This is a genomic window from Bacillus sp. JST-5 (assembly GCF_057747715.1).
In genome coordinates this window covers 1-57,671 of the sequence record NZ_JBYLHW010000007.1, presented here as the reverse complement: position 1 = coordinate 57,671, position 57,671 = coordinate 1, and the positions used below count along the sequence as shown (strand labels likewise).

The 57,671-nt window shown below is 33.0% G+C and carries 52 protein-coding genes and 1 pseudogene (1 of these 53 running past the window's edge); 29 read left to right on the top strand and 24 right to left on the bottom strand.

From position 1 onward, the window contains the following. Positions 1-870, bottom strand: partial view of a spore germination protein gene (locus AC3ASS_RS03275; protein ID WP_488282078.1) — the 5' portion only. The gene continues 582 nt to the left of window position 1, outside the view; the window shows 870 of its 1,452 coding nt (coding positions 1-870); the start codon lies at positions 868-870; the stop codon falls past the left edge of the window. Continuing rightward, positions 851-1,954: a GerAB/ArcD/ProY family transporter gene (locus AC3ASS_RS03270; protein WP_488282077.1), complete on the bottom strand. Its 1,104-nt coding sequence runs from the start codon at positions 1,952-1,954 to the stop codon at positions 851-853. Before AC3ASS_RS03270 ends, AC3ASS_RS03275 begins: the two co-directional genes overlap by 20 nt. Positions 1,955-2,141: 187 nt before the next feature. On the opposite strand from AC3ASS_RS03270, the gene AC3ASS_RS03265 reads away from it, so the two are divergent. After that, complete coding sequence (locus AC3ASS_RS03265; protein ID WP_488282076.1) at positions 2,142-2,405, top strand: hypothetical protein; 264 nt, start codon at positions 2,142-2,144, stop codon at positions 2,403-2,405. Between the two features lie 141 nt (positions 2,406-2,546). Here the strand turns inward: AC3ASS_RS03265 and sspO are convergent, their stop codons facing one another. Next, positions 2,547-2,696, bottom strand: a complete 150-nt coding sequence (gene sspO, locus AC3ASS_RS03260; protein WP_488282075.1) for a small acid-soluble spore protein SspO — start codon at positions 2,694-2,696, stop codon at positions 2,547-2,549. A gap of 227 nt (positions 2,697-2,923) precedes the next feature. Here sspO and acnA point away from each other — a divergent pair, with 227 nt between their 5' ends. From acnA to AC3ASS_RS03210, 10 genes are all read left to right on the top strand, one after another. Beyond that, entirely contained in the window at positions 2,924-5,635 is a 2,712-nt protein-coding gene (acnA, locus tag AC3ASS_RS03255; protein WP_488282074.1) for an aconitate hydratase AcnA, read from the top strand. 412 nt (positions 5,636-6,047) lie between these two features. Next, on the top strand, positions 6,048-6,179 hold the full coding sequence (locus tag AC3ASS_RS03250; protein WP_488282073.1) for an FbpB family small basic protein: 132 nt from the start codon (positions 6,048-6,050) through the stop codon (positions 6,177-6,179). A gap of 75 nt (positions 6,180-6,254) precedes the next feature. Next, positions 6,255-6,398: an acid-soluble spore protein N gene (locus tag AC3ASS_RS03245; RefSeq protein WP_488282072.1), complete on the top strand. Its 144-nt coding sequence runs from the start codon at positions 6,255-6,257 to the stop codon at positions 6,396-6,398. Positions 6,399-6,539: 141 nt separating this feature from the next. Continuing rightward, on the top strand, positions 6,540-6,764 hold the full coding sequence (gene tlp, locus AC3ASS_RS03240) for a small acid-soluble spore protein Tlp (protein ID WP_488282071.1): 225 nt from the start codon (positions 6,540-6,542) through the stop codon (positions 6,762-6,764). A 128-nt stretch (positions 6,765-6,892) separates the two neighbouring features. Next, the gene (locus AC3ASS_RS03235; protein WP_488282070.1) at positions 6,893-9,205 is read left to right on the top strand and encodes an AAA family ATPase; all 2,313 of its coding nucleotides are present in this window, start codon (positions 6,893-6,895) and stop codon (positions 9,203-9,205) included. Between the two features lie 5 nt (positions 9,206-9,210). Further along, complete coding sequence (locus AC3ASS_RS03230) at positions 9,211-9,630, top strand: acyl-CoA thioesterase (protein ID WP_488282086.1); 420 nt, start codon at positions 9,211-9,213, stop codon at positions 9,628-9,630. A gap of 4 nt (positions 9,631-9,634) precedes the next feature. Further along, positions 9,635-9,937, top strand: a complete 303-nt coding sequence (locus AC3ASS_RS03225) for a hypothetical protein (RefSeq protein WP_488282069.1) — start codon at positions 9,635-9,637, stop codon at positions 9,935-9,937. A gap of 166 nt (positions 9,938-10,103) precedes the next feature. Continuing rightward, on the top strand, positions 10,104-10,493 hold the full coding sequence (locus AC3ASS_RS03220) for a hypothetical protein (protein WP_488282068.1): 390 nt from the start codon (positions 10,104-10,106) through the stop codon (positions 10,491-10,493). Positions 10,494-10,702: 209 nt separating this feature from the next. Further along, positions 10,703-11,392, top strand: coding sequence for an ABC transporter ATP-binding protein (locus AC3ASS_RS03215; RefSeq protein WP_488282067.1), 690 nt, complete (start codon positions 10,703-10,705; stop codon positions 11,390-11,392). Then, positions 11,373-13,937, top strand: coding sequence for an MFS transporter (locus AC3ASS_RS03210; protein ID WP_488282066.1), 2,565 nt, complete (start codon positions 11,373-11,375; stop codon positions 13,935-13,937). Before AC3ASS_RS03215 ends, AC3ASS_RS03210 begins: the two co-directional genes overlap by 20 nt. 121 nt (positions 13,938-14,058) lie before the next feature. Here AC3ASS_RS03210 and AC3ASS_RS03205 read toward each other — a convergent pair whose 3' ends face one another. Together AC3ASS_RS03205 and AC3ASS_RS03200 are read right to left on the bottom strand one after the other, a co-directional pair. Beyond that, on the bottom strand, positions 14,059-15,210 hold the full coding sequence (locus AC3ASS_RS03205) for a CapA family protein (RefSeq protein ID WP_488282065.1): 1,152 nt from the start codon (positions 15,208-15,210) through the stop codon (positions 14,059-14,061). A gap of 221 nt (positions 15,211-15,431) precedes the next feature. Then, positions 15,432-15,938 (bottom strand): competence protein ComK, encoded by a 507-nt coding sequence (locus AC3ASS_RS03200; RefSeq protein WP_488282064.1) that lies wholly within the window; start codon positions 15,936-15,938, stop codon positions 15,432-15,434. A gap of 312 nt (positions 15,939-16,250) precedes the next feature. On the opposite strand from AC3ASS_RS03200, the gene spoIIP reads away from it, so the two are divergent. From spoIIP to AC3ASS_RS03185, 3 genes are all read left to right on the top strand, one after another. Beyond that, positions 16,251-17,351: a stage II sporulation protein P gene (spoIIP, locus tag AC3ASS_RS03195; RefSeq protein ID WP_488282063.1), complete on the top strand. Its 1,101-nt coding sequence runs from the start codon at positions 16,251-16,253 to the stop codon at positions 17,349-17,351. A gap of 296 nt (positions 17,352-17,647) precedes the next feature. Further along, positions 17,648-18,064, top strand: coding sequence for a MarR family winged helix-turn-helix transcriptional regulator (locus AC3ASS_RS03190; protein ID WP_488282062.1), 417 nt, complete (start codon positions 17,648-17,650; stop codon positions 18,062-18,064). Further along, a complete protein-coding gene (locus AC3ASS_RS03185; RefSeq protein WP_488282061.1) occupies positions 18,034-18,225 on the top strand; it encodes a hypothetical protein in 192 nt (63 codons plus the stop codon). Before AC3ASS_RS03190 ends, AC3ASS_RS03185 begins: the two co-directional genes overlap by 31 nt. A gap of 54 nt (positions 18,226-18,279) precedes the next feature. On the opposite strand, the gene plsY is transcribed toward AC3ASS_RS03185, so the two are convergent. Beyond that, entirely contained in the window at positions 18,280-18,861 is a 582-nt protein-coding gene (plsY, locus tag AC3ASS_RS03180) for a glycerol-3-phosphate 1-O-acyltransferase PlsY (RefSeq protein ID WP_488282060.1), read from the bottom strand. 286 nt (positions 18,862-19,147) lie between these two features. After that, on the bottom strand, positions 19,148-19,426 hold the full coding sequence (locus AC3ASS_RS03175) for a hypothetical protein (RefSeq protein ID WP_488282059.1): 279 nt from the start codon (positions 19,424-19,426) through the stop codon (positions 19,148-19,150). A 122-nt stretch (positions 19,427-19,548) separates the two neighbouring features. Here AC3ASS_RS03175 and AC3ASS_RS03170 point away from each other — a divergent pair, with 122 nt between their 5' ends. Beyond that, positions 19,549-19,914 carry a helix-turn-helix domain-containing protein gene (locus AC3ASS_RS03170; RefSeq protein ID WP_488282058.1) on the top strand — a complete coding sequence of 122 codons (366 nt, stop codon included), beginning with the start codon at positions 19,549-19,551 and terminating at the stop codon, positions 19,912-19,914. Between the two features lie 79 nt (positions 19,915-19,993). Here AC3ASS_RS03170 and AC3ASS_RS03165 read toward each other — a convergent pair whose 3' ends face one another. Then, the gene (locus tag AC3ASS_RS03165) at positions 19,994-20,389 is read right to left on the bottom strand and encodes a spore coat protein (RefSeq protein ID WP_488282085.1); all 396 of its coding nucleotides are present in this window, start codon (positions 20,387-20,389) and stop codon (positions 19,994-19,996) included. Positions 20,390-20,559: 170 nt separating this feature from the next. Next, entirely contained in the window at positions 20,560-20,880 is a 321-nt protein-coding gene (locus AC3ASS_RS03160; RefSeq protein WP_488282057.1) for a hypothetical protein, read from the bottom strand. Positions 20,881-21,064: 184 nt separating this feature from the next. On the opposite strand from AC3ASS_RS03160, the gene AC3ASS_RS03155 reads away from it, so the two are divergent. From AC3ASS_RS03155 to AC3ASS_RS03120, 8 genes are all read left to right on the top strand, one after another. Then, on the top strand, positions 21,065-22,789 hold the full coding sequence (locus AC3ASS_RS03155) for a glycosyl hydrolase family 18 protein (RefSeq protein ID WP_488282056.1): 1,725 nt from the start codon (positions 21,065-21,067) through the stop codon (positions 22,787-22,789). Between the two features lie 97 nt (positions 22,790-22,886). Beyond that, positions 22,887-23,294: a CoA-binding protein gene (locus tag AC3ASS_RS03150; RefSeq protein WP_488282084.1), complete on the top strand. Its 408-nt coding sequence runs from the start codon at positions 22,887-22,889 to the stop codon at positions 23,292-23,294. Positions 23,295-23,467: 173 nt separating this feature from the next. Then, on the top strand, positions 23,468-25,447 hold the full coding sequence (parE, locus tag AC3ASS_RS03145; protein ID WP_488282055.1) for a DNA topoisomerase IV subunit B: 1,980 nt from the start codon (positions 23,468-23,470) through the stop codon (positions 25,445-25,447). After that, positions 25,444-27,900, top strand: a complete 2,457-nt coding sequence (parC, locus tag AC3ASS_RS03140; RefSeq protein ID WP_488282054.1) for a DNA topoisomerase IV subunit A — start codon at positions 25,444-25,446, stop codon at positions 27,898-27,900. Before parE ends, parC begins: the two co-directional genes overlap by 4 nt. A 138-nt stretch (positions 27,901-28,038) precedes the next feature. Next, positions 28,039-28,791, top strand: coding sequence for a hypothetical protein (locus AC3ASS_RS03135; RefSeq protein WP_488282053.1), 753 nt, complete (start codon positions 28,039-28,041; stop codon positions 28,789-28,791). Between the two features lie 112 nt (positions 28,792-28,903). Next, on the top strand, positions 28,904-29,356 hold the full coding sequence (locus tag AC3ASS_RS03130; RefSeq protein WP_488282052.1) for a staygreen family protein: 453 nt from the start codon (positions 28,904-28,906) through the stop codon (positions 29,354-29,356). Between the two features lie 114 nt (positions 29,357-29,470). After that, positions 29,471-29,926, top strand: coding sequence for a PH domain-containing protein (locus AC3ASS_RS03125; RefSeq protein ID WP_488282051.1), 456 nt, complete (start codon positions 29,471-29,473; stop codon positions 29,924-29,926). A gap of 235 nt (positions 29,927-30,161) precedes the next feature. Further along, positions 30,162-30,452: a hypothetical protein gene (locus AC3ASS_RS03120; protein WP_488282050.1), complete on the top strand. Its 291-nt coding sequence runs from the start codon at positions 30,162-30,164 to the stop codon at positions 30,450-30,452. 924 nt (positions 30,453-31,376) lie between these two features. On the opposite strand, the gene AC3ASS_RS03115 is transcribed toward AC3ASS_RS03120, so the two are convergent. Next, a complete protein-coding gene (locus AC3ASS_RS03115; RefSeq protein WP_488282049.1) occupies positions 31,377-31,970 on the bottom strand; it encodes a YdeI/OmpD-associated family protein in 594 nt (197 codons plus the stop codon). 193 nt (positions 31,971-32,163) lie between these two features. After that, positions 32,164-33,297: a DUF6612 family protein gene (locus AC3ASS_RS03110; protein ID WP_488282048.1), complete on the bottom strand. Its 1,134-nt coding sequence runs from the start codon at positions 33,295-33,297 to the stop codon at positions 32,164-32,166. Positions 33,298-33,619: 322 nt separating this feature from the next. Here AC3ASS_RS03110 and AC3ASS_RS03105 point away from each other — a divergent pair, with 322 nt between their 5' ends. From AC3ASS_RS03105 to AC3ASS_RS03090, 4 genes are all read left to right on the top strand, one after another. Further along, positions 33,620-35,113 carry a peptide MFS transporter gene (locus tag AC3ASS_RS03105; RefSeq protein ID WP_488282047.1) on the top strand — a complete coding sequence of 498 codons (1,494 nt, stop codon included), beginning with the start codon at positions 33,620-33,622 and terminating at the stop codon, positions 35,111-35,113. 365 nt (positions 35,114-35,478) lie between these two features. After that, positions 35,479-36,303: an undecaprenyl-diphosphate phosphatase gene (locus tag AC3ASS_RS03100; protein WP_488282046.1), complete on the top strand. Its 825-nt coding sequence runs from the start codon at positions 35,479-35,481 to the stop codon at positions 36,301-36,303. 50 nt (positions 36,304-36,353) lie between these two features. Continuing rightward, positions 36,354-36,971 carry a DUF47 domain-containing protein gene (locus tag AC3ASS_RS03095; RefSeq protein WP_488282045.1) on the top strand — a complete coding sequence of 206 codons (618 nt, stop codon included), beginning with the start codon at positions 36,354-36,356 and terminating at the stop codon, positions 36,969-36,971. Positions 36,972-36,982: 11 nt separating this feature from the next. Continuing rightward, complete coding sequence (locus AC3ASS_RS03090; protein WP_488282044.1) at positions 36,983-37,981, top strand: inorganic phosphate transporter; 999 nt, start codon at positions 36,983-36,985, stop codon at positions 37,979-37,981. A gap of 95 nt (positions 37,982-38,076) precedes the next feature. On the opposite strand, the gene AC3ASS_RS03085 is transcribed toward AC3ASS_RS03090, so the two are convergent. Beyond that, positions 38,077-39,282, bottom strand: coding sequence for a hypothetical protein (locus AC3ASS_RS03085; protein ID WP_488282043.1), 1,206 nt, complete (start codon positions 39,280-39,282; stop codon positions 38,077-38,079). Positions 39,283-39,435: 153 nt separating this feature from the next. Next, positions 39,436-41,847 carry a heavy metal translocating P-type ATPase gene (locus AC3ASS_RS03080; protein WP_488282042.1) on the bottom strand — a complete coding sequence of 804 codons (2,412 nt, stop codon included), beginning with the start codon at positions 41,845-41,847 and terminating at the stop codon, positions 39,436-39,438. Positions 41,848-42,091: 244 nt separating this feature from the next. Here AC3ASS_RS03080 and AC3ASS_RS03075 point away from each other — a divergent pair, with 244 nt between their 5' ends. After that, positions 42,092-42,661, top strand: coding sequence for a nucleotidyltransferase family protein (locus AC3ASS_RS03075; protein ID WP_488282041.1), 570 nt, complete (start codon positions 42,092-42,094; stop codon positions 42,659-42,661). 96 nt (positions 42,662-42,757) lie between these two features. Here the strand turns inward: AC3ASS_RS03075 and AC3ASS_RS03070 are convergent, their stop codons facing one another. The 11 genes and pseudogenes from AC3ASS_RS03070 to ltaS form a co-directional block, all read right to left on the bottom strand. Then, positions 42,758-43,576 carry a CAP domain-containing protein gene (locus tag AC3ASS_RS03070; protein ID WP_488282040.1) on the bottom strand — a complete coding sequence of 273 codons (819 nt, stop codon included), beginning with the start codon at positions 43,574-43,576 and terminating at the stop codon, positions 42,758-42,760. Positions 43,577-43,910: 334 nt separating this feature from the next. Then, a complete protein-coding gene (locus AC3ASS_RS03065) occupies positions 43,911-44,819 on the bottom strand; it encodes an N-acetylmuramoyl-L-alanine amidase (protein ID WP_488282039.1) in 909 nt (302 codons plus the stop codon). Between the two features lie 203 nt (positions 44,820-45,022). Next, the gene (locus AC3ASS_RS03060) at positions 45,023-45,430 is read right to left on the bottom strand and encodes a hypothetical protein (RefSeq protein ID WP_488282038.1); all 408 of its coding nucleotides are present in this window, start codon (positions 45,428-45,430) and stop codon (positions 45,023-45,025) included. A 167-nt stretch (positions 45,431-45,597) separates the two neighbouring features. Further along, positions 45,598-47,481 carry a molecular chaperone HtpG gene (gene htpG / locus AC3ASS_RS03055; RefSeq protein WP_488282037.1) on the bottom strand — a complete coding sequence of 628 codons (1,884 nt, stop codon included), beginning with the start codon at positions 47,479-47,481 and terminating at the stop codon, positions 45,598-45,600. 94 nt (positions 47,482-47,575) lie between these two features. Next, entirely contained in the window at positions 47,576-48,331 is a 756-nt protein-coding gene (locus AC3ASS_RS03050; RefSeq protein WP_488282036.1) for an NRDE family protein, read from the bottom strand. A gap of 318 nt (positions 48,332-48,649) precedes the next feature. Next, positions 48,650-48,800 (bottom strand): annotated as a pseudogene (locus AC3ASS_RS03045) (HAD family hydrolase); the annotation flags it as partial. 187 nt (positions 48,801-48,987) lie between these two features. Then, on the bottom strand, positions 48,988-49,914 hold the full coding sequence (locus tag AC3ASS_RS03040; protein ID WP_488282035.1) for an alpha/beta hydrolase: 927 nt from the start codon (positions 49,912-49,914) through the stop codon (positions 48,988-48,990). Positions 49,915-49,957: 43 nt separating this feature from the next. Next, positions 49,958-51,622, bottom strand: a complete 1,665-nt coding sequence (locus AC3ASS_RS03035; RefSeq protein ID WP_488282034.1) for a glycerol-3-phosphate dehydrogenase/oxidase — start codon at positions 51,620-51,622, stop codon at positions 49,958-49,960. A gap of 206 nt (positions 51,623-51,828) precedes the next feature. Then, positions 51,829-52,182 (bottom strand): DUF6176 family protein, encoded by a 354-nt coding sequence (locus AC3ASS_RS03030; RefSeq protein ID WP_488282083.1) that lies wholly within the window; start codon positions 52,180-52,182, stop codon positions 51,829-51,831. A 2-nt stretch (positions 52,183-52,184) separates the two neighbouring features. After that, a complete protein-coding gene (locus tag AC3ASS_RS03025; RefSeq protein WP_488282033.1) occupies positions 52,185-52,943 on the bottom strand; it encodes a DUF2087 domain-containing protein in 759 nt (252 codons plus the stop codon). Between the two features lie 106 nt (positions 52,944-53,049). After that, positions 53,050-54,984 (bottom strand): lipoteichoic acid synthase, encoded by a 1,935-nt coding sequence (gene ltaS, locus AC3ASS_RS03020; protein WP_488282082.1) that lies wholly within the window; start codon positions 54,982-54,984, stop codon positions 53,050-53,052. Positions 54,985-55,914: 930 nt separating this feature from the next. On the opposite strand from ltaS, the gene AC3ASS_RS03015 reads away from it, so the two are divergent. Next, positions 55,915-57,342 (top strand): hypothetical protein, encoded by a 1,428-nt coding sequence (locus AC3ASS_RS03015; protein WP_488282032.1) that lies wholly within the window; start codon positions 55,915-55,917, stop codon positions 57,340-57,342. Positions 57,343-57,671: the final 329 nt, after the last annotated feature.

Genomic DNA, 57,671 nt, shown 5'->3' with positions numbered 1-57,671 from the left:
TGGAAGTAAGATTGACAGCATGAAACCTGTAATGCGAAAAAAACGTTCAATGATATTATAAAAATACGTATATTCTACATCTTCCGCACTTTTAAATAACAAAAACAAATTAGCTGGTGTAATAATGCTGAAGGGTATCCCATCAATTAAAATCGCAACTCTTCCTGTTAGCAGTGATTGAACGATAAAATCTGGTCTACCAGTATAATCATATCGAGGGAATAAACTTACTTTTTTATCAATAAATTCCATCAATTGTTTTCCACTATAAACGTTTTCAACTTTAATTTTTTTAAGTTTTTCTTCAATGGTTTTTACTATTTCCTCATTTGTAATATCCTTCATATATAAAATTTTTACTTCTGTTTTGGACCGTTCTCCAATTTTAAATGTTTTAGATAAAAGAGAATTTGTAGGAAGTCTTTTACGGATTAAAGAAAAATTCGTTGTAATATCTTCAATTAAGTTGTCTCTTGGCCCTAAAATAGCTATCTCCATATTGGAGGCTTCTGTAGTTCGATTCGGCTTATTACTACAATTGATAGAGATAAGAATATTTTCATCTTGAAATAAAACTAAAACATACCCGTTAAAAACTTTGTTCAATAAATCTTCAGTATCATCAATAAAGTCGATATAAAATGAATGAAATTCGTTTTGTAAGGTAGAAATTGATACATGATCCGTATGTTGTAAAAATTGTTCAATCGCTATTGGAATATCTCTTTTTACATTTTTCGAATCAACCATTCCATACGAGTAAATCAGTAAAACGGTATGGTTATGGAAGTGTATAGATTCAAAAATAATATCCGAATTATCCTTAAATAATTCTCTTAAAACTGATTCGTCATAGAGATGTTTTTTCATGATGTTTAACACTTCCTTTTTTCATGAAAAGAATGAGACATATTAATAATACAATTGCAAATAAGAAATAACTTGTAAAAGGAAGAATGTATTCTCTTAACAGTTGATAATAATAAATATCGCTTAACGGGAATAGAACAAATATAAAAATTATGATAGAGAACAACGATAGGGTTAAATATTTCATTTTATTATTTTTCGGTTGAAGAAGTTCGATTGCTAAAATAAAAATTAATGTGACACGTATAAAAGCTCCAGAAAGCCACTGATATATGGATAGGAAATCAAGATGTTCAACAAATCGTCCTAGTGATGCAATTCCCCATTGTTCATAAGCAGAAAATCTTTGATTCTTTGCCTCTATCGGACCAAATTCCACAATTGCTCCAATGGTCGGTCCTAATGATAACCATAACAAAAATAATGAATTAATAAACAAATGTTTATACTTGACTTTTCCTTGAATTTTATGTTGAAGCAATATAATAATAAACAATTCCACCATGGCCGATACTGGATAAACCATTCCTTTGATGACTGGTTGAAATCCATGTTCGAGAACAGGGGTTAATAAAGAGAAATCCTTATGTTTCATATTTGTTAAAGACACAAAAATTCCTAATAATATTACGATAGAAAGGATAAAAAAATTGAGAATGGCGATAGATCTTATTCCTGTAACTGCACCAAACACACATAATGATAAGAAGACAATAACAATAATGATTAGTGGAGTGTATCGTAAATAAGACACATTTGTCCAAGTTAATGTTTCTCTTGTAGTAATGATACCTACTCCAATTAAATAAATAGAAAGTAAAATTGAAAAAATTATACGTATGGGTTTCCCTGCACAGTTCTCTATGACTTTCATTAAATGATTACCTTGTGATTTTTTATAAATGTATATTAAAAGCCCAATCCAAAGAAAACTTAGAAGAAAGGCTAATATTAATGAGAGCCATGAATCTCGACCAGCCGTATACAATAGAGGACTAATGATTATGACGTGCATCTTTAATCCAACGGCCGTAATGATTAATAATGTTACATGGAATATGGAAATACTCCCATTTTGATTCAATTTCATCATCCTTTTATGATTGTGTTATTATTAACTAATCTTTCCAACTTTTATAGAAATATGTAATCGTATTGGAAATCTTATATAAGAAAAATCAATCAATAACGAAGAACTTATTCGATTCGAATTGAATAAATTCACTTTACTTACATATCCTAAAATTGCAATGTAGAAGGGGAGTGATCAATTGCCATATCACAAAGATAAACAGCAAGCATTTCAAGCAGCACAGCAAGGTGTTAACGAGGCTGAAAAAATTTACTTATCATTAGATAAAAATAGTCCTGAGTTTGCATCAGAATTAAGCCATTTAAAAAACGAAATTAATGAGGCATATCAACAAATAGAAAATGCTTTAGAAGTGGCGAGTGAACATCAACGAAATCGATTAGAACAATATAAAAAGGATCTTGAAAAAATAGCTTCTCAAGTAAATAAAGAAGAGGAATAAAGTTGATAAAAATTTAGATCCAAGTAAGGAGGAGTATCGATTGTCTCCTTCTTTTTTTCTTTAGTAAAAAGTAATGCCAGTGAAATTTTTTAAAAATTTACTGGCATTTTACAATAATAAGGAGAGTTTAATCTCTTCTTTTCATTGATTTTTCTTCCGTTTTTTATTAAATTGTCGTTGTTCAGGAGTCAACGGTTCATTCGACAATTCTTCATTATAACCTGCACCTTTTCCTTGAGCATTCGCAGCATTCATCCCAGGACGAACGTGATTCGCCCGACGTTTCGCCATTATTTTCACCTCCATTTTTATCGTGTCGCATAAAGTTTTCAACTATGTTAGCATTTAAAGGAAACAGATTTTTGACTACTGCAATAAGTAAAAATTATAAAAAACAATAACTTTATTGATATTTACTTATATGTCTATTTATATTAAGATTGTACTGTGAAAAGTAACATAGGAAAGATATGTATACTTGAACAGCTTCGAGCATTTCCTAAGAAGGGGGTATTATCATGGCGAATAATGACGTTTTTAACGCTAAAAAGTCATTTGATTTAAATGGCAAAACGTATCATTATTATCGTCTTTCTGCTTTAGAAGAAGCAGGCGTCGCAAACGTTTCAAAATTACCATATTCTATTAAAGTTTTATTAGAATCTGTATTACGTCAGGTAGACGGAAGAGTTATTACTAAAGAACATGTAGAAAATTTAGCAAAATGGGGTTCTGATGAAGTAAAAGATGCAGAAGTTCCATTTAAACCATCACGCGTTATTTTACAAGACTTTACTGGAGTTCCTGCAGTCGTAGATTTAGCGTCTTTACGTAAAGCTATGGCTGATATGGGTGGAGATCCAGATAAAATTAATCCGGATATTCCAGTTGATCTTGTAATCGACCATTCCGTACAAGTTGACAAATACGGTACGCCAGATGCATTAAAAGCAAACATGGAACTTGAATTTGAACGCAACGCTGAACGTTATCAATTTTTAAGCTGGGCGCAAAAAGCATTTAAAAACTATCGTGCAGTTCCACCAGCTACTGGTATCGTTCACCAAGTAAACTTAGAGTATTTAGCTAGCGTCGTTCATGCTGTGGAAAATAAAGAGGGAGAATTAGAAGCTTACCCTGATACTCTAGTAGGTACCGACTCCCATACAACAATGATTAATGGTATCGGTGTACTTGGTTGGGGTGTAGGTGGTATCGAGGCTGAAGCAGGTATGCTCGGACAGCCGTCTTACTTCCCAATTCCTGAAGTTATCGGTGTTAAATTAACTGGTGAACTACCTAACGGAGCTACAGCTACTGACTTAGCACTTAAAGTTACTCAAGTACTACGTCAAAAAGGTGTAGTTGGTAAATTCGTTGAGTTCTTTGGTCCTGGAGTTTCTAAATTACCTCTTGCTGACCGTGCAACAATTGCAAACATGGCTCCTGAATACGGTGCTACTTGTGGATTCTTCCCAGTAGACGAAGAATCTTTAGATTATTTACGTCTAACAGGAAGACCAGAAGAACATGTTCAATTAGTTGAAAAATACTTGAAAGAAAATGACATGTTCTTTACTCCTGATAAAGAAGATCCAATATATACTGATGTTGTTGAAATCAACTTATCTGAAATTGAAGCAAATCTTTCTGGACCAAAACGTCCACAAGATTTAATTCCGCTTTCTAAAATGCAAAAAGCATTCCAAGAGGCTGTAAGTGCACCTGCAGGCAATCAAGGGTTTGGTTTAGATGCAAAAGAACTTGATCGCGAAGTAACTTTCCAATTATCTAACGGTGAATCTGTCACAATGAAAACAGGTGCTGTTGCAATTGCAGCGATTACAAGTTGTACAAACACTTCAAACCCATATGTAATGCTAGGTGCAGGATTAGTTGCGAAAAAAGCGGTAGAAAAAGGGTTAAATGTGCCTAAATATGTAAAAACATCTTTAGCACCTGGTTCTAAAGTAGTTACAGGTTATTTAAAAGATTCCGGTTTACTACCTTATTTAGAAAAAATTGGATTTAACCTAGTTGGTTACGGATGTACAACATGTATCGGTAACTCCGGTCCATTATTAGAAGAGATTGAAAAAGCGATTGTTGAAAATGATCTTCTAGTTACATCTGTTCTTTCTGGTAACCGTAACTTTGAAGGACGTATTCATCCGTTAGTAAAAGCTAACTATCTAGCATCTCCACCATTAGTTGTGGCATATGCGTTAGCTGGTACCGTGAATATTGATCTTCAAAATGATCCAATCGGTAAAGATAAAGACGGTAACGATGTTTACTTGAAAGATATTTGGCCAACTACAGACGAAGTAAAAGAGCTAGTACAAAAAACAGTAACTCCAGAATTATTCCGTAAAGAATATGAACGAGTATTTGATGACAATGAACGTTGGAATGCAATCCAAACAAGCAATGACCCGCTTTACACATGGGATGAAAATTCAACATATATTCAGAACCCACCATTCTTTGAAGGGTTAACACCAAATCCTGATGAAGTAAAACCTTTAGAAGGATTACGTGTTGTTGGAAAGTTTGGTGACTCTGTAACTACTGACCACATTTCACCAGCAGGTGCGATTGGTAAAGATACTCCTGCAGGTAAATATTTACGTGAAAAAGGTGTTGAAATTCGTGATTTCAACTCTTATGGTTCACGCCGCGGTAACCATGAAGTAATGATGCGTGGTACGTTTGCTAATATTCGTATCCGTAACCAAATTGCTCCAGGTACAGAAGGTGGATATACAACTTACTGGCCAACTGGTGAAGTTATGTCCATCTATGATGCATGTATGAAATATAAAGAAGATGGAACAGGTTTAGTTGTACTTGCAGGTAAAGATTACGGTATGGGATCTTCTCGTGACTGGGCTGCAAAAGGAACAAACTTACTTGGAATTAAAACAGTTATTGCCGAAAGTTTCGAACGTATCCACCGTTCAAACCTTGTGTTAATGGGCGTACTTCCTCTACAATTCAAAGCAGGAGAAAATGCTGATACACTTGGTTTAACTGGTAAAGAAATTATTAACGTTCACATTGATGAAAATGTAAAACCACGTGATATCGTAAAAGTAACCGCTACTGATGAAAACGGAAATACTAAAGAATTTGAAGTATTAGTACGTTTCGATTCTGAAGTAGAAATTGATTACTACAGACACGGTGGTATTTTACGTATGGTTCTTCGCGACAAGTTAAAAGCTTAAATGAGATATGATCGGTATTTTCGTCTCGGATTCCGTTTATAAGTATTAATAATAATTCGTAATTAAAAAGAGGTGCCATTCGCACCTCTTTTTTACTTATTTAGCAAACAAATTACTATGAAAATGATATGTCTTTGTAAACAAATTCTCGATCGTTTACCACATCATTCTTCTTATAATTAGATATATTGGGCAATTAAAGAAAGAACAATTGAAAAAATACATATTTAGTTAACATAACGTAATTATCGTTAATTTTAATTCTAACCAAAACGAAGTTGAAAAATTGGGCACATCTTTTAAACATTTTTCATACGAGTAAATATAAAATAAATTTTCGAAAAGTTGTCATAATTGAAACCGTTTTTGGAAATAATGCATGATATGATAACAGTAAAGGAAGGTGAAGGAAATGAGAAGAATACGCAAGCGTTCTTTTGCCGAGTTAGTATTGGAAAATAAACGTGAGTTGTTAAAAGATGTGGAAGCATTAGAAAAAATCGAGCGAAAAATTGAAGAAAAACGTCTTCAAAAGGCTGAGTAAAATTGAAAAAGGAAAATCCTTTCACTTATATATCCCTTCTTATCGTTAAAAACTAACGGTGAGGAGGGAATTCATTTGAGTAATCCAAAAAAAGATTCAAAACATTTTCAACCTAATCATATTGGTACAAAGCCAAAAGGATTTGGTGGAAATAAAGGAAAAAAAATGCAGGATCAATCGGGAGAGCATGCACAAGTTCTACAAACTAAAGGTGAGTAATGAAAGTAGGTAGCCAAAGTAGTTTGAGTGGCTACCATTTGTTTGACTGGTAGTTTATTTATATTTTCAACTATTTCCTTCATAATTTAACACTAGTCGTAGAGAATAATATCGTACCCGAAATTTAAAGGAGGTCGCGATATGAACAATCAGCAAACTCCAAAACCAGATGATCGTTCAGATAATGTAGAAAAACTTCAGCAAATGATTCATAATACGATTGAAAATATGGAAGAAGCGGAAGAGTCCATGAAATTTGCCTCAGAAGAGCAAAAGAAGCAAATTCAAGCAAAAAATGAACGACGTCGCCAAAGCATTGAATCAATGCGAGATGAGATTAAAGACGAATATCGCGCACAACATTAAGGGTACAAGAATGGGAGCAGAAGGAGCTCCCTTTTATTTTTTCTTTCGTATACAAGTTTGTTCATTCATATGAAACTGTCAAATATGCTAAAATAAATGGTACAAATCAAAATAAGAAGTGATATGAGATGTTAAATAGAGAAAAAATTTTGCAACAAATAGAAAGATGGAATCAAGAACTTGCGACCGAAAAAAAGATTCAAAATGAGGATCTTCTTATTGAGTGGATAAAAAATAGTGAAACTATAATTTCTTTTTCATCAAGAGAAATTTATTCAAAGATATTATCCATCTTTGGTTTTCATTTATTACATAATGGTATCAGTCGTTCTGTTGTAAAGGTTTGGATGGAACAGGCTAAAGAATATGATCCAAATAATAAAGATGCGAGATCTTTCCTTCGTCATGAACTATCGTTTGAAAAGAAAACTCTTTTTTCCCATTTAAATTTTCCAATCATTCGAGAAACGGACAATCGCACATCGAAATTAAAGATAGCTAATCAATATGTTCATCAATGTCAAACATTTTTAGCAGAATCAGAATCCTTCTTAGATGAATTATACTTTGAAGAAGACGATGTTTTCATTCAAGAAATGAAACGAATTGTCGAACATGCAAGAAATGTAACTGCACAATTATTAAACGCTGCCAATCTGTATGTCGAATCGATTGCTGGTGTTTTTCATCATTCCGCCTATTTAGATGATATCCATCAATACTTAAAAGAATTAGAAGAATGGAAAAGTCGTTGGGAACAATTGTTTTCTGACTCCCTATTAAAAGAATCGAAAAAAAATGCTCTTGATGAATTAAATGAAATGATTGGCCTTCATTCAGTGAAAGAAAGGGTCCGTCAATTTTATCAGTTTTTAAAATATCAAAAAAAGAGAAAAGAATTAGGATTGCAATCTTCCGATGTCATTAGTTTAAATATGGTCCTTACTGGAAATCCGGGAACAGGAAAGACAACGCTGGCGAGATTATTAGCAAAAATCTATCATGAACTAGGTGTATTACCACGTGAGGAAGTAATAGAAACAAATCGTTCCCAACTAGTCGGTTCATTTGTCGGACAAACAGAAGAAAATGTAAGGACTATGGTAGAAAAAGCATTAGGAGGAGTCCTTTTTATAGATGAAGCTTATAGCTTGAAAAGGGAAGATGCTTCAGGAAGTGACTATGGACAAACGGCTATTGATACATTGGTATCCCTTATGACTGGGAATGAATACGGAGGAAAGTTTGCTGTGATTTTAGCTGGTTATCCAGAGGAAATGCGATCTTTTCTTCAAGCGAACCCAGGATTAAGAAGCCGCTTCCCTGAATCTAATATGATTGAGCTGCCCGATTACAGCAATGAAGAGTTAGTTAAAATCGGTGTGAAAGTAGCAAATGAAAATGATTACTTTTTAACGGAATCTGCGAAACGCGCCTTATCATATAAAATAGAACAAGAAAGAGTAGACCAAACATTCGGAAATGCTCGTGCCGTAAAAAATATTATATTGGATACGATTTTTCGAAAAGGATCACATTTTCATGAAGATACACCACAAATCTTTTCTCTTTCCATAATAGAAAGGGATGATTTGATCGATCGAGATAGTACTACTACAACTTCAACACCTATGGAAAAGTTGCATCAATTAGTTGGACTTGAATCGATTAAAAAAGAAGTAGAGTCATTAATTTCTTTTGTAAAAATTCAACAACACCGCAACAATAAAGGTCTTCCGACTGTACCATTACAAATTCATTCGGTCTTTACTGGAAATCCTGGTACAGGAAAAACAACCGTTGCTCAAATTTTTGCGGAACTGTTAAAGGAATGTGGATTGCTAAAACGTGGTCATTTAGTAACCGTTGGTCGAGCGGACTTAATCGCGGGATATGTTGGACAAACAGCATTAAAGACAAAGAAAATAATTCGTGAAGCACTTGGTGGAGTTCTCTTTATTGATGAAGCTTACTCTTTATTTCGAGAATCGTCCAATGACTTCGGTAAAGAAGCGATTGATACCATTGTTGAAGAAATGACCAAACATGATGAAAATTTAGTGATCATTTTAGCTGGTTATTCCAATGAAATGAAATGGTTATTGGAAAGCAATCCCGGTTTAAAATCGAGATTTAAAAAGTTTTTCCATTTTCCTGATTATTCACCTTTAGAATTAGGTACGATTATGAAAAACATAGCGAAACAATATGAGTATCAACTAAAAGAAGATACTTTAGATGCAGTCGTGAAAAAAATAGAAGATTTGCGACCAAGTGGAAATGGTCGTTTTGCCGAAAATTTAATACATGCAGCGATCCAACAACAAGCAGTTAGACTTGCACAAACTTTTGAGGAAATATCTGATCAAGAATTAAAAACCATTCAATTGCAAGATATATTAAACGCTTGGGAACAGTTAAGGAGTGGAGAAAATCTATGACATTAATGGCACAAGAAAAAATTAAAGTTCGATATGCGGAAACCGATCAGATGGGTGTTGTTTATCATGCCAATTATTTAGTTTGGATGGAACTAGGAAGAACGAAATTAATTGAGGAATTAGGCTTTAGCTATGCCAAAATGGAAGAAGAAGGGATTATGTCTCCAGTCATTGACATTCAAGCAAGTTATAAAAAACCTTGCCGTTATGGGGAAACAGCAACGATTCATACGTGGATTGATTATTATGATGGATTGCGTGTGACCTATGGTTATGAAATATATACCCAATCTGGTGAGTTATCAGTATCTGGTTATTCGAAACATGTATGTGTGAAAAAAGAAAATTTCCGCCCGATTTCCATAAAGAAATACTTTCCAGATTGGCATGAAGCGTACGAAAAGGCGAAAAAAGTCGAAGGGTGATGGAATGGCATTTGGAATTAAAAAACAAGACTTACTAGAATGGAAAAGAAAAATTGATGATGGTGAAATTGCGTTTCTTACCCACTATTGGATCGATGAAAGATTCCCAAACTGTACGACTGTAACAAAGGTAGGTTGCCAAGATTTGAATCAATTAGCAGAATGGGGAAAAAAGTATGGGTTGAAAAAAGAATGGATCCATCATCGAAAAGACGGCTATTCCCATTTTGATTTATTAGGGGAAAAACAAAAAGAAATCTTACGAAAAGAAGGATTAGAACATCATATTTTCAAAAACGCCAACTAAGCAAGCTTAATAAAGCTTGCTTTATTTTATGAAAAAATAATTCAGAAATTTAATTAATATTGTTATTTATTACAATAAAAGGAATTTTTAATATTTACAAAATTGGAAAAAATATTATAAAATTTCATTGTACCGGTACTACTAAATAATTGAAGAGGAATAAGGAATGAAAAAAATAACAAAAATATTTATTTTTACTTTTCTGCTTTTAAGTATGTATGGATTATCTGATAATGAAGCAAAAGCAATTTATTTGAATGTTTCACCTTCTAATCAAACAATAAACGGATATACTGGGACAGCAACTTGGAATTTAGGATGGGGTGGAGGACAATCATATTATAATGTTTATTTTAGACAACACAATGATGAAAAAAAATATAATTGGCAGTTAATCTTAGATAAAACTAGTAAAACATCCTATACTCATTCAAAATCATATGACTTACCTGCAGGAAAATCTTATGTATATTGGTACCCTAGTTTTAGTGTACAAGATTACTGGGGTGCTTATGTTAGAAAAGATGTTCAAGTATTTCAAAGACTATATTTATAGTAACATTACGTTGTTTCATAGATTTAATTAGAATATTAATAGTAGAAATACTATTAATATTCTTTTTAATAATATTCAATATAATAATGTTGCTATTGAAAGAATTGAAAGACTTTCATATTTATGTAACATTAACATTTAATAGAACTCTTATACTTTTTAATTATGTAGAAACATTTAATCATTATTTGAAGAAGGATTGAATACAAATGTTTATTCGTTTACATAATGTTGTCGTAGCTTTTGGACAAGAAAATTCGATTAAAGCATTGGATAACGTTTCACTCATTATTAATCAAGGGGAATGGATGAATATTTTAGGTCCGTCAGGTTCAGGGAAAACAACCTTATTAAATGTTATTGGTGGGTACCAAAAGATTCAAAACGGTAAAGTTGAGGTGGATGGGAAAGATTTAAGCCAATTACAAGAAGAGGAAATTCAAACATATAGAAGAAATATGATTAGTTTCATATTTCAAGATTATAAGTTGTTTGATCAATTTTCTGTTTTAGAAAATGTCATGATTCCTTTACTTCCATATGAAAAAAAGGAAAAAATTGAGCAAAAGGCTAAAGAAATCCTTGAGAAGTTGAATATGACAAAGAGGATGCACGCATTTCCCCATCAGTTATCAGGAGGGGAAAAACAACGAACGGCAATTGCACGAGCACTTCTTTGCGATCCAAAAATTCTATTATGTGACGAACCAACTGGAAACTTAGATTCCGAAAATAGGGATCATGTAATGGAAATTTTAAAACAATTACATCAACTTGGTATGACAATCTTATTAGTTACTCATGATACCGAAGTGGCAAAATGGGGGGACCGTAAAGTTTATATTCGAGATGGTAAACTTAAGGAGGAAGAGGCATTATATGAGAGAACTCCTTTTTAAACAATTATGGAGAAAATGGAGAACACACGTCCCCTTCCTATTAGCGATAGTATTTATTCTAATTTTTATCCCATTTTCTATTCATTTTTTGCAAGATTTAAATCATCAAGTACATTCGAATATTACACATTATTCAAGAGGTTCCTATGATTTGCTTGTACGACCTAAAAAAGAATTCCATCCATTAGAAAATGAACTCGGGATTGTCCCAGAAAATTATATAGGTTTAGGAGAAGGTGGCATTTCAATTGAACAATGGGAAAAAATTAAATCCCACAACGATGTCGAAATCGCGGCTCCCGTTGCTTCATTAGGATACTTTACAGGCATAAGTTCATCGATTAATATTGAGGAACCAAAACAATCTACTAGATATAGTGCCCAATTTTTTACTTCAGATGGAATCAACCGTTTTCCAGTAAAAACAACAGAATACTGTATTTTTTTAGAAAATTACTTTGTGGAGAAGGAACAATACCGTTTTGAACCTCTGATGGAAAACCGTGAAATGTTGGATTTTTGTGATATTAATGGAGTTGCCCAATTTCCGTTACCAGAAAGTTATCATTTATTAGTTGGAATTGATGCAGAACAAGAGCAATTATTAACAGGAACGGAATTTAATTTTAACAAACCTGGATGGGGTTCCCGTGGCAAATATGAATTTGGGCTTCATGATTCGATTGTTATCCCTGTTATCGAACTTGATCATCCAAAAGTTTCTTTACAAGCAGATATATCGGTTGAAGAAGTGAATATATCAAAAGATCAAGTGAAGGTTTGGAGAGATCGAATAGGGTTGAAGGATGATCCTAATGAAGGACCTGTTCATTTTTATCAATTATATCGAGAGCCTGAATATAAACAAATTTACAATAAAATATTTAATATGCCAGCAAGCAATCAAATTCTATTGAATGTAGATCTCAGTTCTGACTTGGATGGATTTTATCAGAAAGCTATATTGATTCATTTAAATGGCAATACAGAACCATTAATTGCTGATGGAAAATACACTGCACTTATTGATATTTCTAATGCAGGAAGGTATTTTTCAATAGGAAATGTAAAGTATGAAAAGAATGGAGATCAATATTTTGTTAAAAAAACGGGAGAGCAAAATGGAATCCCTAGTTATCGAGAAATTATCGAAAAAGGCGGTCCTCTTGGAGAACAGACAAAAGATGGACCTCCTATTATAACAGATCCAATCGATAAAGTAAAATTAAAATCACCTAAAGAAGAATTGGCTTCAAGCCCATTAGGAATCTATCAATTTGCACCTGTTCATTATATAGATGAAGCAGGTAAGAAAAAGAAATTGACGCCTACTATTATTCCCGGAAGCTTTATATCAGCTCCAGCAAGTGGAGTAACGACTATTGAGGCTGCTAAAGAGATAAAGGGCGATAAACCAATAGATGCTATTCGTGTAAAAGTGGCAGGAATTAAAGGCTATACGAAAGAAGCCGCCGAAAAAATCGACAAAGTAGCTAAAGATATAGAAGCATTAGGACTACAAGTAACAACGGTTGCTGGTGCATCGCATCAAAAATTAAAAGTAGAAGTTGAAGGAATAGGAACCGTTGAAGAAGCTTGGACAACATTAGGAGCAGCAGGATCAATTATCAGTGAATGGAATTTAACCAATGGGATATTAGCAATATTATTCATAGTTGTAGCTGTGATTTATCTTTGGAACAGACTTTTATTTTGGCAAACTCATACAGAAAAAGAGTTTCGTTTATTGTCGTTCCTTGGATGGAAATCTTCAGATATCATTCGCTTTTTCAGAAAAGAAGTCATTTCTTTATTGTTTTTCGCAACAAGTTTGTCGCTTATGATAATGGTTGGTATAGGATTTAATAAACAATTGTCTCCATATATATATTTATCTTTATTCGTAAGTAGTGTTTTAGCTTTTCTATTTATGTGGAATATGGTAGGTAGAAAGATTCGTAATGTATTCCGTTCAAATGAAAATAGTGAATTAACACCAATGATAAGCAAAAATGAAAAGTCATCTTTAGTAAGTAGAAACCTAAAACATTTTATAAAATATATACGTTCTCCTTTTATTCAACTATTCATCGTTAGCTTGTTATCATCGTTTGTCTATTTATCTTTAACCGAAACGGTGAAAGAAACAAATTTAACTGTTTTAGGTGAATATATCAATATTCAAGCTGGTAGCCACCATTTTCTATTAATGATCATAGCTTATGTTTTATCGATATTTACTTTAATCGAAAGTATTTCATCATTATTTATTGTTAGAAAGAAAGAATTAAACATATTCCAAATCGTTGGTTGGAGAAAGAAGCATATAACTCGACTTTATATCCAAGAGTTGGCGATATGGAGCGGTTTGGCGATTGGAATTGGTAGTTTAATGACAGGTATTTTCTTTACTATCACGTATTCTTTTCATGTAAACTATTTAATAATATTACTTCTCTCCTTTATTGGTTTTTATATTGTGGTTTTAATGATAGGATATATGTTTATCCGAAATTTGTTGAAAAAAACTTCGCTTCAAAATTAGTTGTTTAATTGTAATTCTCAAGGTGAATATTTCTTTCTTAAGCCTAAAAAAAAGCTAGGGGGTACCCTAGCTTTTTTTTTACAAACCATTAAATGGAGTAGGCAAAATATTCTACGTTTTGTTATTTAATGTACTGAAACATATGATTCATGATTTCTTCATATTTTTCCATAGCATTTTTTAATCCGAATGGACCCGCTTCTTTTAAGGGGACTATTCTGTAATTACGAATGTTTTGGTTCGAGATGAAAGTTGGAAGAAATTCAGGATTTGCTAATTGAATCTCCGTTCCATCTTTATTAATCGTTTTGGTTACTTGAATCGTTGCCAATCCTCCGATGTCTTTATAATCCCACATTTGTCCAGATAGAAAGTTTCCTAATGAATAAACGACAAATACTTTTCTACCATCTGACGTTTCAATCCAATCAATAGGCTGTAAGACATGAGGATGATGGCCAAAAATGATATCAGCCCCGCTTTCAGCTAATACATTAGCTAAATATTTTTGTTCATCAGATGGAAAACGTTCATATTCATTTCCCCAATGCATACTCATAACGATAACATCAGCCTGCTCTTTAGCACGAGAAATTTCTTTTTTCATCGCTTCTACATCAATTAAATTGACGAGATATTCTTTTCCTTCTGGGACAGGTATTCCGTTCGTTCCATACGTATAAGCTAAAAAAGCAAATGAAATTCCATTAGACTCCAATACGCGAATCGTATTTTTATCTTCTTCATTGGCAAAGTGACCTACATACGGCAAACCAACGCGATTATAGTAATTAATTGCATTTAATATTGCCTGTTCACCACGATCTAACGTATGGTTATTAGCTGTTGATACGATATCAACTCCACTATCGATTAATGCATCTCCCACTTCCGTTGGACTATTAAAGGAAGGATAGCTGGATAATCCAATTTCTACTCCTCCCAAAACGGTTTCTTGGTTAGCAAGCAATAAATCAGGTTGTTGTAAATATGGTTTTACATGTTCAAACATTGGTTTAAAATCGTAGCCATTCTCTTTTTTTGCATCTTCATAAATCCAATCATGAATTAGCAAATCTCCGATGGCCCCAATGGTAGTTGTAAATTGAAATGTTTTTTCAAATGTTTCACTGTTCCGTTGTTGATGTGTGTGCGCTTGTAATGGGACAGATTCCTTATTCGAAAAATCCATATAATAGAGCGCTATAAAAATGAGAGATAAAACAACGAGAAATACAATGGATATGAACATTAACATTTTATTTTTTTTCATATGATCCCCCGTATGAAAACCTTTCTATATCATGGCAAACCTAGACTTATTATGACATAACAATACGAATATTGTCACTGATTAATAAGAAAATTTTGTAAATAATTTCATGAATATTATATTCAAATAAAAATATTCATTATTGGAATTTTTCTAATATAATATATGATATATGAATATTATCCTAGTAAAAAAGAACTACGCTAAAGGCGTAGTTTTGTTCATGATCGGAACATCGGAGTGAATTGAATTTGTAATCTTTTGATGGGGGAAAATATGTACATACATAAAGCCGTTTTTTCTCGTTGTCTCATGAGAATTTTTCTAGGTAGTTTTAAAGTGTATCGATATCCGTTTCGAAAGATGATTTCAGATGTATACTTATTTTTTTCTTCGATATCTTTAATATTGTTTGCAAAGATCCAAGTACAATCATAATTGAGGAAAGAGATTGTTGGGAAGGCATATATCATTCGTTCAGGTGAAATATGAATCGGTGTCTTAACTTTATAATTTAATTTTTGAATAACCGCCTGTCTTCTGCCGTCAAATGTAGCACCGTCATCAATACACGCTTCTTCAATTAATTTTAAAGGTCTTTTGGAGCACAAATAAATTCCTTTTTCGTCAAAAATCATGGAACGATAAACTTCATGGAAATATGGTGATATAAACATAGTTGTTTCTGTGATTTGATAGTCCTCATTTACTACTAATTTCTCCTCCATTAATTTACCTCCTTTATTCCATAAATAATTTCAGAAAAGGAAATATTATCTAATTCTATTATATTATTAAAATATTCATAATTCAATAAATTTTCCGCAAAAAATAGAAAATTAGTTTTTATTATCATTTTTTGAGATAATTTTACATTTTTTGTTGAGCAAAATGATTTTTCTCGGTTTATTATCAAAAAGTTTTATCAATACTTAGAAACTACTCTAGTAAATGAATAATAGAAAATTGGAATTTCTCCTTCTAAAAATTTAATCCCAATCATACAAATGAAACAAAACAACTTTGATAGGGTGATGATCATGGTTAAAGCTATTGCAAAAGTTGTGTTAGGCATTGTTGCAACGCTTTCTATTATTACTGCTATTGTTTCCAATCAAAAACCATTATTTTTTTCAAGTCTTTTTACAGATTGTGATGCTATGAATACAGAGATTTTTAAGAGGATGATTGGATCAGAAATTCATTATTTTGGCCAGAAATTGGACAATTCCAGCGATTCCTTGATAAGTAACTTTATGGAACTAGCAACGAATGTTAATGTGAGAGATATCAGAAGCTTTATTTATGAAGAACTACCGGGGATGTTTGCATTTTATTCAGATATCATTGTAGCTGGACAAGGAACCGATTTTACAAATCTACCAATTGAAACCCCCCCTCCGAAAGAAAACTTAGGGAAGGACAGTGAATTAAAAGAAGGTGTTGAAATTGGGGGAGAAAAAAAGCAACAAGAGAAAGTTAAGCAACCTGAAAAAAATACTGTATTTATTTATCATTCACATAGTAGAGAATCATTTCTTCCCCATTTAAAAAATGCGAACCCAAACACTGCTCAACATAGTGAATTAAACGTAACTTTGCTTGGAAAACGATTAGGAGAAATTTTAAATAGTAAAGGAATTGGAACAACTGTAGATACAACAGATGTCGTTGCCAAATTGTTAGAGAGAAATATGGAGTATTGGCAATCATATGAAATTACAAAAGAAGTTGTTCAAGAAGCGATGGCAAGAAATAAAGAATATACTTATTTTATTGATATTCATCGGGATTCAGGACCGAAACATTTGACGACCATCAACATTAACGGTAAAAATTATGGGAAATTATATTTCATTGTAGGAACAGGACATAAAAATTATAAAAAAAATGAGCAACTTGCCATTCGAATCAATCAAATGATTGAAGAAAAATATCCAGGTCTTTCAAGAGGAGTTTTTCCATCTCCGAGAAATAGCGGTAGCAATGGAATCTACAATCAAGATTTATCCCCAAATGCATTACTTATTGAAATCGGTGGTGTCGAAAATTCATTGGAAGAAGTCTATAATACGATCGATGTGTTAGGAGAAATTTTTGCAGAATTCTATTGGCAGGATGCAGTCGAAGTAAATGGCTAGTTGAAGCGATTAACCATCCACAAGTAATGAAAAAGTTTGTTCTATTTTGGAAAGTAAAGAATGAAACGTTAAATAAGGGGATGGAAAAAGGATAGGGATCAGGAATTATACCTGTGATCATCTATCCTTTATTTTTTTCATAAATCAAGCAATCGTATCATGTTGATTGTTGACATAAACCTTTTGATAGATTTATACTTTTATAGTTATCAAATATAATTATCATTTATAATAATTTTGGAAAGGAGTTACCTGTGAACTTACATCCATTATTGTTTTAAAATCTTGTATTAACCATGCGTCCGTTTGAAACTCAGTTGAGTGAAATTTTACGAAAACATGGGATTCAACGGTCCGAATGGTCAGTCCTACACACTCTTATTCATGAACCAAATTTGACAGCAGCAGAGCTAGCAAAAAAATTAACTTTTGAAAAGCCTAATATGACTCGCATGATAAAAGAATTATCTAATGCAGGGTATATCGAAGTGGAAACTTCAGCCGAAGACAAACGAAAAAAATATATACGTCTAACACCGTTAGGAAAAGAAAAATATTTAAATACACGCGTTACGATCGACGCGTTTGAAAAGGAAATTTTAGAAGGAGTAACGGAAAAGGAGCAGATCCAACAGGAGCACAAGCAATTGCTATTAAGCTTACTACACCTGAACGATCAGGATTGGCCACATCTACATTCTTTATCGCGTTAGACGCTGGCCTTGGTTTCGGTCCTTCCATTTTAGGTGCCATCGAACCGGTCATTGGCTATGGCAACTTATTTATCGTCCTTAGCTTTGTTACGATCTTCTCACTTGCTTTATATATGGTGCTACATGGTAGAAAGGACAGAGCACTCCTACAAACTCGCTAAAAAATGGGGAGGTGTTATCGACACACTCCCCATTACTTATTTTTATAGAAACAATCACATCCATTTAATTTTCGGTTCTGTTTTATTAATTATTCGTTTTATGTTAGCACGGTGACGGTAAAAGACAAAAGCGGATAAAAGTACAATGATGGTAATTAAATAAGGATCTTTTGTAAAAATTGAATAAATAATGGCAACAACAGCTGAAATCATGGATGATAACGATACATATTTTGTTAAATATAGAGAAATAAAAAACGAAATAAACAAAATGACAAATATTAATGGTTCATAAAAAAGTAGTACGCCGCCACTAGTAGCTACAGCTTTACCGCCTTTGAAGCCTGCAAAAACGGGATACATATGTCCTACAACGGCTAAAACTCCAGCTAATAATGGATGAAAATCACTGCCAAACATGATAGGTAAACTAGCTGCAACAGTTCCTTTTAATATATCTGCAATCGTTACAACTAATCCTGCTTTCTTTCCTAATGTTCTGAACGTATTTGTCGCCCCTAAATTTCCGCTTCCGTGCTCTCGAATATCTATACCGTAAAACGTTTTCCCTACGATTAGTCCAGAAGGTATAGAACCTAATAAATATGCAATGAAAATAATCATAGCTTCAATCATTTACATTCCCCTTTTTTAGAAAACATTAAATATGGCAAGTCCTATTTTATTGTATCATTTTAATTCAAGCAATAAGTAATATGAAAATAGTAGTAATCACAAAATCTTATTATTATAAATATGTAGCAAAAATTCAAACATTCTAGAAAAAATTTAAATAGTTATGATAATAGACTTTCCGTCTTTCATAGGAAGTAAACGAATGAAGCCAACAAAAAAATACCGAAATATTCTTTCGGTAAAAAATAGGTAGTTCTATTATTTCATGATATAATCAATTTGACAGTCATTTCATATTTTTTAATTCTTGACAGAGTGCGATTCCGTCAGCAAATCCCATTTTATAAATTTTTTCATCATATTCATCGGAAAATTGGTAAAAAAACTCACGTACATTGGAAACTAGATGCTTTTGATCTTCAGGAAGCAATGATTCAATTTTTTCGAGTTCTTGCAGCCATTGATGATGGATTTTTTCGTGACTCATTTTTGATTCAATACGAATTTTCTCAATTCTTTCTAATACTAAAGAAGTGAATTGCTTTGAGAAAGATGAAGGCTGCATGATTTTCTCTCCCTTATTATACAAATATTAAATAATTTAGTAATAAATATACATAAATAGAATAATACATAATTCGTCATTTGTAAATAAATTAAAATTTGGGAAGGAATAGGAGAGTTTTTATGCTTGAAGAACGTTTTGTTGGGGAATTAATACGTGATATTCGAAAACAAAAGGGGCTAACAACCATTCAGTTAGCTAGTCAATTAAACATTTCCCAACCTAAATTATCAAGAATAGAAAATGGAACACAATCTGTTAATATTCCGTTGCTCTATCAATTTTGTGAAATATTTGATATGACATTGAGTGATTTTTTTCAATTGCTTGAAGGTAGATTAGAATATGATCGGATCATTAAAGAATCAAAAAGAGAGTATAATAGTTTTGGTATGGATAAAGAAATGGAACAATTATTTGCTTCATTAAACGAAAAACAGAAAATGGCTTTACTTCATTTTATAAAGTCATTAAAAGAAGGAGATTAATAAAAACTCCTTATGGCACAAGCTAATTTAATAACAAACATTGTACCATAAGGAAGTGATTAGATTTATTCGTTAACCATTATAGAATATCAAGGTTAACCATTAAAGCAAGCAGCAATTGAAGCAATATTTGTAGGTTGACTGCAATTTGGTTGTCTGTAGTTTCAATTGTAATATTCCGAGAATTTTCAACAATTGTTTTTTGGTTTGTAATTTGTTTAATTCTAGAAGTTTGGAATAGTTCTTGTTGGATTTCTTCTGCTTTTTTGTTATCTGCAATGGCAATGTTTAATACGATGGAAATGGCTGCTTGTAATGCTGCCTGTAAGTTGATAGCTGCTTTATTATCAGTAGTGTGTACTGTTACATCACAAGAGTCTTTAATGTGAATAATTTCATCGGAAAGCTGAAACTCTTTTTGAGATTGATTAGCTACATGTTCAGCATCTTCACTGCAATGTAATGGATGATCCATTGTTGGATCTAGAGCATTCCATCTTCTTTTACAGTCACCTTTATTTGATTCAATATTGCCTCTGTATACTTCTTGGTTCACTAATATCACTCCTTAACAACGTTTGTTATACTTTATGCGTCCATAAAACTGAATGTATGGACAAGGTTCCTAGAACAGTCGCCTTTTTCTTAAAGTTTTCTCACGCGAATTCGTTTGACACGCTTTTTAGTCATTGGTTTTTCCTCAATGATAGTTTCCATTTCGTTCATTACTTCATCCACCGATTCGTTTAAAGATTCATTTTCTGATTCGTTTTTGTTCATATCTTTTTGAATAAACTTTTGTACTTGTTCTTCCAATGCTTTAAATTGACTTCTTAAAGCTTGTTTTTCCTTTGTTGGAATATTTTTTTTAGGTTTCACTCCATGCTTTTTTAATGTGTTTTTTACGAGGATATCCAATAAGTCTTTATATGAAGTGGAAAGAAAGTCATCATTTCTCTTCGTCATTATATTCCTCCTTTTGTGCATGCACTTACGATTACACTATATGTCAATGTCGGACGTGTTGGAAAAGGAAAATGCCTATAAAGGACAAAATAGGTGCTTGTATAGATCTTTTCTTATAAATGAATTTTTTTCTCCTTTTCAAGTGAAGACTTTTCCCTTACCATGATAGAAGGGAGGGCTTAATTTGATAGAAAAACGAAAAGTTCATAGACATATAGGAAGATGGTTGATTCCTGGTTTAGTTTTGCTCTTAACTGTAACTTTGATAGGATATTGGTACATGAAAGAACGCCCATCCAATGAACGAATCGAATATTTTAATGGGAGTAATCCAATTATTTTTCATGGAAAGCAAGAAGGAAATGCATATATTGACGGAGACCAAGTGTATTTACCGATCGATTGGTTTCATCAACATTTGGAAGGATTATTGCATGTAGACAAAGATTCACAATCGGTCATTTTAACGACAAAAACAAAAGTGATAAAAATACCTATTGGCAAAAAAATTTATTATGATGATCTTGAAAAAATAGATTCATCCCATACGCATATTCTTTCAAAGAAAGAAACGTTATATATTTCACTCCAAACGATCGAAACATTTTATCCTCTACAATTTAAAGTGTTGCCAAAAAGTTCAGCCGTTCAAATATATATTAACGATCAAGAAATTCAATGGGGGAGAGTAGAGGGAACGGAAGATGAAGATTTTTTACGACTTCGTACCTCTCCAAGTTTAAAATCTCCATATGTCGCAAAAATCAATTCAGGTGATACAGTTTCAATTGAAGAAGAAAAAGAAGATTTCTATTTTGTAAGAATGGAAGATGGAAGAGCAGGTTATATTCAAAAAAGATGGATTGAAAAGACAAAGAAAGAAAAGATAGTTCTTTTGAATCCACAGTCACCATACTCAATAAAAGAAGTACCTAATCCGATACAATTAGTATGGGAAGCCGTGTACACAAAAACACCGAATCCAAATGAGCTCCCACAAATGCCAGGAATTAACGTCGTATCACCGACTTGGTTTCATTTAGAGGACGGTAACGGAAACGTAAAAAGTTTAGCATCTTCTACCTATGTGAAATGGGCAAAAGATTCAAATCGTCAAGTGTGGGCGCTGTTTTCCAATAATTTTGATCCGGATTTAACTCATGAAGCATTACGTACATTTGAAAAGAGAAAGAAAATTATTCAACAGCTAGTAAAGTATGCAAAGGAATACGAACTAGATGGGTTTAACATCGATATTGAAAATGTATATTTAGAAGATGGACCACTTGTGACGCAATTTATGAGAGAGCTTACACCAGCTCTTCACCGTTTAGGTCTAATTGTTTCAATGGATATTACGTTTATTTCCGATAGTGAAAATTGGTCGATGTTTTATGAGAGAGAGAAACTTACAAATATTGTGGATTATTTAATCGTTATGGTTTACGACGAACACACTTCTCTTTCCTCAAAGGCAGGAAGTGTTTCAAGTCTTCCTTGGGTAGAAAATAATCTCGTTTCATTGTTAAAAATTATTCCGAATGATCGATTAATTTTAGGGATTCCTTTTTATACAAGGTTATGGAAAGAAACGATAAATGATCATGGGGAAATCCAATTGAGTTCAATAGCGCTGACGATGAATGAAGCGGAACAATGGGTAAAAGACCATGATCTCACACCAGTCTTTGATGAAGAAACTGAACAATATTATGTGGAATATGAAAATATCGAAGAAAATACGTTATACAAAATGTGGTTAGAAGATCGAAGTTCATTGATGAAACGAATTCAACTCACACAAAACTATGAACTGGCAGGCATTGCTGGTTGGTCGCGTTATTTCGGAAACGATATGGCATGGGCATCATTTGGAGAAATGTATGCAACTAATCAAAATGAGGAATAACAATTGAAAGAAGAAAGTTTATTATATTAAAAGGACTTTCCTTCCATTTAGCGAATATGAAAAGTAAGATAGGTATAGAAAGGATGAGACTTTCGTGATTGAAAATCCTTCAAGAGAAGAAATCGGTAAAATATTAAAAAAAGCCAAACGAATTGCCGTTGTCGGTTTAAGTGATAATCCAAATCGTACATCGTATATGGTTTCAAAGGCGATGCAGGATGCTGGATATGAGATTATACCTGTCAATCCAATGGTTGATGAAGTTCTAGGGGAAAAGGCAGTTTCTTCTTTAAAGGAAATTGAGGGTCATGTCGATATTGTTAATGTATTTCGGCGTTCTGAATACCTACCAGAAATAGCAAAAGAATTCGATGAGATCGATGCTGATGTTTTTTGGGCTCAATTAGGAGTCGTTAATGAAGAAGCCTATCAATTTTTAAAAGAGCGTGGATATACGGTTATTATGGACCGTTGTATTAAAGTAGAACATGCATTAACGAAATGATGGAAATCCCGCCAATGATTTCGGCGGGAATTTCCTTTTCCAACTTGCTCACATTTCAAAGGCATCATTTATTGTTTCATAAAAAATTTATCATAGACTTTATTTTCTCATTTGATTATCATAATAAGGAACATATGTTCGAAATGTTTTTACGTATAGAAAGGGGAATGGATGTGGCAAAAGTACGACAGTCAGAATACAATGACGATTCCATTCAAGTGTTGGAAGGATTAGAAGCAGTACGAAAACGACCTGGAATGTACATAGGGAGCACCGATGCTAGAGGCTTACATCATTTAGTGTATGAAATTGTTGACAACTCTGTCGATGAAGCACTCTCAGGATTTGGGGATCATATAATCGTAAAAATACATAAAGACAATAGTATAAGTGTTGAAGACAAAGGTCGTGGTATGCCAACAGGGATGCATAAAACAGGGAAACCGACACCTGAAGTAATTCTTACCGTCCTTCATGCCGGTGGTAAGTTTGGACAAGGAGGATATAAAACGAGCGGTGGACTTCATGGAGTAGGTGCCTCCGTTGTAAATGCGTTGTCCGAATGGTTAGTTGTCACGATAAAACGAGATGGCTACATATATGAGCAAAGATTTGAACATGGTGGAAAGCCAGTTACTACTCTTGAAAAAATCGGAAAGACGAATCAAACTGGGACAAAAACGCATTTTAAACCCGATCCGACAATTTTTTCAACAACAACATTTAATTATGAAACGTTGTGTGAAAGATTACGAGAATCTGCTTTTCTTCTAAAAGGATTAAAAATCGAAATTTTTGATGAACGTACAGGTAACCACGAAGTGTTCCAATATGAAAACGGTATTAAAGCTTTTGTTGAGTACATAAATGAAGAAAAAGATGTTTTACATCCTGTTGTTAGCTTTGAAGGAACACAAAATGATATAGAGGTAGAGTTTGCTTTCCAGTTCAATGATGGATATTCAGAAAATATCTTGTCCTTCGTCAACAATGTCCGGACAAAAGATGGGGGAACACATGAATCTGGAGCTAAGAGCGCGTTTACCCGCATTTTTAATGAATACGCTAGAAAAACCGGACTACTTAAAGAGAAAGATAAAAATTTAGAAGGATCCGATATTCGCGAAGGTTTATCCGCCATCATTTCTGTTCGAATTCCTGAAGAAAAATTACAGTTTGAAGGGCAAACAAAAGGAAAATTAGGTACGACAGAAGCTAGAAGTGCCGTTGATGCTGTGATTTCTGACCAATTATCCTACTATTTAGAAGAAAATCCTGATATTAGCTCTCTCTTAATTAAAAAAGCGATTAAAGCTTTTCAAGCTAGGGAAGCTGCAAGAAAAGCTAGAGAAGATGCAAGAAGCGGAAAGAAGAAAAAAAGAGCGGAATCCGTATTGTCAGGAAAACTTACTCCTGCTCAATCAAGAAATTCTAGCAAGAATGAACTTTTCTTAGTAGAAGGGGACTCTGCAGGTGGGTCAGCTAAACAAGGTCGCGATCGACGTTTTCAAGCCGTTTTACCACTACGAGGTAAAGTCATTAATACGGAAAAAGCTAAGCTCCAAGATATATTTAAAAATGAAGAAATTAACACGATTATTCATGCGATTGGAGCGGGAGTTGGAGCTGATTTTAACATAGAAGATTCCAACTATGACAAAATTATTATTATGACCGATGCTGATACGGATGGCGCCCACATTCAAGTTCTGCTTTTAACATTCTTCTATCGATATATGAAACCATTAATCGAGGCTGGAAAGGTATATATTGCTTTGCCTCCTCTTTATAAAATTAGTAAAGGATCAGGAAAGAAAGAAATTATAGAATATGCATGGACAGATGATGAGTTGCGAGAAAAAACGAAAAAAATAGGTAAAGGTTATATGATCCAACGTTATAAAGGGTTAGGAGAAATGAATGCGGATCAATTATGGGAAACAACGATGAACCCTGAAACACGTACGCTTATCCGTGTCCGTATTGATGATGCAGCTAGAGCAGAAAGAAGAATCACGACACTAATGGGAGATAAAGTAGAGCCGCGGAGAAAATGGATTGAAAATAATGTAGCATTTGGTTTAGAAGAAGATGGAAGCATTTTAGAACAAGAGAAAGGTTCCCTTGTTGTTGAGGAGGTTCATCAATCATGAGTACAGCAGAGAGATTTCGTGAATTACCATTAGAAGATGTTCTTGGCGATCGATTTGGACGATATAGTAAATATATTATTCAAGACCGAGCACTTCCGGATGCACGTGATGGTTTAAAACCTGTACAGCGACGTATTTTATATGCGATGCATGTCGAAGGAAATACCGCTGATAAAGGTTTTCGTAAATCGGCGAAAACCGTTGGTAACGTTATTGGAAATTTTCACCCGCATGGGGATACATCGGTATATGATGCGATGGTTCGCATGAGTCAAGAATGGAAAGTAAGAAATGTTCTCATTGAAATGCATGGAAATAATGGTAGTATCGATGGAGATCCTCCAGCTGCCATGAGGTATACGGAAGCAAGACTTTCTGCGATTTCGTCGGAATTGCTGCGGGATATCGATAAACGAACAGTCGATTTCGTCCCGAACTTTGATGATACGTCCAATGAACCTGTCGTTTTACCAGCAAGATTTCCAAATTTACTCGTCAATGGTTCAACCGGAATTTCTGCCGGTTATGCTACAGATATCCCACCACATCACTTAGGAGAAGTGATTGATGCAGCCATTTATCGAATGGATCGACCAAATTGTACAGTCGATGATTTAATGACTATTATTAAAGGACCAGATTTTCCAACGGGCGGTATCATTCAAGGTGTTGATGGCATAAAAAAAGCATATGAAACTGGACGTGGAAAAATTGTCGTTCGCGGAAAAGCTGAAATTGAATCGATTCGTGGGGGGAAACAACAGATAGTTATTACGGAAATTCCATATGAAGTAAACAAAGCAAATCTTGTGAAGAAATTTGATGAATTTCGAATCGATCGTAAAGTGGAAGGAATTGCCGAAGTCCGCGACGAAACTGATCGCACAGGTCTTCGAATCGTTATAGAACTGAAAAAAGATGCCGATGCATTAGGGGTATTAAACTTTTTATATAAAAATAGCGATTTACAAATTACTTACAATTTCAATATGGTTGCGATTCATCATCGTCGTCCGAAATTGATGAGTTTGCCAGATTTATTGGATGCTTATATCGAGCATCAAAAAGAAGTAGTAACAAACAGAACGATCTTTGATTTACAAAAAGCAAAAGACCGTCAACATATTGTTGAAGGGTTAATGAAAGCATTATCCGTGTTAGATGAAGTCATCGCAACGATCCGAGCTTCAGAAGATAAACGGGATGCAAAAAACAATTTAATCGCTAAATTTTCCTTTACGGAACCACAAGCAGAAGCAATTGTTTCTTTACAACTATACCGTTTAACGAATACGGACATTACTTCATTGCAAAAAGAGGCGGAAGAATTATCAAAGAAAATAGAAGAATTGACGTTAATCTTAAATAAAGAAAGTAAGTTAATTTCTGTTATTAAGAAAGAACTTAAGGAAATAAAAAATAAATATGCTGATTCTAGAAGGACAAAAATTGAAGCAGAAATTGAAGAAATTAAGATTAATTTAGAAGTGCTCGTTGCAAGTGAAGATGTTATTGTTACTGTTACAAAAGATGGCTATGTGAAAAGGACAAGTTTACGTTCCTATTCGGCTTCAAACGGTAAAGATTTCGGTATGAAAGAATCTGATTACTTAATAGCCACTTTTGAAATGAATACAACAGATGTGCTTTTATTATTTACGAATAAAGGAAACTATTTATATCTTCCGATCCATGAATTGCCGGACATTCGTTGGAAAGATCCTGGTCAACATATAACAAATATTATTCCAATTGACCGTGATGAACAGATCGTTCAAGCTGTACCGGTAACGAATTTTGAAGAAAATAAATGTTTAATGTTTGTTACGAAACAAGGAATGGTTAAAAAATCTGAACTATCTTTATACAAAGCTCAGCGTTATTCAAAACCGTTAGTAGCCGTTAATTTAAAGAAAGAGGATGAAGTGATTGATGTGCTTGTTACTAACGGATCTAATGAAATTTTAATAGCGACTCATTTAGGTTATGCCTTAAGGTTCCATGAAGAAGAAGTCAGTCCAATTGGGGTTCGAGCATCTGGTGTCAAAGGCATTAATTTGAAAAAAGATGATTTTGTTGTAGCAGGAAAATCCATTGAATCAGATGAGCAAAGTGTTGTGATCATCACTCAACGTGGGGCAATAAAGAGAATGGCTTTGAAAGAGTTTGATCGAGCATCCCGAGCAAAACGCGGGGTTGTTATGTTGCGGGAGTTGAAAGCGAATCCTCACCGTATTGTCGATATGGAATTAACCTATCCAAACGATAAGCTTTTGATCTATACGGAAAAAGGTGAGCAATTCACCATTGATGCTCAAGAATTACGTTTAAACGACCGATATTCAAACGGATCATTTATTTTAGATGACAACGAATCTGGTCCAGCTCATACGTTAATCATCGACCCAACCGTACCATTAAAAGTACGTGAAACTGAAAATACAGAAGAATGATTGATATCTCCCTCATTCCTAAACTGGAAGAGGGAGATTTTTTTGTTTGATCGCTGAATATACAAACATATGGAAACCAGGTCTTGTTTTTCCAAAAAATGTGCATACTAATATTGGATCGTGAAAGGGGGATACATCATGAATAGAAACGCAATATTTTTTTTCCTTATCATCGTTGCTTGTTCTATCTTATTAATCAATGGTGTACATGCGAAACATAACTACACTACAGAATCAATCTTATTTACGAAGAAAGCTGATTTAACCAATGATGCGGAAGATGAAACGATCCAATTAAAAGGAATTCCCTTTTCCGGCGGAGGTTCTTACTATAAAGAAACCGAATTAATCGTCCTTCTTGCCAATGGAAATCGAATTCAAACTACCCTTACTGGTGGCAAAAGTGGGACTGTTGAAATAAAGGATTTGAACGGTGATAAAAGAAAAGATCTTCTCATAAAAATACCTATCGACCCTGAAAAAGATACGTATGAGTACTTTTTATATTCCGTAAAAAATAATAAGCTCATGGAATGGCCGATCCCTAAACCAGTGTATGTAGAAGGACACTTTGATCATCACTATAATGCATTAATAAAAGTTAATAACCATGCAACTTATCAAAAAATAAACCTTTCAAAACATAAGAAAACTTACGAAAATCTTGGAATTTACCATCATGGGATATTGAATGAACCTAGAGAAGTGATGGTTAGTGATTATCTTGATTTGTCCCCAGTCCGAATGAAAAATGGAAAATTTGGTATAAAAGGTGTCCAAAAAGTATTCGGTCCAATCGAAAATGATGCGATTGCCACTGTTACATCTATTTGGAGCTATCATCCAAAAAAAGAATGGATGCTAGAAAAAACATCCTTACACATCGAATAATTGAAAAAATATTATGTCAAAATGGGCGATTTCCAGTGACCGATATGGGCTAGTTACATATGATATATCAAAACATTTATTATAATGCTGAACTAGAAAGGGGTTTTATTTTATGAATGGGATCAATATTCCGAATGTCACTGTGAATATAATCCCTCCGGTTACTGAGTTTAGCCCCGTTGATGGTAGACAATATATGGTGGAGTGTTTATTGGATCAAAATCAGTTGATGTTAACCATTCATCAAAATTCAAACCATAAACGATATACATTTACGAAAGAAATTCCTTTTTTATTAATAGCAGAATGGGTCTATCAATTGGGCCAGTATGCAATAATTGGAAAAGTGATGAATTCAGAAAATCAGTCTTCTATTAATGAAAATGTAGAAAAAGCGTTGATGATTATGGTAAATGGGGATCGAAAATTTTTTAAATATTTTCCTTGGTTGTTAGAAGCACCAATCTATATTCAATTCTACAATGAAGACAATCAAATAGTTACCAATTACTATGGTTCACCAAGAAGATGGATATTAAAAGAGAGAAAAGAAATTGTCCGTTAATCGGCAGGGATCCCCCCTGTTTTTTTGTGGCTAGATTTGCGTTATAATAGACATGTTCAATTAAAAATGAATGGGTAAGGTATTGAATACATAGATAAAAAGTGGGGTTGTTTCATGAAATTTCATTCGAAAAAGGGACCAGTTGTGGGAGTTCTCGTATGGGCATTTATTTTAGGATTATTCGGAATTGCCGTTCATGATACTTTTTTTGCGGGAGAAATTAATTTACTAGATTTATTTGTAATCATTGTTTTTTTATTAGCTGCGGTTTATTTTGCCTGGGTATGGTTCCAAACTTATTATGAAGTGGAAGAAAATGCACTTATAATCGTTTCTGGACCAAAAAAGAAAAAAATCAATATTCAAGATATTGAGAACATTAAACGAACGTTAAATCCATTAACAGGACCGGCTCTTTCCATGGATCGAATGAGCATTAAGTATGGCCCATATCAATCAGTTCTTGTTTCTCCTAAAGAGAAAAAAGCATTCATTGACGCCTTATTAAAACAAAATCCAAAGATTCATGTTGAATTTAAACCGACAAAAGAAGAATTAGAGAAATTATAAGAGAAGAGCTCAGTGGTCCAAACAGAGCTTACTTTATTTTCGAAGAAATAAACATAGGATAATGAAATTTCAATTTCAATCGATCCGATGTTTTCTATCATTTCAATGATAAATGCTGAAAATTTTGAACTTATCTTATAAGGACTATATCTTTCCAATACAAGGAAATAATAGTAAAACGATAGTTAAGATGTATTTTGAATACCTATTAAAAATATAGAAAAGAGGGATGCCAATGTATGAGCAAAAAACAAAAGAATTTGAAAAAATAAATAAGAAAAATGATCAGTTAGATGAATTTATTTTGTTGTTTGATAAAGTAAAAAAGAAAATCGATCAGTTAGATGAAAATGAAGCAAAATCAATCTTAAAAATTATTTATGCCAACATTGTCACCGCTAAGACGGGTAACGGCGGAGATGCCATGGTAAAAGAAATTGTCGATAATATATTTAATATTTACCAAAAACTTTTAGAAGTAATGGATAAAAATAAAGATATGAACCCTAACAATGAAAAATCATAGAGTAATACGCGGAGGAAACCATAAAATAGAGGTTTCCTTAATTCTTTTACAATGAGAAATTAACTTTAAATATTCGATAAGTTAAAGGGAAAAGTGGACAGTATCCCATAATTATATTATGTAACCTTTTATTGAGAAAATAGACCTATGGGCAGGAACCAAATAAAGGCTTCCTTATTTTTTGGTATTGCTTTTTAACAAGAATAATAGACAAGTTAATGTAAAAGGTGATAGTTTCATATAAAGATATTATATAAACTCACATAAATAAATTAAAGCTTTGGGCAGTCGTAATGATTTATTTTTTAAGGAAATTTATAAATTAAATACATATTTTAAAATAAATAATTTAAATTCATACAGAGTCGAATCAATTAAATTTTATGAAGTAATTTTTATAGTTATCAATATGATCAATGTTTGCGGTAAAATATAAACATTTATAAATGTAATAAAAGAAAATTTTTATTACGTCTCAAAATATCAAGTATACTTTATTTGTGAGATGGATTTTCTGTTCTTATCCTTAACTTCCTATAATTTATGTTATGTAAACTTATAAAAATATTAAGATATTTATCAATATCTTCCACTCCTATTTTGGAGTCATCTATAAAAAAACACATGAAACTTTCTATTTTATGAGAAGTTTCATGTGTTGATTTTTAGTTTGTTTTTTGCTAAAAACAATTTCCGTAAATAAATTTTCCTTCATAATTTAAATACGCGCATTAATTTCTGTAATATCGAATTTTTATATAAACTTCCTCATCATCTTTATTTAATGAACGATTTTTCATATTTCATCTACCCCTTAAATATCCAACTTATTTAATTGTTTTGATAAATAAGGGATTTTTACATGGGCTAACCTCCAATTTGCCCAGATTACAAATGATTAGATTGTTAAGTATCGGAGTTTTATTAGTCGTTCAATCCTTTACCATTGAGAATGTGAGGTATGTATTTTTCTATCCTTGATTGTCTCGTTTTAGATTGTTTAGCTTTGGAAAAATATAGGATATATGCTTTTTGTCTACCTGGTGTTAAAGATTCGAAAGCCTCTTTTAGTTTAGGGATTTCTTCAAATTTATCAAGTAGTTCTTTTGGCATTGTGTATTCACTTACTTTTTTCACTTCAACTTGTAAGCCTGCTTTTTCTACTTCGACGGCTTCTTGAATATATTTTTTTATCGTTAATTCTAGGTCTTGTAATTGTTTAACATGCGTAAAACGAATTTGACGTGCTGCATGTGAGTTTTCACCCGGTTTTACTAAAATTCCTTGAGGATCTTTTAACAAAGCACCTTTAAAAAACATCATCGCGCAATATTCTTTAAACTCTTGCAAAATAACGACGTTACTATTTTGAAAAGTATAACAAGGTTTCCCCCACTTTAATTCTTCGGTTAAACCACATTCAAGAATGATCATCCGTAATGTTTCTATTTCATTTTTCCACTTTGATTCTCTCATTAAATATTTATCCACTTTTGGATTTAAATCGTAATTAGACAAGTGAACACCTCATCTCATCTTTTATTCTTGTGTAAAATGTTTCTAGACTGAAAGGAACTATTGTTACCTATTATACCTTAATTTTTTTATGTGACGAAAAAATATCTTCTTTTTCACAAAAAGTGTTGTTTTTTTTGGGATATTTTTCGGATAGAAAATAGTCAATTAGAAAAAGCCGCCATATGGCGACTTTTTATTTCACACTCTCAGCAACATTCATGATAATTTCTTTACTTAATGAAGGGCCGTACCCAAAAATTTCTAAAAACAATCCATCTTGCTCCCAAGTTAATATATACATGTCATCAGTGATGGATAGAAAAGCATCATTTCCATTTACTTTGACAGATGTAGTTGTCTCATCTTCTACAACTTCCCCATATGCTTCTTTGGATGGATAAATACTTAATGAAATACCGTTATCCCAGTCTTTTTCATAATCAATCGTAACGACCTCGTACGACTCATCATAATAGCTGTCTAGATAGCTGTAGCCTTCTGGAAGTTCTGTTATTTGTGGAATTGTATAATCAACAAGCTCTTGAATTTCTTCTATTGTCATAGATCCTTCCATTTCGAAAGAGTCTTCCATTTCTAATGCACTATCAATAACTTCCTGAGGGATTTTAATTGCTTTTACATTATTGATATTGGAAATTTTTGCTTTACCATCAATCGTCATTTTTTCACCGTCAACTTCGAGCTCTGCTTTTACCGTTTGTTCAAGCATCATAAACGACTTTTTATCAACAACAATTTCCATTTCGAGATTGTTAACTTTAATCTCGTTTATTTCTCCTTCCATTTCACCAGAGAAATCTTCCAATGATGATTCTACAATTGATTGAATAAGTTCTTCGTACCCTTCTCCTTTAGCAGATAACGAAAGTACGTATTTTCCATCTTTTTCTTTCATATTAAAATCATCATGGAATTTTACCAATTTATCCATTTCTTCTTTATTTAATTGATCAAAATTTTCTATTCCCATTTCATCCGGATCTAGTTGTAACCATTCTCCAAACATACTCATATATACATCTTTTTCTTTTACATACATTTCAAAGTCCATGGTCATTCCAGGAATTTTCACACTCATGTTCATATGCATAGCATCTGGGTTATGAGTGACATCACCTTTACCGTTTATTTTCATGTCTAGTTCTTCCGCTTGAATATTATAATCCATTTCTATTGAATAACCTTTCAATGTTTCAACGGCTTCACTAGCTTTTTCTAATACTTCCTTTTGACTTAATGATTGTGTTCCACAAGCTGTTAAACCAATGCATAACAAAGTAATGATAAGAAAATAAAGTTTTTTCATACATACATGCTCCTCTATTATTCTATTATAGTATTTTTATAACCTTTTAAATTATTTGTTTACTTCTTTTTAGCCATACACCTCTTCCAAATAAATTATTGGAAAATAAAATAATCTATAGAAAATTTTACATTGTTTTACAACCTTTAACAAGACATATTTTTATAAATAGGAAAATTATTATTAATTAAAAAACTTTTTTGAAAAGTTAAATTGTTCTATATAATCCGCAAAAGCTTGATTTTATTGTATTTTATAAAAAATCTTTGACATTTTCTAAATAATTATTATTATAATACTATAACGAAAAGGAGGTAGTTTAATGTCAGCAGTGAATAGACAGAAAATTGTGGACAGTGTGCCTCAAAAGGGATTTTTTGGACATCCTAAAGGATTATTAACGCTGTTTTTTACTGAATTTTGGGAACGCTTTTCATATTATGGTATGAAAGCTATACTTGTTTTTTACATGTATTATGAAGTTTCAAAAGGTGGACTTGGACTTGATGAATCACTAGCGCTATCCATTATGTCTATATATGGTTCATTAGTGTATATGTCCGGTGTCATTGGTGGATGGTTAGCTGATAGAATTTTTGGTACTTCCAGAGCCGTTTTTTATGGTGGAGTATTAATTATGCTCGGGCACATTGCCTTATCCGTTCCTGGAAATATTACCATGTTTTTTGTTTCCATGGTTCTAATTGTACTTGGAACCGGTTTATTAAAACCAAACGCATCCACTATTGTCGGTGACTTATATGCGGAAAAAGATGAACGTCGAGATGCTGGTTTCACGATTTTTTATATGGGTATTAACTTAGGTGCCTTTTTAGCTCCTTTAGTAGCAGGTACAGTTGGAATGAAAATCAATTTCCATCTAGGATTTGCCATTGCAGCAGTAGGTATGTTCTTCGGATTAGTTATTTATGTGTTTACAAGGAAAAAAAATCTTGGATTAGCAGGAACTTATGTGACTAATCCATTATCTGATGAAGAACGTAAAAAAGTTTTTACCTATATTTTAGTCGGTATTGTTGTAGTAGGTATTGCCCTTTTCTATAGTATTACAAAAGGTATTCTTACTTTTGAAAGATTTATTAACTTAATTACGATTTTAGGAATATTGATCCCGACAGCTTATTTTGTCGTAATGTATCGTAGTCCAAAAACAACACCAGTAGAACGTTCAAGAGTTCTCGCTTATATTCCTTTATTTATAGCTTCTGTTATGTTCTGGGCTATACAAGAACAAGGATCTACGATTTTAGCGAACTTTGCAGATAAACGGACTCAATTAGAATTTGCAGGAATCCATATTTCACCTGCTTGGTTCCAATCGTTGAACCCGTTATTTATCATAACATTAGCTCCTATGTTTGCGTGGCTATGGGTGAAATTAGGTAATAAACAGCCTTCAATACCAAAGAAATTTTCATTTTCTTTAATTTTTGCTGGCTTATCTTTTATAGTAATTCTTCTTCCTGCTTATTTTGGAGGAATAGATTCACTAGTAAACCCATTATGGTTAGTTCTTAGTTATTTTATTGTCGTTATTGGTGAATTGTTATTATCGCCAGTTGGCTTATCAGCTACAACAAAATTAGCACCTGCAGCATTCTCTGCACAAACAATGAGTTTATGGTTCTTATCAAGTGCAGCTGCACAAGCTATTAACGCTCAAATTGTTAGATTTTACTCAGAAGAAACAGAAATTGCTTACTTTGGTACGATTGGGGTTATAGCAATCATTCTTGGAATTGTATTGTTATTTATCTCCCCTATCATTCAAAGATATATGAAAGGTGTTAACTAATTCATTTTGCACAAACGTTCTGAATATTTGTTCAGAGCGTTTTTTTGTCAACTAAATTGGAATTGAAAAAAACGAAGATTTTAACATTTTTTCTTACAATGCGTGTCTATGAAAATAAAAAAATGTACAATCATTATTTTATTGAGGATTAATCTTCAGTTACGATTCAACTTATGTTTTCAAATCTAGTCCAATACATGTATCTTTTTGACAATATTTTCATTATCTGAAATTAAGATGACAAATCATGTTGATACTTTTCTTTTTTTGTCACTTGTTATATCATTTTAATGTTGGTTAACATTTCTCAAACGGAGATGATGTGACACAAAATAAGGGAAATATTGATTAAAGGAAGGTAAAATATGAACATATGGGAATTGTTTATTGCAGTTGTATTAGGACTTGTTGAAGGTTTGACGGAATTTGCTCCGGTTTCTTCAACGGGTCATATGATCATTGTTGATGACATGTGGCTTAAATCTAAAGATTTTTTAGGATCAGAAATTGCGAATACGTTCAAAGTTGTTATTCAGTTGGGCTCAATTTTAGCTGTAGTCGTCGTTTTTCGGAACCGATTTATCGATTTATTAGGATTGAAAAAGATTGGACGAGATCAAAAAAATCGTTTAAAACTTACACACGTCATTGTAGGTTTAATTCCTGCTGGGATTTTAGGTGTATTGTTTGAAGATTATATTGATGAGCATCTTTTTTCAACAAAAACAGTTTTAATCGGTCTTGTTGCAGGGGCATTATTGATGATCGTTGCAGATATTTTTTATAAACATAACGAGCCAAAAACAGAAACGGTCGATCAAATGACATATAAACAAGCATTGCTAGTTGGTCTCATCCAATGTCTTTCATTATGGCCGGGTTTTTCCCGTTCAGGATCCACTATTTCCGGTGGTGTATTGCTAGGAATGAGTCATCGAGCAGCGGCGGACTTTACTTTTATTATGGCTGTTCCAATCATGGGAGGAGCAAGTTTTCTTTCATTATTAAGTAAATGGGAATATTTCACCATAGATGTGATTCCCTTTTTTATTGTTGGATTTGTCAGTGCTTTTATCTTTTCACTCTTATCGATTAAGTTTTTCTTAAAACTTTTGAGTCGTATTCGATTAGTCCCATTTGCTATTTACCGTATTGTTTTAGCTGCAATCATTTATTTCCTTTACTTCTAGTAGTGCAAACAAAATAATGAAAGTACATATTTTCAGTTGGAGGATTTGTCATGGCATTTAAAAAAGATGATAAATTTATGGTTCTTTTATCTCAAATCGCAGAAAATTTACAAGATAGTGGAAACTACATGGCTGATTATAAAATAAAAAATGTTAGTGACTTAAAAACATTCTCAGAAACGATGAAAGAATACGAATCCAAAGGTGATACATATATCCATACCATCATTAAAGAATTAAATAGAGCCTTTATCACACCGATTGAGAGAGAAGATATTTTGCAATTAGCAAATAGTATGGACGATGTGTTAGATGGTTTTGAGGAATGTTCCGCTTTGTTTGATATGCATTCAATCGTTAATATTGATGAATATATGGTAAAGTTTGTTGAAGCTCTTCAAAAATGTACTCACGAAATTAAAAAAGCTGTTGAGTTGCTATCAAAGAAAAAACTTCTTCAAATTCGTGAACATGTTATTAAAATTAAAGACTATGAAACGAATTGCGATGGCATTTATCGTCAATCCATTAAACATTTATTCTCAGTAGAGAAAGATCCTATTCGTATCATTCAATATAAAGAAATCTATGAAGCGTTTGAAAATATTGCAGATGATTGCCAAGAAGTTGCCAATACATTAGAGACAATCATTATGAAAAATGCGTAAGGAGTCAAAATATGGATGGAATATTAATTTTAACCGTTCTCATCGTAATAGCAGCATTAGCATTTGATTTCATTAACGGTTTCCATGATACGGCCAACTCCATTGCAACTTCTGTTTCAACGAAAGCTTTAAAACCGAGACATGCGATTATGCTTGCGGCTGTAATGAATTTTTTTGGTGCGATGACGTTTACAGGGGTTGCTAAAACGATCACGAAAGATATCGTTGATCCGTTTCAATTAGAAAATGGTACAGTCGTTATTTTGTCCGCACTTATAGCTGCAATCGCTTGGAACATTATTACGTGGTATTACGGGATTCCTTCGAGTTCCTCGCATGCTTTAATCGGCTCGATTGCCGGTGCAGCGATTGCGGCATCAGGTTTTCAAACATTAAATTTCAGTGGATTCGGGAAAATTATACAAGCTCTTATTCTTTCCCCTATAATTGCGTTTGTCGTTGGTTTTATCGTTTATAACATTTTTAAAGTTGTCTTTCGAAATTTTAACTTAACGAAAACGAATCGAAATTTTCGTTATTTCCAAATTGTTACAGCTGCATTACAGTCCTATACACACGGGACCAATGATGCGCAAAAAGCGATGGGTATTATTACAATGGCATTAATTGCGAACAATTATGTTACAACAACTGAAATACCATTCTGGGTACAATTTTCTTGTGCTCTTGCGATGGGTTTAGGTACTTCTGTCGGTGGTTGGAGAATTATTAAAACAGTTGGAGGAAAAATCATGAAAATTCGCCCGGTAAACGGTGTCGCTGCTGATTTAACCGGTGCTATGATTATATTCGGTGCTACTTACATCCATTTACCAGTAAGTACTACACACGTAATCTCCTCCTCTATTTTAGGTGTCGGCTCTGCACATCGTATTAGAGGGGTTAAATGGGGTACCGCTCAACGAATGGTTATTACTTGGGTAATTACATTACCAATCTCTGCGTTTTTAGCAGGTTTAACTTATCTTCTATTAAATTTATTCTTGTAGTAGGTAGTATATAAAAAATCATCATTTTCCTCAGAGTAATGGAAAATGATGATTTTTTAATATCCAAATGAATCATTCAAAAAATACGTCTCATTTCATAAGAGGATAATTTCGAAATGCTGCTCCTCTTCTAATATGTTACCTTCGAATTCCCCTACTCCTTCAATCACTAGACAATGATTTTTTATTTCTGGTTTTTCAGGTAGTGAAAATTTGATTTTTTCTACTGTTAAAAAATTTTCTTTAAAAAAAGTAACGACAGGTCGTTGAATAAAAAATCGTTTATTGTCATTTGATTCTATTGAAAGGAAATGATTATGCAGTTGTAGATTCCCGCTTGTAATAATATTCATCGGATCGAAACTTTTTATGTTAAAATTTCCTAGAATCGTTACTTGATAAGGATTTTGTTCCAAATACTGTTGAATTTGAGTCATTCGAAATTCGTTAATTTTTTGAATGATAGAATCATAGAGCATTTCATCATTGCAGGAAATGTTTGTACGATAGGTTGTCATAGGTAAGTATTCTTTTAATTGATCATATAAACTTAATTTTGATTGAAAGAATGTATCCTTCCAATTTTTGTATAAACGGTCAATGCAAATGGAGATAAAAAGTCCGGATGAACAACTGGCAATACGTGTACTTTCATTGACTTTATATGGGTCTAGAAAAAATTGGCTGTATTCTTTTATTTCTTTTTCAAATGAAGATTCACACGAATTCAAATATGTTTGAAGTTCGAAGAAAAAAGCAGGTCCTTCTACTGTCTCAATATTTGTTTCATAGGATAAATATTCTCCTATGAATTTTTTTCTTTGCTCGCGAATGGAGATAAATGTTTCGAGATGTTTTTTCATTTCCTCTTGAGAATTGCTTTTTACTGCTTCATATAAGTGACTCCGTTCTTTTACTCTTAATTCCATATTTTCCTTAATTAAAGGATACGTTATGCCTAAAACTTCATTAGGAAATCGTTTTTCATTTTTTAAATATTGGTAGGCATGAAATAACTCGTGTGCAATTATTGAAAATTGCTTATTTAATGAAATGTTTTGGTCAATTTGATGGATCGCTGTTGGATAATTTTCGAATAAAATGACTGTGCTACCTGCAAACTGTTCATTCCATGGTAATATTTTAAATCCTTGTGGTTCGTTTAAGTAGCTTGGATGATTAAATAAATAAACTCTTTCTGAGTCATAGAGTGCATACGCGGCAATTTCGAAATTGGGCCATATCTTTTGTAATTCTTGTTTGACGTTATCAACGGAAAATTTATCAAATGGAATTGTCATTTTGAACCCGCCTTTATTTAAAATTACAATGATAATAGAATTTCATAATTGAATGTTTTTATCATTTTAATATTTTTATAATAGTAATTACAATGATATTTTTGATCAAATGCCCTTTATTGAAAAAAAATAGAAGCCTTAAGACTTCTATTTTTATAATTTCACTCTTTGTAGCCGCAAAGCATTTAAAACGACTGACACAGAGCTGAAAGCCATTGCAGCCCCTGCTACCCAAGGAGCTAACAATCCGATGGCAGCAATTGGTATGCCAATCGTGTTATAAGCAAATGCCCAAAATAAATTTTGTTTAATATTCCGAATCGTTAATTTACTCATTAAGATGGCATCGGCAATGCTATTAAGATTACCACGAATTAATGTGATATCAGCTGCTTCAATCGCAATGTCCGTTCCAGTCCCCATTGCCATACCAATATCAGCAACAGCTAGCGCAGGAGCATCGTTAATTCCATCTCCAACCATGGCCACATTTTTCCCTTTTGCTTGCAATTTTTTCACTTCATTGGCTTTTCCTTCAGGAAGAACTTCAGCAATGACATGTTCAATCCCAGCTTCTTTCGCGATAGCTTTTGCTGTACGTTCATTATCGCCAGTGATCATTATGACTTCAAGCCCCATATGTTTTAATCGACCAATGGCTTCTTTGGAAGTATTTTTGATTGTATCGCTGACAGCTACCATCCCTGCATATTGACCGTCAATAGCTACAAGCATAGCTGTTTTCCCGCTCATTTCTAGGTTTTCCATCATTGATAATGATTGGATTTCTACGTTGTTTTGAGTCATTAATTTTCTAGTTCCGATATAAACGGTTAGACCATCTACAATTGCTTTAATACCGAATCCAGGAATAGCTTCAAATTCTTCTGCCTCTTTTAATTGGATACCCTTTTCTTTTATACCAGACACAATTGCTTCGGCTAAAGGATGTTCAGATTGCTTTTCTGCTGCACCAACAAAACTTAAAAATATTTCTTCTGACATCTCATTTTCAATAATCACATCTGTTAAAACAGGACTTCCATTCGTTACTGTCCCCGTTTTATCCAGCAAAATTGTATCTATTTTATGAGTGATTTCTAAATGTTCTCCACTTCTAAATAATATCCCATATTCTGCTGAACGTCCGGATCCTGCCATGATTGATGTTGGGGTTGCAAGTCCTAATGCACAAGGACAAGCAATGACTAACACAGCAATGAATTTCTCTAGCGCCTCTGCAAAGTCAAAAGGAGTAATCCATCCAAACCATATGATAAAAGTAATCATAGCAATTCCAATCACAATTGGGACAAATACACCAGATATTTGGTCTGCCAATCGTTGGATGGGAGCTTTTGAACTTTGCGCCTCTTCTACCACTTTAATAATTTGAGCTAAAGTGGTATCTTTGGCTACTTTCGTTGCTTTTACTTTTATAAATCCGTTTTTGTTTAACGTTGCACCAATCACCGTGTCTCCAACCGTTTTATCTACAGGTATACTTTCTCCTGTTAACATTGATTCGTCTATGGACGTACGTCCTTCAATAATTTCTCCGTCCACCGGTATTTTTTCTCCAGGTTTTACATATAAGATATCTTCTACTATAACTTCATCAATCGGTACTTCGATTTCTTTACCATTTCGATATACAGTAGCCGTTTTCGCTTGTAGGCCCATAAGTTTTTTAATTGCTTCAGAAGAACGGTTTTTCGCTTTTGTTTCTAGCAATTTTCCTAAAATTATGAGCGTGATTAGTATAGCGCTTGTTTCAAAATATAGTTCGACCATATGTTCGTCTGTATATGTGGAGCGGATGGATAAATATAAACTGTAAAAATAAGCAGCTGAAGTTCCTAAGGCAACTAGAACGTCCATGTTTGCACTGCCGTTGCGCAGCGCTTTATATGCTCCAACATAAAATTGTTTTCCAATGACAAATTGAACCGGTGTGGCTAATGCCAGTTGTAACCAAGGATTCATTAACACTTCTGGTATATATATAAAGGAAGTCAATCGGAAATGGCTAACCATCGACCATAAAAGAGGCAATGATAAAATAAGTGAAATAATAAATTTTCGCTTTTGTTGTTGTATTTCTTTTGCTTTTATTTCAGAAATATCTTCCTTATTATCAGATTTTATAGTTGCTTTATATCCTAGACTTTCTATCTTTTTAATCATCTCCCCTATAGATATAGAAGAGGAATCGTATTCAACGTTTGCCTTTTCTAACGCCAAATTCACATTCGCATTTATAACACCGTTTAATTTTTTTAAGCTTTTTTCAATACGAGTAGCACAAGCCGCGCAAGTCATACCAGAAATATCAAATTCTACTTTTTCTGTTATGACATCGTACCCTAAATCTTTAATCTTTTGTATGAAATATTGCGGATTCGTTGCATCAGGATGATATTGAATGATCGCTTTTTCCAATGCTAAATTTACCGTTGCTTGTTCGACTCCATCCAATTTACTTAATCCTTTTTCGATTCTTCTCGCACAAGCCGCACAAGTCATACCCGTAATGGACAAAGTGATATCTTTTGTTTTTTCCATCGTTATTCCTCCTCTTACCTCTCTAGAGGGGATATCTAAAAAAATTATAGTTTATTATCAATTCAACATTACCATTATGCTCTAACGTAAACAAGAGAAGTAGCTTATTCGTCAATAATATACCATACCCCCCTATACTATGTAAAGTGAGTTGTCGATGAGATTATTTCAAATTTGAAATAAATAATAGAATAATTCTTTTTATCTGTTAATATAAGAATATATGTTCTGTTTTAGGAGGTCTATGATGCTTCATACCTATAAAGAAGTGATAAATTTAATAAGCAGTGATAAACAAATGATGGAAATATTAAAGGTAGTAAAAACGTTAGAATTACCTGATTGGTGGGTTTGTGCTGGATTTGTTCGTTCAAAAATTTGGGACACGTTGCACGGGTTTCATAAAACAGAGATTCCTGATGTTGATGTTATCTATTTTGATGACAAAAACATTAATGAAGAATTTGAAAAGGTCTTAGAGAAAAAATTGAAATCGTTAATGCCTCATATCCCTTGGTCTGTGAAAAATCAAGCAAGAATGCATATCATTAATCAACTTCCTCCCTTTAGTTCTTCAGAAGATGCAATCTCAAAGTTTCCAGAAACGGCTACTGCTTTAGGAGTTAAGCTTGATGAGGAAGATTGTTTAGTCCTGACCGCTCCTTGGGGATTAAACGATGTGATCCATTTGGAAGTAAAACCAACTCCTTATTTTCAACAATCAAAAGAACTTGCAACCATTTACGAGGAAAGGATTCAAAAAAAGAATTGGAAATCTATTTGGTATAAAATTAAAATCTATCATATTGATTAAAGACTCGATGTATGTAAGCCCTTTGCCAATGATTATTTGAAATAAAGAAAATAGCACCAATATTTATTGAGGTGCTATTTTCATAAAGCGATGAAATTATTTTTTTATAAATTGTTGTGTCCAAATGTAGCCTTGATCGACAAATCCTACTCCGATGTGTGTGAAGTTAGGATTTAATATGTTGGCACGATGTCCACTACTGTTCATCCAAGCATTAACAACTTCTTGTGGGCTTCGTTGCCCTTTTGCAATATTTTCGCCAGCAGCAGTATATGAAATTCCAAATTTTTCCATCATGTCAAATGGTGATCCATATGTTGGACTTGTATGTGAGAAGTAGTTATTGATGGCCATATCTTTAGATTTTTCACGTGCAACTTTACTTAATTCGATGTCAACTTTTAAAGGAGCAAGTCCTTGTTTTGCACGTTCTTGGTTAGTTAAATCAACCACTTGTTGTTCAAAAGCATTTAATGAATAGCTTGTTGGTTGTTCTTTTGGTTGCTCTTCATTTTGATTGTTTGGGACTGTTGGTTTTTGAACTGGTTGCTGTACTTCTGGAACTTTTTCTTCTTGTTTAGGTGTCTCAACATTTTGTTCTTGCTTAGGAATGTCATTTTTTTGCTCTTGTTTTGGAGCTTCGACATTTTGTTCTTGCTTCGGTTTTTCTGTATTTTGTTCTTTATTTGATTCTTTTGTTTCGTTTGGTTTTTTTACAGTCTCAGATGTTTCTGTTTTTGGCTGTTGAATTTTAATGGGATATTTCTTTTCAAGACATTTTTGAATGTTTTCCATGTGTAAGGATGCTGATGGATTTGGTTTAATTTTTGTTGCATTTGCATCCGAGCTTCCCATTAAAGAAGACGAAAATAACGCAAACGATGCTGCTACTGTTATTAATAACTTATGATTCATCTTATTGCCTCCTCTAATATCCTAGCTTTCAACCATATCATAACACGGAGTTTTTGTAATATTTTTGGACATTATTGGAAGGCGGTTAATCAATAAAGAACTTACGAAGAAACTCAAAATAAATGTGATAAAATTCCTTTATTTTTAAGGGATATGTAAATATGCCGTAATTTCTATTTTATGTAAAAGATTCATAGAATATCTATTAGATGTTAATATTACTAAAAATTTTCTGTTGACAGACTTTCAGAAACTATCTTTATTTAACAATTATTATAATTATTTTACATTTTAAACGTTAATCATAAAAACATGACGAACAGATGTTACGAATCTATCTATCTTTCATTAAACCAATCTTTGTCCAGTCGAATAACTCACCAGGATCTGTTTTTTGAGGTGAATATTCGTCATGTCCTACGATATGATCTCTATTAAGTAATATTTGTGGATGACGGTGGTGAATTTGATTCAATATGTTTTTCAAAGATTCATATTGCTTTTCCGTAAATCCTATATGTTTCGGATCAATTTGATTGTATGTGGCAGAAGACATCATTGATTTCATTTCATCTTTTGTCCCGATGGCCAATAGTTCAATTCCTATGGAATAATGATTTAATTGTTGATCGGTTTCAGGAAATCCTGGTAGTTTTCCTCTTCCTGCATGATACGCTACGCGATTTTCTTCCACTAATGGATGGATGTTTCCTTCTCGATCAATGACATAATGTGAAGAAACACCATAATCTGTGAATATTTTTATAATATCGTCCATGATATACGGTTGATTTGGGTTGTTAGGTGCATTAGACATGAAATGAATAACAACATGTGTAATCGGTTTTTTCCTTGGTTCTGATAAATGGGATGGCAGTAAATATGGACGATTTGGATCTTTAATCTTTTGTTTCTCTTGCTTATTCTTTTTTTGAGGTTTGTCATTATTCATAACGTTTTTATTAGTTGTTACGGTAAGTTTTGCTTTATTAGATATCTCGTCATTATTTCCTTCATTTTTTGTAGGAGTTGTTTCATTAGAAATCTTTTGTTGAGTTTTAACTATCTTTTTTTCCGATTTTTCCACGTATAAGAATTCTGGAATTTGTTCCTTCTCCATTGAAATTTCCATTGTTTTTGTTTGATGAAGTCTTATTTTTTTCGTTTGTTGTCCTGTTTCAACTTTTTGACACCCTAGCAAAAAAATAGTTAAGAAAAGTAGGTAAATCCATTTTTTGTTCAAACTAGTTGCTCCTTTCTATGAAATAAGTAAAATTTTCATAGGTATATTTTCATAGAAAATAGTAAAAAAAACAATAATTCTTGAAAATTATAGAAACGGAAATTGAAATTTTGATGAGAGGAATAGTAAAGAATTGTTGAGGAAAAAATAGTGATTAGCATTTAGCTAATCACTTTTCGCATTATATATCCTATAGATTGCTATTATTTATTTCGTAAAAACCAATCAATGATCCATTGAATAATAAAAAGGAGGATGACTGCAATGATAGATTGTTGAATAAAATATGTGACGAATTCAATCTGATGTTGCACAAATGCTAAAACTACACCAACGAATATACCAATTCCTAGATAGAATAGAAATTTGAATGTCCAATGTACGTTTAGTTTTCCCTTTTTTATAGACATTACATCATCTATCCATGATGATAACAAACCAATAAAAAGGAAAGGGGTAATATAATGGGTCAAATTAGAAGAAAAAAGATCGATGAAAGATATATACATAAGTTCTGTATCTTTAAATAACAACCAAGTATAGAATAGTGTATAAATAACTAAAGATAATAATACTGAGATTAACTTCTTCATCCATGCTTGTTTATTCATAATACTCTCCTATATGTATGAAATAACAAAATATGTATAAAAACACAATAACATATTGATTGGAATCTGTCATACGTTTACTATTTTTCATGAAAATAATGATTCCATCTGTAAAAGAGAGAGATTCATAAAAAAATGCCGGCTTCATTCTACCGGCAATTTTTTTATTAAGAAACCATCACTTTACAAATGTCATTTGTAAATGCTACTGGGTCTTCCACAGATAATCCTTCGATTAAAAGCGCTTGATTGTATAGTAAGTTGGTAAACAGTTTAAGTTTCATTGGATCTGTTTCATGTGCCTTTTTAAGTGCTTCAAATACTTCATGATGAATATTTATTTCTAATATTTTTTGTGCTTTTATTCCTTGATTATTCGGCATTGAATTCAAGATTTTTTCCATTTCAATTGAGATTTCGCCTTCCGCTGTTAAGCAAACCGCATGGGATTTCAAACGATTAGATGCCCGAACAGCAGTGACTTTTCCATCTAAAATCTTTTTCATCTCTTCGAATAATTCTTTATGTTCTTTTTCCTCTTCTTCTTTTTTCTTCTTGTCTTCTTCACTATCAATGCCTAAGTCGCCACTAGAGACGGATTTAAATTCTTTATCTTTATAAGATACTAACATTTTAATCGCAAATTCATCGATGTCTTCTGTGAAGTATAAGATTTCGTAGCCTTTATCGGCAACTAGTTCTGTTTGTGGAAGTTTTTCAATTCGTTCATACGATTGTCCCGTAGCATAATAAATATATTTTTGATCTTCAGGCATTCTGGATACATATTCTTCTAGTGTCACTAATTTCTTTTCTTTCGAAGAATAGAACAGCAACAAATCTTGAAGAAGTTCTTTATTTGCACCAAAGTCTGCATAAACTCCGTACTTTAATTGACGACCAAAAGACTCATAAAATTTCTCATATTTTTCACGCTCATTTTTTAATAAACTTAACAATTCATTTTTGATTTTTTTATTAATATTTTTCGCGATTAATTTCAACTGGCGATCGTGTTGCAACATTTCTCTTGAAATGTTCAGGGATAAATCATCTGAATCTACCATTCCTTTAACAAAACTGAAATGGTCAGGTAATAAGTCAGGGCATTTACTCATGATTAAAACGCCGTTGGAGTACAATTCAAGCCCTTTTTCATACTCTTTTGTATAGTAGTCAAAAGGCATACGTTCTGGAATAAAAAGAATTGCTTGATAACGAATCGATCCATCAACATTGATGTGAATATGTTTTAATGGCTTATCAAATCCATAATGTTTTTCTTGATAGAATTTCTCGTAATCTTCTTCTTTTAGTTCATTTTTATTTTTTCGCCAAATCGGTACCATGCTGTTAATAACTTTTTCTTCTTTATATTCAATAAACTCTTTATCATTCTCTTCTTTCGGTTGTCGTACGGTTACATCCATTTTAATTGGAAAACGAATAAAATCTGAGTATTTTTTAATAATTTGTTTAAGTCTGTATTCTTCTAAATATTCATCATATCTTTCATCTTCGGTATTTTCTTTAATTTTTAAAATAATTTCAGTCCCAACTTCCTCTTTTTCACAAGGAACAATTGTATAACCGTCGGCACCTTCAGATTCCCATTGATAGGCTTCGTTACTACCTAATGCTTTACTTTTAACAGTAACTTTGTCTGCTACCATAAATGCTGAATAAAACCCTACGCCAAATTGTCCGATAATATCATGTCCATCTTTTATTTCATTTTCCATTTTAAACGCTAACGAACCGCTTTTCGCAATAGTACCAAGGTTAGTTTCCAATTCTTCTTTTGTCATCCCTATTCCAGTGTCAATAATCCGTAGAGTTCGATCCTCTTTATTTGGGATGATTTTTATGTAATAGTCATCTTTATTAAATGTAATGGATTCATCCGTTAAAGCTTTGTAATAAATTTTGTCAATCGCGTCACTAGCATTAGAGATTAATTCGCGTAAAAAGACTTCTTTTTGGGAGTAAATGGAGTTAATCATCATTTCCAATAATCTTTTAGATTCAGCTTTAAATTCTGTTTTTTTCATTTCTTTCTCCCCTTTCCTATAACTAACATTAGCACTCATCGACAATGAGTGCTAATTCCACCATTTTTTTATCATATTCTTTAAACAATGTCAATCATTGTAAGGGAATCGTATAAATTTGTTCCGATCTTTCTTCTGAAAATGATCGTTCGAAAAATTCAATTTTTTCATTAGAGAATAGGATGACCGTCGAACTCCTTGTTCCATATCCTTCACTTTTTATAAAGAGCGGGGATAATTTTCTTTCCCACTCAAGAGATACTCCCGTTTTCGGTAGCATTTCATCCGGAAATGGATCGGATTTTTGTAATAAATTAAATAGCTGTTCAACGATTTGAGGAGTTCGATATTTTATCAATTTCGCTAATTCTTTTTTTCCATCAACCACTTTCGGCCATGGAGTGTTCAAAAGGTGGTTACTTACACCGTGAACTCCTGGTGCAATAACTTCTACCTTTTTTCCACGATTGGAATAGTAAAATAGTTCATGAGTACTTCCTGCGATTAAATTATATCCCGGATATAAGGTCGAATTTTCTTGTAAAGTTTCCATATATTCAGCGATAGGACCGGGATAGGTTAGTGCATGTTTTACAATTTCTCCTCGTGAACGTTTTTCAAAAAGAATTTCCTTTGGATCGCGAAAATTTGTTAATGCTGCGAAACGTCCAGATTTGGTTACTCCCATCCAAGTTCCCATTTTCTCAAGATCTCTACCTGCCAGAATAAACGGATAATCTTCCCAAAAATTCGCTTTCGCTGTTGGTCTTTCATAAAATTCATCTCGATTGGCAGCAACAATTAATGGGTATTGAGGATGGACTTGATAGGCAAATAAAATTAAACACATCTCATTCACTGTCCTTATGGTTTCATTTTCATCATTTTAACATGTTGTAATGGTTGGAGGAAATTTCCTGATTTTCAATCTGTTCTATGAAATCTGTTTTCAAAGTTAGTTATACATTGTTTATAGAAATAAATTCCAAACAGTGAAATGGATAGTACAAGACAAGATGTTTAATTACTAGTAGAAAAACAAAATTCATTAAATAAAAAAGGCAATCCTAGTACGTTACGTTTGCCCTTAATGAGTTTTAAAAAATCCTCTTAAATAGGGAATCAGAAATTTACATCAAGAAACAACATTCTTTACGAAAAGAGCGTTACCAAATAATTTTTCTACTCGTTCACATTGTTTCCCAGTAACAGGAGCAAAAGCAACTCCTTTTTCATCCATTCCTAAATATCTCCCGGTTGAAGTCCCCTCTATTATTTAAGAATGTCCCATCCATATCTGTTAATATTAATTGAATCATATGAATATCTCCTAACTATAATCATAATTTTCATTTAACCTTTGCTTGTGAGAAAAACTTGTGGATTTTAAGTAAACATTTAATATTTTAATAAGTTAAAGAATTATAGATTACCATTTTATTCTTTTATTACACAATATAGTTGTTGCTATATTTTTAACAAAAAAGAATGACCGGAACTGCCCGATCATTCTTTGATTTGTTTCTGTATCCAATGAAGTACATCTGTATAAACTTCTTCACGGTTTCGTTCATTTAACATTTCATGGCGGCCATTTGGATAAAAGATATAATCAATATTAGTTAATCCATTTTCCTTATATTGACGAATCATTTTTTGAATCCCTTTCGTTTTTGCCCCGACCGGATCTTGATCACCGCTAAATATAAACATGGGAAGATCTTTTCGAATGTGTTGAATTTCCGAATCACGATGAATCACTTCTAGACCATCTAATAAATCATAAAAAAATCCTGAAGTGCAAACGAAACCACAATAAGGGTCTTCCATATATTTTTTTACTTCCTTCTCATCACGTGTCAACCATTCAAAGCCAGTTTTTGATTCAAATCCTTTATTATAAGTGCCAAAAATGAGTTTATTTAACGTAAGGCTAGGTGTTTTCCTTCCCAATTTCTTCATTTGACGCTTCGCAATATATTTTCCAATTTTCCCAGCAAATCCAGGATTTCCACCTGTTCCAGATAATATTACTCCATCAATATTTGAATATTTTTGTATATATCGGCGAACTAAAAAGGAACCCATACTATGACCCATTAGAAACAATGGAAGATTAGGATATTCTGTTTGAATCATTTGCGTGATTTCATATAAATCATCTACTACACGTTCAAAGCCATTTTCATCTGCAAAATATCCGAATATGCCAGACTTTTCACCGGTTTTTCCATGTCCACGATGGTCGTTTCCGAATACAAATATATTGTTGTTCACTAAAAATTGAGCAAAAGCATCATAGCGTTCAATATGTTCTGCCATACCGTGCGCAAGTTGAACGATGGCTTTAGGATGCTTCGATTCATCCGTCCATTTCTTTACAAATATATCCGTCCCGTCATTCATCGTTTTCCAACATGTAACGCTCTTCATCCACGTCACCTACATGATTTTTAATCCAATCATATGTCATCCTTTATTGTTCGTCAACAGGTACGACGGCATCAAGCAATTCTTTTTCTAATTCTTTTTTATACTCTTCTTTTTGTTCTTCTGTCCAAGAGAATATTTGTGCCATTTTTTCAATAACAGCATCTTTCCATTCTTTTACCCATTGAATTTGGAAGAATAATGCACCTGTTCGACGAATGAAAAAGTCAACCGGTTTTACGATCATTTCTTGTTCAATGGCGTATAGCAATTGTGCATAGACAAATGGTGGGAGTGTTTCATCACTATCTGCACATTGTTTTGCATATCGGAAAAGTTCATCGACATTGGAGCCATATTTTTTTGCTAAATAATAGCCTTCTTCTGTCGTTAAACCGAAAGAAATTGCTTCTTTTGCCTTTTTCTCTACAAATGTCGGAAATTGACTAGAACCGCCAAAATCCCCACCGGAGATCGGTAAATGAGCTGTTTGGCAAGGTTTATAAGTTTTTCCTTGTAATTGCAAACGTTTAGATACGATATTGACTACATTTTCCGCCATTTTACGGTATCCGGTTAATTTTCCACCAGCAATGGTGATTAGACCACTTTCAACTTCCCATATCTCATCTTTTCTCGAAATTTCAGAAGGATCTTTTCCTTCTTCATAGATTAATGGTCTGACACCAGCCCAACTAGATTCAACATCTTTTGCCGTTACTTTAACATCAGGGAACATATAATGAATCGCTCGAAGGACATAGTCACGATCCTCACTTGTCATTTTAGGATGTGCAATGTCTTCGTCAAAAAAGGTATCAGTTGTCCCTACATACGTTTTTCCGTCGCGAGGAATGGCAAAAACCATCCGACCATCTGGGGTATCAAAGTAGACGGCTTGATGTAATGGGAATACTGATTGATCAAATACTAAATGGATTCCTTTTGTTAAACGCAATTGTTTATTATTTTTTGCATAGTCTTTTTTACGAACTTGGTCGACCCAAGGACCTGATGCATTGACAATAACATCAGCATAAATGTTATATGTTTTATCAGTGATTAAATCTTTAACAACTACTCCTATAATTTTTTTTGCGTCATTATAAATAAATTGTTCTGCTTTTGTATAGTTTACAGCGTGTGCACCATGAGTAATTGCTGCTTTCATAACTTCGATGGTTAATCGCGCATCATCGGTTTTATACTCGACATAATATCCACCGCCTTTTAACCCCTCTTTTTTTATTAATGGTTCTTTACGAAGAGTTTCCTCAGCGGATAACATTTTGCGTCGTTCAGATTTTTTTACTTGAGCTAAATAGTCATACACTTTTAGTCCGATGGAAGTCGTGAGTGGCCCAAAAGTCCCTCCTTTATGAAATGGAAGTAACATCCATTCAGGTGTAGTGACATGTGGCCCGTTTTCATATACAATGGCACGCTCTCTTCCAACTTCCTTAACAATTCCAATTTCGAACTGTTTTAAATATCTTAATCCACCGTGAACTAACTTTGTAGAACGACTGGATGTACCAGCAGCAAAATCTTGCATTTCTACAAGTGCGACTTTCATTCCGCGAGAGGCGGCATCTAAAGCGATACCTGCTCCTGTAATTCCACCACCTATGACAAAAACATCATATTTTTCCTTTGACATGGTTTCTAAAATACGTTCACGATCTTTTCCAGAAAATTGAATGTTCATCATGTTTCTCCTCCGATTTTCCCTTTGAATTATCCTCTTACTAAATATTTACTAGTGGATAACGAAAAAAGACCATGACAAACACTTTAGTACGATCTGTACTAAAATGTTGCATGGTCTCTCTTCGTCTCTAACCACTTAATTTAATTTACTTTAATATTAGCATATGTTTGAAAAAACTTCTAGTCAAATTCGACAAAATATTATTGCTACATTGATTGGATAATGGCTTGTTGAATGTTTGGATGTATCATCACGACTTCTGTATTTAAATCCAATGGTTCTTCATTGGGATCGATACATTCCTTCCAATATTGAAGATGAATGTGATCAACCCAATGATTGGACTCTTCAACGGATTGTCCACCATTCCCTTGAATAGAATACCAGTATAAATATTCAACGCCGTTTCTTTTTTCTCGAAAGATCGTTTCTACATACATTTTTTCATCCTTTAATGTAAGTAACACTTTATTCATATGCTTATTTAAAAATTCCATCCATTCATCAACTTTTGCTGACTTTCCTTCTTTTACTTTAAATCTTGTTAATTCAACATTTATATTCATTGTTTCACCCAATATTCTGTGCAATCTTTATTTCGATCCATAAATCCATATTCAATTAAATATCGGCGTATGGTCACGTAATCAGCATAGATTTGTTTTAAAATTTCATTGACTTCTTTCTCTGTATATTTTTTTGATCGATCAAAGCGATTCATAATTTGTTGCAATACAATAATTTTTCTCTTTTCTTTACTTGGAAAACTTTCTAGTGGACCATCTATTCCTTGTTTAAAATATGTATTCAATACTTTTTCTCTTTCTTCAACTGTTATGGCATATCTATCATCCACCATCTTCGCCCCCTTATGAATTGGTACAAATTCTTCATGAATGTCTTTTCTATTGTTGTTTAATAATTGCATCAAAGCTAAAAAGATCTTCGCCTGTTTTTCTTTTTCTTTAAATTTAAAGCGATGTTGTCGAATCGTTGATGTACTTCCCGCATTGATTTTTTTTACAATTTCTTTATCCTTTAATCCTTCATAAAAATATTGAAGGATTTCTTTCTGATGATCGGATAATCCAGTGTATTTTTTATCCATATGTAATAAATAGTTAAACATAGATGTATGTGCTTCTTGAATGTGTGCTTTAATGGCTTTACGTGCTTCAAATAATTCTTTATTCATAGGGTAAATCACACCATCTTCATACGTTGCACGACAAATTAAACAAATATATTGATTATTGTCATAAATATAACCATTACAAAGGTCATCGATGGTTGCTTTCCAAAATAAGTGCTCATTTTCCATTAAAAATTAACCTCCATAACAAATGATTTTATAAACATTTTAATATAATGTTTATAAAATTATCCTAACGTAAGAAAAAAAGCCTCGGAAATTTAATTCCGAGACTTTATTCGATATTAGAATCATTTTCTTTTTTTGTGTAATTATATTTAGAACGATCAACAGGTGTAAAAGAGTTTGGTGTATAGAATCTTAATAAATCCCCATTCACAACTTTATCCGAATACAGAAGTTTTTGTTCGACAATTTCCTCATATTGTTCAGCTAATTCTAGTTGATCATCATTAATTTCTTCACCAGTTTCAGTATTGTAAAACTTTCCTCCGACAAAACTAATTGTTGGGCTTACAAAATCTCCATTACGGAAAGCCACCACTTCTTCATGGTCTTTTGATAAAAGGTCTGTACCAAATTGTACATAATCTTTCGTATCAATTCCCATTAAGTGAAGCAATGTTGGTAATAAATCGATTTGACCACCGTACGTATGATTGATTCCGCCTTTCATGCCAGGTACGCGAATCATTAATGGAACTTCTTGTAATTTAGCACTTTCTAATGGAGTAATTTCTTTCCCTAATACTTGTTCCATCGCACGATTATGATTTTCGGAAATTCCATAGTGGTCACCGTACATAATGATTACGGAACGGTCATACAATCCACTTTCCTTCAAGTATTGGAAGAATTCCTCTAAAGCTTCATCCGCATATCTAGCTGTTTGGAAGTAACGGTCAACAGAACCATCTCCTGTTGTATGTGGATCTATTGTTGCTTCCTCTTCCTCAATTAAATAAGGATAGTGGTGAGATACAGAAATAAATTTTGTATAAAATGGTTCAGGTAAAGACTCTAAATATTGAATAGATTGTTCAAAGAAAGGTTTATCTTTCAATCCATATTCAGCCATATCTTCTGGCTGTGCTTCATAATAGCTTAAATCAAAAAAGTGGTCATAACCGAACGATTTGTAAATCTCATTACGGTTCCAGAATGAACCAGCATTCCCATGGAAAACTGCTGATGTATGACCTTGTGTTTGTTTTAAAATAGCTGGTGCTGCTTGGTACGTATTTAATCCTTTAGTTATAAAAGCAGAACCTTGTGGTAAACCAAATAATGAATTTTCCAACATAAACTCAGCATCAGAAGTTTTTCCTTGAGCAGTTTGATGATAAAAGTTATCAAAATACATCGTATTTGGGTCACGAACAAAGGAATTAATAAACGGTGTAACTTCTTCGCCGTTTAATTCAAAGTCAATTAGGAAGTTTTGGAATGATTCTAAATGAATATAAATAATGTTCATTCCTTTAGCAATACCGAAATATTTTGGATTTGGTTCTGCATAATTTGAGCGAGTATAGTTTAGCACTTCTGTAACGTCATCAGTATCAGCTAATGCACGTTGAGCAGAAGCTTTAGTACTTTGCACAGCATCATAAATCGTGTAATTATACATTCCTAAATATTTCACAATATAGTTACGGTCAAATCCTCTTGTTAATAATTGCGGACGATCGGATTCAGCAAGTGCCAAGTTAAAACTAGAAATGCTCAATGCTAGTAATACTAATGCAAAAACATTACGTCTAGCAAACGGTCTATCATCTATTTGAATCCATTTAAATGCTCGAATAACAACTAGGATAATAAAATCAACGAACATGAAAATGTCTGTAGGATTAATCAGTGTTAAAATACTTCCACCTAGATTCCCAAAGTTTTGCGTTTGCATTAATGTTGGGAACGTAATGAAATCACTAAAGAATCGATAGTAAACAACATTTGCATATAATAAAAACGACATTAGAAAATAAATCGTTAACAATGCTGAATATCTTTTTTTACCTTTGAAAAAGAATGAAATACTTAAGAATAAAATCGCCGAACCAAGCGGATTTAAGAATAATAGAAATTGTTGAAATGTACTATCTACACCAAGGCTAAATTGTGTTAATTGAGTAAAATATGTTTTCAACCAGAGCAAAATCACTGCTAAAAAGAAAAAAGCAATATAACGGTCTTTTATGCGATTCATATTAATAAAGTTTTTCAAACTTTTCACCTACTTTCATATCGTACATTTTCTCATAGTTTTTCATTTTTTTAAATATGTCAAAAGTATCGAATATCCTTTTTTATCCAATAATACTAAAAAACTATAAATATGTTATTCATTACAACAAACACAAGTAACCCTAACAGAATAATAATCATACTCTTTTTTTCATAAAAGTCAATAGCAGGCTACCAATATTCCTTTTTTTGTCATATTTATTATGGGTTGTTTTCTTTAATCATCATATATATAAAGATTTGGAAAAATGAGTACAAGTTTTGAATAAAGAACAGAAAAATTTAGTATGACAAACAATAGTTTACATAGAAAATAATTGATTTCTTATCATATTATCTATAATCAATGTCCAACTATCAAACATTGAAACGAAATGATCGCGAGTCTCCCCTTCTCTATGAATTTGGAAATAGAATTGAATGATTAAAGTTTACATAATAATATTATGGTTATTTTATTATTGGAGAAGAAGAATTAGTGGGTGCGATATAACTTTTTAACCAACATTATAATACTAATTAAACACTGTTGGTGCGTGCGAATTCCATGTGATGGATTGAAATTTCCAAGCTTAGAATGGGAATTTTCCAACTTTATAAGTTGTAATACGTATAAGGGCAACCTCAATGATATATTTCAATGAAATTATCCATACCGAAAAACTTCTTATTATATATCATTCTCATTTAATTGAATCATTTTGGAAATAGCTTGACCATGTAATTCATTCATTTTTGTCTAATTAATTTACTAGAAATCTGAGTCAGACAAATCTCCTATCTTTGTCCTCCCTTAATAGAAATGTTTAGGATTTTTTCACCAACTGCCAAAACTGACATAGGCTATAGTACACCTTTTTTGTTTGATCCTCTTTTGAAGGGAGTTTTCTGCATGGAATTAACAGCAGCACATTGGATGTATCTCATTGGTACATGTTTAATTATTTTAACGATGTTGTTTAGACAAAATGTCGTTGTTCCAGCGATTATCGTTACTTTTTTAGTTGGTTGGATATATGGAGAATCCTTCATCTTCGGTTTGCAGACAATTTTTAATGCAAGTTTAACAGCTGCTGGCGAGTTATTTAATATATTTTTAATTATTGCGATAATGACCGCTTTGCTTCATTCATTAAAATCGCTTGGTGCCGATGAACAAATGATTACTCCATTTCAACGAGTGATGAAAAATGGTCATATTTCCTTTTGGGTCATTGTAATCGTCACCTATTTGATTTCTTTATTTTTCTGGCCAACTCCCGCTGTTCCACTTGTCGGTGCGCTACTCATTCCAGTTGCCATTCGAGCCGGGCTGCCACCAATAGGTGCTGCTATTGCCATATCTTTGGCAGGTCAAGGGATGGCTTTATCATCCGACTACGTGATTCAAATTGCACCGACGATTACAGCAACTTCAGCTTCAGCTAATATTGGAGTCGTTGCAGATCGCGCGTTAGTTTTATCAATTGTCACAGGAATTATAGCCCTAGTAATTGCATATTTCACGTTAATTAAACATATTCGTAAGCCATCAATGAGCTATCTAAAAGAGTGGGAAAATAAACATCTGGAATCTGGGATTATGAATGAAAAGGATGAAACGAGAAAAAATCGTCCGTTTAGCTTATTGTTTGCGATTATTGTACCACTCACATTTTTAATGATTATCATTTATATGATTCTTTCAAAATTTAATGAAAGTATTCCTTCGCTTGAAGGCGGAACAGGGGCAGCGCTTATTGGCGGGGCATCGATTCTATTACTCATATTTGCTTCGCTCTTTAATCATTCGAAACAATTCCTTACAGATGTTAGTGACCATTTAGTCAAAGGATTTTTATTCGCTTTTAAAGCGATGGGACCGGTTATTCCGATTGCAGGATTTTTCTTTATTGGAAGCGGAGAATTATCAGCGAAAATATTAATGGTGAATCCGGATGAAACTCCTTCGTTTTTATTCGATTTAATTATTGCAGGACAACATTACATTCCAGAAAGCGCAATAATCGCTGGATTTGGAATTCTCCTGATTGGAATGATTACAGGTCTTGATGGGTCAGGATTTTCAGGTTTACCATTAGTTGGTTCTTTATCAGGAGCATTAGGGCAAACGGTCGGAATCGATGTAGAAACATTGGCTGCAATCGGACAAATGGGTGCTATTTGGGTTGGTGGCGGAACATTGATTGCTTGGTCTTCCCTTGTAGCAGTTGCCGGTTTTTCCAAAGTACCAGTTATGGAACTAGTTAGAAAAAGCTTCGTTCCTGTCATCATTGGTCTAATCATATCAACGATCGTCGGTTTCATTCTTTTCCCATAATAAAAAACTTGTTTTTAAGTAAAGAAGGAGAAATTGAGGGTTACAATTTCTCCTAAATTTTTTTATTTACATATCCGTGCCCTGTATTTTGTGTACGGATGTGTGATTTGCACGACGTGAAAACTTGCAACTTAGGTAATTTTATTTGCAAGTCGATGAGTCGAAGATGAAAATGTATAAGGAGTCGGTCTGACCCCCTAATTTTCGGACAAAAATTCGTCTATTCTCTGTTTTTCTTAATTTTTTATTTTCTTACCTTCTTCACCTTGGACTCATTCTAAAGGATGTCATTCATGAGTCAAGCCTACTTCGCTTGACTCTTTCATTCC

Bases quoted from the DNA above. Each gene is read 5' to 3' on its own strand.
- AC3ASS_RS03170 (WP_488282058.1), top strand. From the start codon at position 19,549: ATGCTTGAAGAACGTTTTGTTGGGGAATTAATACGTGATATTCGAAAA.
- AC3ASS_RS03025 (WP_488282033.1), bottom strand. From the start codon at position 52,943: ATGGAAAATGAGCACTTATTTTGGAAAGCAACCATCGATGACCTTTGT.
- AC3ASS_RS03200 (WP_488282064.1), bottom strand. From the start codon at position 15,938: ATGGAGGAGAAATTAGTAGTAAATGAGGACTATCAAATCACAGAAACA.
- plsY (WP_488282060.1), bottom strand. From the start codon at position 18,861: ATGATTGAAGCTATGATTATTTTCATTGCATATTTATTAGGTTCTATA.
- spoIIP (WP_488282063.1), top strand. From the start codon at position 16,251: ATGGTTAAAGCTATTGCAAAAGTTGTGTTAGGCATTGTTGCAACGCTT.
- AC3ASS_RS03090 (WP_488282044.1), top strand. From the start codon at position 36,983: ATGGATGGAATATTAATTTTAACCGTTCTCATCGTAATAGCAGCATTA.
- AC3ASS_RS03060 (WP_488282038.1), bottom strand. From the start codon at position 45,430: ATGAATAAACAAGCATGGATGAAGAAGTTAATCTCAGTATTATTATCT.
- AC3ASS_RS03080 (WP_488282042.1), bottom strand. From the start codon at position 41,847: ATGGAAAAAACAAAAGATATCACTTTGTCCATTACGGGTATGACTTGT.
- AC3ASS_RS03085 (WP_488282043.1), bottom strand. From the start codon at position 39,282: ATGACAATTCCATTTGATAAATTTTCCGTTGATAACGTCAAACAAGAA.
- AC3ASS_RS03230 (WP_488282086.1), top strand. From the start codon at position 9,211: ATGGCACAAGAAAAAATTAAAGTTCGATATGCGGAAACCGATCAGATG.
- AC3ASS_RS03095 (WP_488282045.1), top strand. From the start codon at position 36,354: ATGGCATTTAAAAAAGATGATAAATTTATGGTTCTTTTATCTCAAATC.
- sspO (WP_488282075.1), bottom strand. From the start codon at position 2,696: ATGGCGAAACGTCGGGCGAATCACGTTCGTCCTGGGATGAATGCTGCG.
- AC3ASS_RS03160 (WP_488282057.1), bottom strand. From the start codon at position 20,880: ATGACGAAGAGAAATGATGACTTTCTTTCCACTTCATATAAAGACTTA.
- AC3ASS_RS03105 (WP_488282047.1), top strand. From the start codon at position 33,620: ATGTCAGCAGTGAATAGACAGAAAATTGTGGACAGTGTGCCTCAAAAG.
- AC3ASS_RS03165 (WP_488282085.1), bottom strand. From the start codon at position 20,389: ATGGATCATCCATTACATTGCAGTGAAGATGCTGAACATGTAGCTAAT.
- AC3ASS_RS03035 (WP_488282034.1), bottom strand. From the start codon at position 51,622: ATGATGAACATTCAATTTTCTGGAAAAGATCGTGAACGTATTTTAGAA.
- AC3ASS_RS03130 (WP_488282052.1), top strand. From the start codon at position 28,904: ATGAATGGGATCAATATTCCGAATGTCACTGTGAATATAATCCCTCCG.
- AC3ASS_RS03100 (WP_488282046.1), top strand. From the start codon at position 35,479: ATGAACATATGGGAATTGTTTATTGCAGTTGTATTAGGACTTGTTGAA.
- AC3ASS_RS03250 (WP_488282073.1), top strand. From the start codon at position 6,048: ATGAGAAGAATACGCAAGCGTTCTTTTGCCGAGTTAGTATTGGAAAAT.
- tlp (WP_488282071.1), top strand. From the start codon at position 6,540: ATGAACAATCAGCAAACTCCAAAACCAGATGATCGTTCAGATAATGTA.
- AC3ASS_RS03040 (WP_488282035.1), bottom strand. From the start codon at position 49,914: ATGAAGAGCGTTACATGTTGGAAAACGATGAATGACGGGACGGATATA.
- AC3ASS_RS03215 (WP_488282067.1), top strand. From the start codon at position 10,703: ATGTTTATTCGTTTACATAATGTTGTCGTAGCTTTTGGACAAGAAAAT.
- AC3ASS_RS03210 (WP_488282066.1), top strand. From the start codon at position 11,373: ATGAGAGAACTCCTTTTTAAACAATTATGGAGAAAATGGAGAACACAC.
- AC3ASS_RS03190 (WP_488282062.1), top strand. From the start codon at position 17,648: ATGCGTCCGTTTGAAACTCAGTTGAGTGAAATTTTACGAAAACATGGG.
- AC3ASS_RS03070 (WP_488282040.1), bottom strand. From the start codon at position 43,576: ATGAATCATAAGTTATTAATAACAGTAGCAGCATCGTTTGCGTTATTT.
- AC3ASS_RS03225 (WP_488282069.1), top strand. From the start codon at position 9,635: ATGGCATTTGGAATTAAAAAACAAGACTTACTAGAATGGAAAAGAAAA.
- parC (WP_488282054.1), top strand. From the start codon at position 25,444: ATGAGTACAGCAGAGAGATTTCGTGAATTACCATTAGAAGATGTTCTT.
- AC3ASS_RS03120 (WP_488282050.1), top strand. From the start codon at position 30,162: ATGTATGAGCAAAAAACAAAAGAATTTGAAAAAATAAATAAGAAAAAT.
- AC3ASS_RS03125 (WP_488282051.1), top strand. From the start codon at position 29,471: ATGAAATTTCATTCGAAAAAGGGACCAGTTGTGGGAGTTCTCGTATGG.
- htpG (WP_488282037.1), bottom strand. From the start codon at position 47,481: ATGAAAAAAACAGAATTTAAAGCTGAATCTAAAAGATTATTGGAAATG.
- AC3ASS_RS03175 (WP_488282059.1), bottom strand. From the start codon at position 19,426: ATGCAGCCTTCATCTTTCTCAAAGCAATTCACTTCTTTAGTATTAGAA.
- AC3ASS_RS03220 (WP_488282068.1), top strand. From the start codon at position 10,104: ATGAAAAAAATAACAAAAATATTTATTTTTACTTTTCTGCTTTTAAGT.
- AC3ASS_RS03110 (WP_488282048.1), bottom strand. From the start codon at position 33,297: ATGAAAAAACTTTATTTTCTTATCATTACTTTGTTATGCATTGGTTTA.
- ltaS (WP_488282082.1), bottom strand. From the start codon at position 54,984: ATGAATCGCATAAAAGACCGTTATATTGCTTTTTTCTTTTTAGCAGTG.
- AC3ASS_RS03235 (WP_488282070.1), top strand. From the start codon at position 6,893: ATGTTAAATAGAGAAAAAATTTTGCAACAAATAGAAAGATGGAATCAA.
- AC3ASS_RS03205 (WP_488282065.1), bottom strand. From the start codon at position 15,210: ATGAAAAAAAATAAAATGTTAATGTTCATATCCATTGTATTTCTCGTT.
- acnA (WP_488282074.1), top strand. From the start codon at position 2,924: ATGGCGAATAATGACGTTTTTAACGCTAAAAAGTCATTTGATTTAAAT.
- AC3ASS_RS03135 (WP_488282053.1), top strand. From the start codon at position 28,039: ATGAATAGAAACGCAATATTTTTTTTCCTTATCATCGTTGCTTGTTCT.
- AC3ASS_RS03075 (WP_488282041.1), top strand. From the start codon at position 42,092: ATGATGCTTCATACCTATAAAGAAGTGATAAATTTAATAAGCAGTGAT.
- AC3ASS_RS03015 (WP_488282032.1), top strand. From the start codon at position 55,915: ATGGAATTAACAGCAGCACATTGGATGTATCTCATTGGTACATGTTTA.
- AC3ASS_RS03050 (WP_488282036.1), bottom strand. From the start codon at position 48,331: ATGTGTTTAATTTTATTTGCCTATCAAGTCCATCCTCAATACCCATTA.